The sequence below is a fragment of the Mycoplasma zalophidermidis genome (assembly GCF_024742155.1).
GTDB classification, from domain to species: domain Bacteria; phylum Bacillota_I; class Bacilli_A; order Mycoplasmatales; family Metamycoplasmataceae; genus Mycoplasmopsis; species Mycoplasmopsis zalophidermidis.
The window spans coordinates 1-57,484 of the sequence record NZ_JANSFS010000006.1 but is presented as its reverse complement, the minus strand read 5'-3'; the positions used below and the strand labels follow the sequence as shown (position 1 = coordinate 57,484).

Here is a 57,484-nt window from a genome sequence, read left to right as displayed (position 1 = left end):
TCTTGCTATTTTCTTATCATTTTTTGTATTAATTAAATCATATGAAATATTATCAAGAACGTAATCGTCTGGATTAATATTTTTACCTTTGTAGATAAAAATAATATCATCGCTTGTAATTGAACCGGCTTTTTTATTTTCGGAACCAGATTTTAATTTTGCTTGAATTTTATTGTCGATTAATGCAATGATAGTTGCAGCGACTGTAGTGGAAGCTGCAAGTGTTGTAATTGTTTTTAAAATTTTTTTCATTTTTACTCCTTGTTAGTTTAGATGAATACAATGTTTTCTTAAAATTTGTTAGTATAAACACCTAAGAATAATCGCATTATAAAAAAAAAAAAAAAAAAAACGTTTTCGCTCTTATTCGATAAACGTTAAAAAATATGAAAATGTTTTTATAAATTTGACATTATTTGCTTTATCTATTTTAAAAAAGTAAAAATCATATAAATCGTTATTTGCAAATACTGCCAACGTGCAATACAAGTTAATTTCTTTAAAACATTCAGTAAAATATTCTGTTGTTTTATGATTATTTTATATTTACTCTAATTAATAATATGCTTCTTTGGGTAATTACATTAATATTTTTAGTCCTAATTATCTATAAATCTTTAATATAATCTGATAGTTAGTTTATTTGATTATTTATATATTATGTTATAATTTAAAATATTAATTTAATTAAAATTAAATACAAAAGGATTTGATAATATGCATAAAAAAACAAAAAAACAAAAAGTATTAAGTGCAACTATTGCAGCCATTACTCCGTTAACCACTTTATTGACATTATATTCTATAGTTGATCAAACCAATTTTAATAATGTTCAACCAATAATAGAATTTCAATTAGATAAACCGTTTTCTCAATTATCATCAAAAGATATTAATGATCTAAAAAACTATAAAATTACCTCCAAAAATAATTCTCAAATTAATTTTCTGGGGGTTTCAAAGAATAACGACAGCAATAGTTTAGTGATTAAATATCAAATTACTGTTGGAACAAAAAAATCTAGAGTATTTACCAAAATACTACCAATTTTAAACAATTCGACTCAAAAAAATATTGACACCACAGCTTCAAAAGCTGCTTTTGAAGAGTTAAAAAAACAAATCAGCGATTACATTTCTACTTTGGATAAGAATAAAGATAAAGCAACAATAGATGATCTTAATAGTTTAGTTAGTGAATCACAAAAAAACGTAGATAAACCTAATGCTAATAACGCCGAAATTATTTTAGAGACGAATAAATTAAAAACAGAATTTGATAAAGAAAAATACAAGAAGAAAATAAAGCTAGAACTTGAAAAAATCTCAAATATTGAAACACAAAATGATCATGCAAGAAGTTTTAAAGAGCAAACGATTTCTAAATTAACACAATTAATTAACTATGATAGAGCAGGTGTAATTGATTTAGCAATTGGGTTTGCCCAAGCTAAAGATTCTCAAACACAGATCGATATCTTAAATTCAATGACTACAAAATATGACACCACAGCTTCAAAAGCTGCTTTTGAAGAGTTAAAAAAACAAATCAGCGATTACATTTCTACTTTAGACCAAACTAAAGATAAAACAACAATAGATGATCTTAATAGTTTAGTTAGTGAATCACAAAAAAACGTAGATAAACCTAATGCTAATAACGCCGAAATCACTCTTCAAACTTATGAGTTAAATCAAAAATTCATTAATGCTAAATCTAGAAAGAATTTAAAAGATGAAATCAATAAATTAGCGAATGTTCAGACCAAAAACGACCAGGCAAAATTATTAAAAGAACAAACGTTAAAGAAATTGAATGAAATTATTAATAATAAAGATGCAACAAATGTTGAATTGGCCATTAACTTAGCTAAAGCTAAAGATTCGCAAGACAAAATTGATAGTTTAAACACAACTATTGAAAAAAACGACACTACAGCTTCTAAGGCTGCTTTTGAAGAGTTAAAAAAACAAATCAACAATTACATTTCTACTTTAGACCAAACTAAAGATAAAGCAACAATAGATGATCTTAATAGTTTAGTTAGTGAATCACAAAAAAACGTAGATAAACCTAATGCTAATAACGCCGAAATCACTCTTCAAACTTATGAATTAAATCAAAAATTCATTAATGCTAAATCTAGAGTTAATCTAAAAGGTGATATTGATAAATTAGCGAATGTTCAGACCAAAAACAACCAGGCAAAAGATTTTAAAGAAAAAACAATTGAAAAATTAAATCAAATTGTTAATAACGATCAGTCAACTAATATTGATTTAATTCTTGGTTCGGCTCAAGCAAAAGATTCGCAATCTCAAATTAATAGTTTAAATTCATTACAACCTATGGGTGACACCACAGCTTCAAAAGCAGCTTTTGAAGCTGTCAAAAATCAAATTAAAAATTATTTATCTTCTCTCGACCAAACTAGAGATAAGGATTTAATAACAGCACTTAATAATCTAGTTGACCAGAGTCAAAAAAACGTTGACAAAACAGATGCTCAAAGTCGTGAAATAATACTTTTGGCAAACAAATTGAACACCGAATTAGAGTTGACAAAATCTAAAAAACAAATCCGTGATTTACAAGAGCAATTAGACAGTGCGATAAAACCCCCTACTGTTTATATACCCGGAGATAAAAGTATTGAATCTATACTAAAGGATTACCAAGCTAAAATTAAAGAATTTAAAGATTCTTTTGAACTAAAAACAAAAGAGCTTTCAGATAAATTTCAAACAGAAATAATTAATGATGCTGATAATAAAGATGATTTCCCAAAATCATACAAAGAAATTCACAACTTGAATAATCCAACCAAATCATTCAATGATGAATTTATAAAGTTATTAAGCACTGAGGGGAAATGAGTAGAAAATCAACTAACATTAAGTGATGATCAAAGAGAGCATAATTCAATAATAGTTGATAAAATAAATAAATTACACCAGTTAAACTATTTATGACTAGTGCGCACAAACTTTGAAGAAAAAATTGAAACTTCTAGAGAAACTATTAGACATTTTATTAAGACATTAAGCACTTCAAAATACTCTACAATTGTTTCTGAACTAACAAACATTTTGAAATTAAAACCTTCTAATAATGCTTCTAATGATTATATTTTTAGTGAACAAAGTTCTGTTTCAGATTTGAATAAAATTAATCAAAATTTAAGGACATTACTATCCTCAATTCCAGGGAAAATCGCAAAGAATGATTTTAAAGAAGAAATTAAAGCGGACAAAAAAACAATTATTCCTGCAATATTGAATTTCTATCGCGAGAGTGATAATATTGATGAAGCCAAAAATCCATGAATAGTAAAAGTTAAAAATAAACAAACTTCATTACTTGAAACAAAAGCTCAAGAACTTCAAGATAGTTTACAAGGAATCAACGATGCAGATTATATAAACATACATAACAAAATAAATGAATATACTTTACTTAAAAATGATTATTTAGATGCTTATAAAAAATTAACAAAAGTGATAACTACTAAATTTGTCAATAACGAATTAAACAAACGACTTGGAAAAGATAATGATATTGAAAGTTTAATGAAAGCATTATTTGAACAAGAAAAATATGATAAATCTAACGCCTTGTTTATCAATTCAGCTCAAAGTGGGGTAAAAAACTTTTTATCTACTCAAAAAAATATTATTAACGAGATAATCAAAGGTATGGATTTATTACCAATTTCCACAGGAGTTAATGTTTTAGCAATTGGTGAGCAAGCTCGTAGCGCGTATGAAAGCATTGTTCGTTCAGAACTAACAAAATTAGAAACTCCTTTTACTGGGATATCAAATAAGATTAATGAATTTTTAACTAAAATTAAAGATAATAAATTGAAATATCAAAAATCATTCTATAGTGATGCAGATTGAAACTTAGAGTTGTTTAACAAATTCCTGCTAGCAGTTGATAAAGATAGTGGCGAAAATGTTGTTAAGGTTAAATCTATATACGATGAGTATGCTAAATGCATAAAAAATATTGAATCAAGTAATTTATCAGTTGGCGAAAAAATTACCGAGTTAACAAAATTGCTATCTCATGAAAACAATTACTTTAGAGGAATAACCCAGGCAATGAAAAGTTATTATGACAACAGAATGAAAAGCGAACAGATTAAAGATTTATTGACAAAGAAATTAATTGATAGTCAAATAATTTATGCTTTTGGTGTTGAAGATGATGGTAGCTATTCATCTAAACACAGCCTTGGAGGTTATGCGCAATTTAGTTATGAATCAAGTTTAGCAAGTAAAACAAACACACATAAATGAAGCGACGATAGCAAATATTTAGATGATTTGGGTTTATTATCACTTCAGGGTTCTTCTGAAGGTTTAGGATTAAGCGCAACGAAATATATGAAAGATATTTCACGTTTAATCAATAATAACACTTCAGAAAAAGTTGGAACTAACATCAAGTCCTTTGCATATGCCTTATTCTTACTGGTGGATGACCCAAATAACTCCAATTATATTCAAAATGATAAGAATTTAATCTTAGAAAGTAACATTTGAGATTGATACGGAAGTAATAATGATTATTGGGTATATTCACTATTTGGAGATGATGCTACTTATTGGTACCATGTTGGTGTTTACGAAATCTTGACTTATTTATTATTAGGTTTAATCGATGCTTACGAAGCTAAATATACCGAAATTAATAAGGCAAAACCTGATGGAGAATACAATTCAAAAGTCGAATTAGATTCAAATAAATCAAATATATTTAAATATGCTAAATTTATTCTTGATGTATATGGTGTTAATTCATTCAAAAGCTGAGTTAAAGTTAATGGTGAAAATAGTTTTAAAAACTTCAAAGAACAAACTCAAGAATTTGATCATGAAACTTTTGATAGAAACAAACCATACAATACCGTATCACAGGTTTCAATCGGCACTACTTTAAGTGGTAAAACAATTAGTAGTGTTGATTATGTAAATAATGGACAAACTAGTGTTGTTTCAACAGGTCAACAAGTCGATGCAAAAGCTTGAATATCGCAAAATGTTAAACCTAATTTATTCAAGACTTATGAACTACTTTATGAAGAATTTATTAAATTATCAAGTGTGAATGGAAGCGAATATATAAAACCTCTTATAAATAAGAAATTTATGTCACTAATTGATTCTTCCGTTGAAAACAAAAAGAAAATCAAACGGGATGTAATTAAAGACTATTCTGTCTTAGACACAAATAACTTAAAAGACTTTGCTTTATTGAAAGGTAAATATACTAAGTAAACAAAACCTCACGCATTGTGAGGTTTTGTTTTGTAAATCTGAAGTAATAAATATATTATTCTATCACTGCAGATTAAGATAGTCATAATCAATTAATTATGTGTAATTTTGGTAAAATTTTAAAGTTTAAAATCAGCTATTTTAATATAATATTAACGAACAAAATAAAATTGTTTTAACAGAGGAATAAAATGAAAAAAATAGTTACTTTATTAACGACGAGTGCTGCGACAGTAACTGCTGCCGGTACCGTGGTAGCAATTTTGGAATCTGAGCCTATCGTCAGATTTCAATGAAGTCAAAATGCATTAAATAAAAAACCGAGTTTACTTTCGAAACAAGACTTAAAAGTGTTGTTAAATCAAAATCGCTTTGGAAGTAAAGAAATTAACAATTTTCAAATTATCGATTATAACGATACAAAAGGTACTGTGACTGTTAAATTTAACTGAGATGGTACTAATGTAAACAGAAACAAAATCATTGTTTTCGATAATTTTAAGACAGCAAAAGATGATATATATACATCCAATTTGAGTGAAAAAGAATATAAATCTAAAAGTATATTAGATGTATATGATTCATTGATAAAAAACGAACCAAAATTACTTGTAAATACAAATAATGGCGACTCATATAGCGTAAAATACAATAATATATCGTTCGACAATGATAATAATTTAGTATTTGATGCGGTACTCACTAATAAAAATCCTGATTTTATCAGTGATTCATACAATCGTAAATTTAAAATTTCATTAAATGATATGAACCCCAACCCTGAATTGATTGCTAAAATTCATTCAGATGTTATGAACAGAATTAAAAAATTTATTGAACAACTGAAAAAATCCAATAATGTTAATAATTATCAAGAAATTATCAACTCTTTAGAATTATCGCTGAAAAACAACTCAACTTTTTCTGGTTTAATGATGCTAAAGAAAAAAATAAATCAATTAAATAAAGCTCTTGAAAATGCAAAAGTTAATAAAGAAGATAAAGATCAATTGATTAGCGCTTCACTTGAAAAATTAATTGAATCAATTAAAAAAGGTGAAGAAATTAAAAAAATTATGATTGCTGACCCAATAATATATAAAGATCAGATGGCTAAATTAGATGAGGCACTAATCAATTCACGCAAAATCAGAGATGCATCGCCAGTAATGGCGTTAAATCACATTGATGCTCAAACAGAAAATCAAATTATTAGAAATAATATTGACAATAAAACGGCGAAAAATTATCTAGAATTTAAACAAGGTATTCTCGATAAAATTAAAGGCGTTAAAGACGAATTATATGATTTTAATAAATCTATTGTTGGCGACAAACAACATCATGAAATTAAAGATAAACTTGTTGAATTGGATAAACTTGCTCAAGAATCTATTAATAAAGGTATATTGCCTCAAAAACAACAAGAATTATTGGATACATATAAAAAAATGACCAGAAGTTTACTGGATTTAAGAGGTCAAAACGCACAAATTGATAAACAAACAGACGAAATTAATAGAGTAAAACTTCAACAACTAATCAATAAAATTAATGATTCACTTGTCAGCGAAAAATACAACGATTTTAGAGATAAAGTTATGAAAAAATCGCTAAATGAATTGAACGAGTTTATCAAAAATAGTCAAAATGATGTTAATCTTAAACAATCACTAAAATATGTTGATGATATCAATTCATTAAGTAGGGCTTTTGAAAAATTCAATACCAACTATGGTGTTTACGTGAAAGAATTTAATTTGTTAGATACTCAATATAATTCGTTGCACCAACAAGTTGCAGATTTCAGGGATCAATTAAAAGATCCGATTTATAGAGAAATTGTTGCTAATATCAATCAAAAATTACCACAAATAGCCCCCCCCAATATTATTAAAGATGATCGTGATGAAATGACGGATAAAAACGTTAAATTATCAGATTTATTAAAAGGAATTAAAAGAGATAAAGATGTCATTGATAACGCAATTAAAAATTACAATGACCAGGTTGCCTTACTTGATAAATTAGCAAAAGATTCTAAGTATCAAAAAGCACAACAAAGCGACGCATTGAATTTACAAAAACAAACTTCACAAGATATTATTACAAAAGCTCAAAATGATAAATCTATTACCGCTCAAAACTATATAGATCAAACAGAAGCTTTAAAAACCAAAATTCAAGAAGCAGCTGTCAATGTTTACAAATCAATCGATGTAGATGTTGATAAATTACTAACTGAACTTAATAAAAATAGTGAATTATACAAAGATGAAATTGCTGCCTTAAATGCTGCTAAAGAAGCCAATAATCAAAACGGAACAAATAAAGCAAATGATTATGAAACTATTGCTGCTGCGCAAGAAGCTTTACTAAAATCATACAATTCTGCTTTAAAAACTTCAATGGACAAGAGTAAAAATGTCTATGAATCTGCTTATGACGAAGCGAAACAAAAAGCAAAAGTTGACAATCCTGACGTCTACGAGAGCGCTAAAAATGCATACCAAAGAGAAATTACAAAAATCAGTGATGAAGTTGCGAAAGTATCGATTGATGGCATGGACGACAAGCGTAAAGCATACGAAGAGGGTAAAATTGCTCTAGATAATGCTAAAATAGAATTCAAAACAGCCAAAAAACAAATAGATGAAGATAAAAAAGCTGAATATGAAGCCAAAGCAAGTGAAGTAAATGACTTAGTAAATAAATTATCTAATTATCCAGATGTTCTTAAAGAATTACAAAACACATTAACAAATGCTAATATCGCAGTTGGAAAAGATGTTAACGGATATGCTGATGATAAAGCTTTAGCAACAAACTTTGTTGCACAAATTGCGGCTTTAGATGATGCAATTAAATTGTCTAATTCAACAGCTAAAGAACTTGCTAAAAACAATTATGAAACAACTAAAAATGGTGCAGAATCTGAATCGAACTCTACAAATGAACAAGGATGCTCAGATTTAAAATCATCCTTTGATACCAAAATCAAAGAGATAGATGCTCAATTAGCTGAAAATTTAAAAAATGTCGATAATTCTAGTGAGGAAAAGCAACGTGAATTATACGAAAGTGCCCAAAAATCAATTGCAGATGCAAGAGATAAATTCATTAATGATAAAAAAGCTGTTAAAATCGCAAAACATAACGAATATCTTGAATTAGCAAAAAAAGTTGATGAATATTTAACCAATACATTAACAGGTGAATACAAAGATATTAACAAAACACTAAGGGATATAAAAACTAAGACAGATGCAAGGTCTGGTCTAAATAAAAACCCATCAATTACTCAATCTTTAGCAGATATTACTACTCTAGAAAAGGCTCTCGAAACTGCAAAATCTGAACAAAGTGTTCGTTATAATAAAATTTCAATTAAACAAGGTAAAGACACTGAATTTGACAATTTAACCAAACAATTAAATACCGATATTTACAGTTCGATTAAATCGTTTATGGATAACGCTAAATCAAAAGCTCAAGATACCTTAAATAAGGCTGTAGACAATCCTGAATCGCCAACGGAATTAATTAACAATGCGTATGATAAATATTCATTGACAATAGGTGAAATTAAGACTAAATCTGAAAAATCTAAACAGTTTAAAGATGGTTTTGACTCATTAAATAATAAATTAGTCGATTCTAAATATGCCGATTTAAAAAACGCAATTAAAGAAATGAGCGAAATTAAACCTGCTCTTACTGAATTTGATAATATTAAAGACAATAATTTAGAAAACACGAGTAAAGCTATTCAAAAAATATCTGAAATTAATACAGATATTGAAACTATCAAAACTAAATTTGATAATACCAAGACTCAATTAAAAGAATGAGAAAATAAATTTAATAAGTTGAAAACATCTCATCCTGAGCTTGCGAACGAAATTAATGATGCATTAGCAAAATTAACTGCAAGAACTAAAGAGGTTGCTCCATTTGCTGTAAATAAAAACGATTCTGCATTAAGTGAATTAAACAATTCGTCAAAACAAGATTATGATAATTTAGTTCAAAAAATTGAAATCAAGAAAAAATTACAACAGGAATATTCGGCGGAAATAGCTGAATTAACTGCTTTGTCTGGTGACGTTTTAAAAGCTAAGAATGCTCAAGAAAGTTATAACCCAGCTATTGCTGAAATTCAAAGAAAAATTGAAGTTGAAACCAAAAAGACAATTGATGATTCATGAGATGAGGAAACCATCAAAACAAAAATAGCTGAAATTAAGTCCAATATGATTAATTTATTTAAAGAATATAAACAAAATCAACTGCAACAAATCCAAAAAGATAAAGAAGAATTGAATAAAATTAGTCAACAAGTAGATGACTTACATTCAAAATTACCTAATTATTACAACCCTGTTAAAGATATTTACGATAGAAACAAATCAGCGCTTGCTAACGCTGATAACTTATCAAAAGCAATTAATGAAATTAAACCTGAATTACTAGAATTTAACAAAGTTAACTCAGAAGAGGTTGATAACATCCATAAATCTATTCAAAAAAATGTTGGTGATAAGATTAAACCTACCGAGGAAATATTATCCAAGATTAATTATGTTTTAGATTCAGTTGATTTTTTCAACAATGAACTTGAAAAAGAAAATGATGGAAAATTATTCAAACTTAATGGCATCAATAAAGAAGATATTGTAAATTTAAAAAATGTTGATTGAGAAAATATAAAAAATATTGATCAACTAACGCAAAAAATGAACGAATTGAAAAATAAATACTCAGAAATTGTTACTAAAAACATTGACGAAACTAATGCGAGAATAAATAGTTTAATTAACACTAAACAATCAAATTATTCAATTAATTGATTAGCGAACATTGGCACACCTCAAGGTCATAATATGACCGGCCTAAGAGACTTTGTAGATAGAGCTTTGAAGGAAAATTATTTAAGTAAATCATTTACTAAACTTAATAAAGTAAACGAATATCTAGATGGTATAAAACCGTTGGATAGAGAGGATATAGCAACTGTAATTGATAACAATATTAGTGATATAACTTCTAAAGTTGCTTCAGCCTCTGATTACCTTGGTAAATTATTAATTACTAGATATCAGCCAATACAATCGAATATGAATAATATAATTAAACTTATTAAATTCGACTTAGCAAATGAATGATTTGATAAGAAAGATGGATATATCAACAATGACTTAAATAGTGTTGGTACCAAAATGAAGAATATATACGACGAAGTCGAAAATTATTCTAAGCATGCTAATTACCAAAGCGCTAATTCTACTATTGAGGACTTGTTATTTGATGAATTTGCACCATATGTTAGTGAAGGAAATGATAAATTAGATATTTTCAGTCTAATTAATACACTAAAAACAATTGTTCAAAGAGCACAGGCTGCGTTAAACACAGTCAAAAATTAATTAAAAAACACCAAGAATATTCTTGGTGTTTTTTATATAAATTATTGAATCATTTTGTCTAGAGTTATAGCAATGGCATTAGTTGTGTTTTCGCCAATAATTAAGTCCGCTGCGTCTTTTGCTTCTTGAGTTGCATTGCCCATAGCAATGCCGATGCCAGGATGACTAAGCATTTCAACATCATTACCTGAATCTCCAAAAGCAATTACGTTTTCACTTTTAACATTAGCTAATGAGCAAACATAACTTAGGCCGGTTCATTTATTAACGTTTTTGGCATTAATATCTAAATATACCTTGTTAGTATATTTTACTTCGTATTTATTTCCTAAAACCTTTGAAAAATGAGTGTACTCGTTTAATATGTTATCTGTAGAACCACGCAAAGCGAGTTGTACGATATTGTCTTTATGATTGTGTGCGTAGGTAGAAAAAACATCGGGTTCAAGAAAGTTAAATTTTGTGATGTCCATAATATTTTGTTCTTTTAATCATGTTGGTGTTTGGCCTGGAGTTAAAAAACTAACTGATTCGTGAACTGTATCAACCCGCATTATGTAGTCGCTATTTAATGCTGTTTGGTAAAGTGAATCAAAAGCATCAATTTCTACTTTGCCTAGGATTTTAATTTCCTTTGTTTCCGGCGTATAAACCACCGCACCATTAGAAGCAATTATGTGTTTGAATAATGTTATGTTTTCTCCTAAGGCATTTAATACATTGCCTAGTGAACGACCAGTTGAGATTACATTGTAGTGCCCTGATTTTTGTACCTGTGCTAATGCTTGTGGAGTTTGTGGGTGCATTAAGTTAGCATTGGTAAATAATGTGCCGTCAAGATCGTAAGCGAAAATTTTAGTCATTTTGACCTCCTAGTTAATATAAGTAATTTTACCAAAATATTCACTTCAGTAGCGGCGATGAAAGAAATAATCTCGCTATGCGAGATTATTTCTTTTTGTTTTTATTGGCTAATGCGGAAGAATCGTAAGCATGTTCATCAATTTGCGCGTTTGGAGCAAAAGTTACTTTAGTGATTGATTTATTACCGCTGAAAGCTTTGGCAGCAACATAAGTAACTGAGTTAGCTGATAAGGTAGTAATCTTTTTAATTTTATCTCCAAAAGCATATGAATGAATTTTTGTGATTGATTCTGGCAATGTTAATGTATCGGTTGTTAAAGCAGCTTCGTCTAACTTAACACTGAATAAAGTTGAGTTAACAATCAATAGTCCTTGTTGATTGAATAATCCTTGTGGTAATGATGTTTTACCAAAAGGTGTAATATCAAATTCACAATTAGCATTTAATGTTAGAGTTTTAAGTTTGTTGATTTTAGCAAAAGCATCAGTTTCAACTTTGATAGCTTCTGGTAATATTATTGATTCAATAGTTGAATTTGAGCTAAACGCATTTGTTGAAACTGTTGTAACATGGTTAGCTTTAATTGTTTTGAAATCGCCAGTGTTTTTCTTTTCGAAAACTTTACCTGAAATTGTTTTAACATTGTCTGGTAAAACAATTTCAGTAGCATGAGGATTTGCTGTTTTGTATTTAGCCAAATCAAAACCATATAAGGTTTCGTTATAAATTAAGAAACCGTTAGCATCAAACATTTTGCTTGGCATTGATTTTAGTTTTGAACCAAAAGCTAGTGGGTGTAGTTTAGCGTTTGGTGAAATTTCAATTTTTTCTAAGTTTGGTGCTGCTAAGGCGTTTTCGCCGATTTCTTGAACATTTTTAAGTGTTAAGGTTTTGATACTTGAGTTATAAAATGCTGATTTTTCAACTTTGGTGATGTTGTCATTGTTGAATGATTCAATACCGCTACCAACAAATACAGACTGTGGCAAGGTTGTAATTGAATTAGCAAATTGAGGTAATGTTTTTAAATTCTCAGTGTCAGCAAATGATTCCTTGCTAATAGCTGTTAATACGCCTAAATTAAGAGTATTTAATTTCTGAGCATTTTTGAAAGCACCTTCACCAATTTTGGTTACTTTTGGTGCGTTAACAGTTACTAGTCCCGTCAAGTTGGCAAAAGTATTGTCATCAATTGAGGTTGTTGAGTTCACAGTAACTGCTTTAAGGTTTTTCAATGCGATGTCATTGAAATGGAATAAATTTTTGGGTAAATCAGTTATATTATTAGATTTAAATTCTTCCAATTTGTGTTTGAAAATTAGTGCTGAATTTCTAATTTTAGTGATTTTATCATCAATAATTAATACTTTTTGTTCAGAGTTTCTTAGTTGAATATAAGTATCACCATCAATATCTTCGTATAGATTACATGAAAGCGTAGCCAGAGGTGTTAAGGTAGTTAATGAGATTGCGCTTAATGATAATAGTTTTTTAAATTTCATTTTAGCTCCTTAACGCACCGACTTGTCGTAAGGTAATCCTGAAGCAGCAGGTGCGTGTGATTTTCTGGCTGTAACCATGATTACTAATAATGATAGTAAGTATGGTGTAATTTGTAATAATGATGCGTAAGGTTTTAGACTAGGAATAAAGGCTCCTGAAGCATTTGAAAGTCCATATAAGAATGAGAAGACGAAGGCAATTATACATACTAAGAAAATGTTCCATTGACCCATAATCATAATCGCTAAGGCTAGATAACCATACCCTCTAACATCACCATTGAATGAGATTCCGTAAGCTTGTGAGAAGATTGCACCCGCAACACCGGCTATAGCGCCAGAGATTGCAACACCTTGTCATTTATATTTGTAAACATTAATACCAGCAACATCGGCTGCTTGTGGATTTTCACCAATACTTCTAAATCTTAAACCTCATTTGGTTTTGTATAAAGCAAAGGCTGCAACCGCAATAATAATTACTGTAATTACAAGTTTTCAAGAAATAATTTCTAAACTTAAAGTACTGTTTTTAACCAATTCAACTGAGTATTGTAGTTCAGCAATGTTTAAAATAGGTTTTTTATTTCCGTGTCCGTGAATTTCTAGCAAGATGATTGAAATACCAAAAGCTAGTAAGTTAATTGCAAAACCTGAAATTGTGTGTTCGCTTTTTAGTTTAATTGTTGCAAATCCGTGAAGTAGAGAGAATAATGATGCGAATAATGCAGCAAAAATTGTTCCTAAGATTTGTCATCAACCACTATTTGCAATATTTGGGTGTTTAACTAGTGCTGTGGCCAGTGTATCACTGAATGCTAAATAGCTAGCGGCCCCAATAACCATCATCCCGTTAATACCAATGTTAACAATACCTACTTTTTCACAGAATAGACCGCTGATTCCGCCAAGAGTAAAGATACAAAAGAATAGAATTAGTGATGAATAAACATTAAGTGTTAAGGCCATCTTGTACCTCCTTTTTCTTTAGTGTTTCCAGTGCCATGCGTAATCTTTGATCAATAATGTCGGCAAAAATTGGAGCATATTCGGCGTAAATAGATTTTAAATCAGCAGTTCTTTGTTGACTAATAGCAAATTTACCTGTTTTACCTAATTCTTTCATTTGATTAATTAATTCATATTTTTTCAAGTTAATTTGTTCAAAATGAACCAAAGTTTGCTCATCGGTATTTTTATAGTTCATTGCGTCAGCAAGATATTTATCTTGTAATTTCACGAATTCGCGATTTAATAATGAAACTTTATTTTTATTTGAAACTTCATTAATTTCTCAATTAATTTCATCAGCTTTAATTGTAGATAAACGTTGATTTAATGCTTCATTTTCATTTTTTGTAAATTCTGCAACTAAGGCTTTATTTTCGTTACGTAGTTGTTTAAGTTCGCTATTGTAATTTGGTGATACATATTGAGCTTTAAGAGATTTGATTTGTTCTTTTAAAGCAACTTTTACTGCTGACGCTTGTAATTTAATTTCATCTTTAGAGTAATTTAGTTCTGGATTATTTAAATCTTCTAGTTTATTATAGTAGACATTTTGAGCGTCAAGGATTGCTGAATTCAATTGACTGTAATTTGCCATTTTTTCTGCATGTTTTTGATTAATTAAATCATTAAGTTTTTGAGCTTGTTGAAGTTCAAATTTGGCAATTACAATTTTTGATTCTAATTTCGCAATATCTTCAAGATATTTTTGATTAATTAAATTCAATTTAGCAATTGTTTTGTCAGCGTTTTTGGTTGATACTGTGTATCTTGCGTTGTGATTTTGAGTTTTATTTCTTGCATTTAATTTAGCAATAGCTATATTATAACGTTTCAATTTAGAATAAGCTTTATATCTAGGGTCGCTCAACAATGCGAATTTTCCCCTAAAGTACACAATTGGTTTGAATTGGGTAAACATTATTGCAGTAGCTGCTAAGTATAGAATCATTGATGTAATAACTTGAACATCGTCTGGTTTTAGGTATAGAGGAGCTTTTTGCAATTTGTAGTTCGCTGTATATAGTGCTGTATAGAATAATGATGTAAAGATGATACCAATTGGAGAGTTTAAAGCTAATAAACTAATTGCGATACATTCAAAACCTAAGTTAAGAGGTTGGGTAACTGAGTCAAATCTTGCTGATAAACCCAAAACATAGTTAAAGAATCCTGCGACTCCGGCAATCATGGCTGAGAAAGCTAAAACTAACATTGTTAATTTTTTATCATTAACCCCCATGTATTTACCATTTGATTTAGACATACCCTGCATTCTAATTTTGTAACCTAAGCTTGTAAAACTGAAGACAAAGGCAACAGCAATTACTAACACTAATAAGATTACTAGACCAGCAATCGAAAATGCTTTTTTAACTTCTTGACTGATACCAACTATACCTGGGTTAGTACCTGTGTTAACATCATTAAAGTAATATGATATTTGGTTTAAACTGAATTCTGGTCAAATAACATTTGCAGATTTTTGTTGGAAACAAACCATTGCAATACCAACAATAATTCAGTTGATCATAATAGTTGAAATAACTTCATGCACATTTAAATATGCTTTCAAAACTCCTGCTATTAGACCTGCTATAAAAGCAAAAATCATAGAAAAGACTAGAGCTAATAATAGTAATCATACTGGAATAGAGGTATATGATGTGTAACCTAGTTTGATAAAAATACCAAATGAGGTTGCACCGGTAATCATCATTTGACCTGGAATACCAATGTTGAATAGTCCGGCCTTAAAGCTGATTGCACAAGCTAATGAGGAGAAGCCGAAAATCAATAAGTAGTTTAAAATAACTTCTTTGTTACTTGGTGATTTTAAACTATCAACAACATTAGTAAAGATTGCGAATGGGTTAATAATTCTGTGTTCAAGCAATGATGTTTTTAGAAAGATATAAACTAATGAAAGCACTATCCCAAAAAACAAAGCTCAAAGAGAAGAAGCAACCTTGCGACCAGTTGATTTTGTTTTGTCCATTTTGACAAATGAACTCATTTTTTCACTAATCTTGCTGAATGCTTCAATCATAACGTTTTTGCGTTTTATCATTTACTGCTCCCTCCTTTCTATTTTTAAAGTCTTTATAAATTTGTTCAAATGAAGATTTAGCTTCACTCAATTCATGTTTTCTTTGTTTGATGATAGCTTTGTGATTTTCCGAAGCTAATTTATAGTTATTTTTAAGTTCGACCAATGTTGATTTATCAACAACTTTAGAGTGTTGAGCAATGTATAAACTTGATTTAATTGAAGTTTTGTCTAATAACGCTTTTTCAATTAATTTAGCATATTTTTTATTTAGATATGTAATGTAACTATCTTTAGAATCTTCGATATCATTTGGATTAAATCATGAATCTTGTTCGTTTTGTGTACTTGATGACATGTATTTACCAATTTCTTCACGAGATGAAGATTTAGCATCGTTAATTGAAAGAATTTTACCTTCATTAATAACAGCAATTGTATCTGCTAGTGCCAATACTTCGTCTAATTCATATGAAATCAGCAAAATTGCTTTACCTTTTGCTTTTTCATTCAAGATTTGAGTATGAATATTAGTAATTGCACCAATATCCATACCACGTGTAGGTTGCACAATAATGATGAAATCATGTTCAAACATCATTTCACGTCCAACGATGAATTTTTGTTGGTTACCACCAGAAAGTGAACGTGCGATACTTTTAGCGCCTTGTGAACTTCTAACATCGTATTTTTCAATAATTTCATTAGTAAATTCTTTGATAGTTTTAGTTTTGAATACTCCGCCTTTTACGAATTCTTTGTCTCAAAGTCTTCTAATTACCGAGTTTTCTTGAATTGTGAAATCAAGAATTACACCGTGGTGGTGTCTATCGGCTGGGATGTAGGCAACATGCTGTTTGCTTCTATCTCACGCACCACTTTTTGTAATATCTTTAAATTCATATTCGTTTGTAGTGTTGTTAAATACTTTTAAGTGAACGGAACCTTTATGTGGTAGTTCAACACCACCACAGATGTATTCCAATTCTTCTTGTCCATTTCCAGCAACCCCTGCTATTGCGAAGATTTCACCGGCGTGAACATCGAAAGAAATGTTTTTTAAGTTTTTATTTAACTTGGTTGTTGTTATGTTTTTTAAAGAAAACACAACTTCTTTTTTCTCACATGGTATGTCATTTTTAACTTCAACAACATCGCTACCAACCATTGCTCTAATAATTTGATCCATGGTTGTATCTTTTAAGACAAAGTTTCCGGCAACTTTTCCCAAACGTAAAACAGTTGCAGTGTCGGCGACTTGTTCGATTTCTTTTAATTTGTGAGAAATAAAAATTATTGTTTTGCCTGCTTTTTTAAATATTTCAAATGAGTGCAATAACCCTTGAATTTCTTCATCGGTTAAAACGGCCGTTGGTTCGTCGAAAACCAAAATGTCATTTCCGCGATAAAGCATTTTCATGATTTCAACTTTTTGTTGAGTTGAAACAGTTGCATCTCCAGATTTTTGGAATAAATCAAAGTGCAATTTGTATGTATTTTGGAGTGCTTTTATTTTTTTAATAGCGATGTCTCTATTTAAGACACCAGCATTTTTTGTTCACTCCTCACCAAGGATTATGTTATCTAGGTTTGTATATACGTCAACTAATTTGAAGTGTTGGTGAACCATTCCGATACCCATTTCGTTCGCATCGTTTGGTCCAGAAAAAAGCACTTTGTTGCCGTTTATAAGGATTTCTCCGCTTGTTTGTTCGTAAAGACCAAACAAGATTGACATCAAAGTACTTTTACCAGCTCCGTTTTCACCAATTAATGCGTGAATTGTTCCTTTTTTAACTGCAAAAGAAACACTGTCATTAGCGGTAATTCCGGGGAATTTTTTAGTTACGTTAATGAATTCAACAGCATTCATTATTTATTTTTAATTATTAAAGCGGCATTAAGATCATTCATGCGTTGTTGAATGTTTTCAATTTCTACACCATCTTTAGTAGCTTTTGAAGAATGTAATCAATTTAATGTTTCTTGATCTAAAGATTTGAATAAGTTTTCGGCTTCATCTAGAGCTTGTTGGGCAAGAATTTGTTTGTCACCTTCAATGTGAGTTTTTGAAACTCCTACTCAACCTTTGTCATAACCATGGCTCATGATTGAATCTTTTTTATCAATTTCAAGTCCTTCAACATTTTTGCCTAACGCAAGTGCTGAAACCGCGTCATATGTAGATTGTCCAATATTTTTAACAATTGAAGTAAAGTATGTTTGTTGTTCGCTTGAAGCGGTTAATGCTTGGTCAACATCAACACCAACAATGTATTTTCCTTTACCATTAAATTTTTCATGTTTTGTTACTTGGAATGTAGTTTGACCAGCTACAGCCATAACCATTTTAGGGTCGGTTGATAGCATAGCATCAACAGAAGCGGTGTTTGTTTGATCTTGGTCGAAACCTGAACCTAAATCAACAGCTTTTGTAGTGGTATGTATTTTGGTTGAATCATTTTCTTGCTTGTCGTTTCAGTATAAGATACCCTTCATAAATCCTTCGTTAAAGTCAGTAACTCCAGGGAAGGCACCACCACCTAAAGTAGCAAACGATCTATCTTTATATTCTTTTTCTGTAGATAAGAATTTAGCAGCGGCATATCCCGCAACGAAAGCAGCTTCTTTAGTTTTGAAATCTTGGAATATTGCGTGTCCTTCTAAGTCTTTAACATTATCTAATGATGTATAGTCTGCACCAATTAAAACAATTCCCAATTCTTTAAATTTTTTGGCGTTTTCAGGTTTTTGTAAGAAAGCTGAAACATTTTGTTGATGTAGGAACCCGGGTAGTAATCATACTTGGTACTTACTATCTAAAGCTTCTCTATATGCTTGTTCATATTTTCCTTCTTTAACTTCAAGAACAGTATATTCGTTTGAACTTACACCATTTTGTTTATCAGCAAAAGTTAATAAACCTTCTCATGCTGATTGGTTGAATGATTTATCGTTGATGTCTCCACCATCGTTAATCATCACGATGCTTTTCATTTTTTGCCCTTCGGTGATACCAAATTCCTTGTTCAAAGTAATTTTTGTAACTGGGACTGTTGGTCTTTTAGGGTGAGTAAAATTTAGGTGTTTTACAGTAACACCATCAATTACTCCACCTTTATCGTTGCTACATGCAGCAGCAACCATAGGAAGTGTACCAAGCGCCGATACAGCTCCTAGTCCTAAAAGTAATTTATTTTTCATATTTTTTGCCTCCTAAATATGCGAAGCGAGTTTATTGTTAAACCGCTTGAATAAACTTTTTATGTTTATCTATCTATATTATATATTTATGTATAATAATATTCTTATTCCAGAAACTTTACCACATTTGAATATGGTAAAATTTCCAGTTTTACCAAAAAGTTAATTTTTGTGTATTATTATTCTTAAAATTTTAATTAATATATTTATTATAAAGTTTAAGAAAAGATAAAAATGTGGAAATTTTTATAATTTTTACGATTTTTTTTCAACGATTATATAAAAAAACTCAGCATTGCTGAGTTAAATAATTATTTACCGTTTCTTGAAATTTCAACTAGGTTTGAAAATACTTTAGGTTCGTTGATAGCTAATTCTGAAAGCATTTTTCTGTTAATTGTAATATTTGCTTTTTTAAGTCCGTTAATGAATTGTGAATATGTAACTCCTTCTGCTCTAGTAGCAGCATTGATACGCGCTATTCATAATTTTCTAAAGTTACGTTTAACTTGTTTACGGTCTCTAAATGCGTATGTTCATGATTTAACAACTGCTTGTTTAGCAACTTTATAACCTATTGATTTGTGTCCAAAATATCCTTTGGCTAGTTTTAGTCATTTTTTTCTTCTAGCTCTAGTAACTGTTCCGCCTTTAACTCTCATAGTTTCCTCTTTCTATATTATTGAATGTAAGGTTAATTAAAATAACCCTTTGAATCTTTTGATGTCAGATGCGTGCATTTGAACAGATTTACGTGCTTGACGTTTTTGTTTTGTAGTTTTATTTTGGGCTAGGTGTGAACGGTAAGCTTGTTCTCTTAAAACTTTTCCTGTACCTGTAATTTTGATACGTTTTTTAAGAGCACTTTTTGTCTTCATTTTAGGCATAATTACTCCTTAAATTAATCAAAATTATTTTTCATCGTCGAATTCTTCGTCGTCAGAATCATCATTTTGATCTTGTGTAGTGTTCTTATCTACTATATTATTCTCTTTCTTATATTTAGCAACCTTAACTTTATTTGGTTGTAGGTATAGATCAAGAAATCTATTATTCACTAACGTCGCCTCTTTGGTAATTTCAGCAATGTCCTCCAATAATTGGAAGAATCTATTCATTGTGTCATAACCTAATTCTGGACGAGCCATTTCACGTCCACGATATTTTAAACTAACCTTTAGACGGTCACCATCTAGCAAGAATTCTCTCGCTTTACGAGCTTTCACTTGTAAATCATGGTCCCCTATCATAACTGTTAATCTGATTTGACGATTTTGAATAATTGTTTGTTTTTCCTTAGCAGCTTTTTGCTTTTTCTTTCTTTCATACTTGAATTTTCCGTAATCCAATATTCTAGCAATAGGTTTTGGCTCAACACTTATTAGCACTAAGTCCATTCCGTATTCACGAGCAATTTCAATAGCTTCTCGTGTAGGCTTGACCCCTATTTTATCCCCTTCGGGTCCGATTAAAAAGACTTTTGAAAAAGGGATGTTTGAATTTATCATGTGTTCTGCTGCAGGTTTTTTGTTTCTAGTATTTGTTGGTTGAATAATAACTCCTTTATAATAGATAATTAAAATTAAAATAAAAGTGGTATCTCCACTTTCTAAACTACATCTTAAAAAAGATTTTAATTGTAGCTAGAAACCCAAGGCTATGGCCATCAGGTGAGATGTAATCTACTTTCTGCAATTAAATATTGCTTATTCATTTTACCATAAACTTATTAATTAATAATTAAATTAAATTTGTTCTTTATTTTCTCTTTGTTTTGTTTATTTGCATCATAAAAAGTGAAATAAAATGGCACAAAGGCCATTCAAATTATTAATTTAATCTTTTTAAAGAACAAATTCTACATTAATAATTGCTTTTTGTTCGTTTACTTGATAACTAAATTCTTCTTTATGTTCATCTAGATATTTAATGACAGCATTTCACATGTTTTGATCATCTAGGTTCATGATTACATCGGCGCCATTTTCGCCTTGTTCTCAAATATCATCCAGTTCTCTTTCTAAACGAGCAATAGCTTTTTTAGTATTTGTTTCATCGTGTAATAAGATTTCCATAATGTTCCTCCTAATGTCTTTAATTTTAACTTTATTTTCATTTTTTACATAATATTCAGGCGATTATTCTTTTGATTCTACTTGAAGTGTAACGTTTTGAAACGCATGCATCGACAAATTCATCATAGGTTTTCAAGTGAGAATTCTTCAGTAATAAATTCTCAATACCTTCGCTAATTAATTTAATTTTTCTCAATTTATTTATAGGGGTTTTAGTTAAAATATTAATGAATTTTTTATAGTCTTTTTCTATAAAACGCGGATGAGATATTTTCATCGGTGAGTAGTTAGAAATATCTTCGTTATTTTTTAATTTAGTTCGTAAAAGTGAGGCTGAAGCAAAGTTTTGATTTGTTAGTTGCGAATGAAAAGGAATATTTCGTTCGATTGTAAAAATTTCAATATTGTAATTATTATTTACTATTGATTTAACATATTCAAAACCTAGAATATCATTTGGCATATCAAAATTTTCGCCAGTTAATTCTATTAAAGCAGAAGCAAAAGCTTTTGGATAAGCAAGTTTTTCTTTCTTGATATAGTGTCTAATAACATGATTAAATTCATCGATGTTATTTTTCAAAAATTTAGCTACTCTTATCATGCGATCTGGATTGTTTGTTTCTGAACCGAAGACAATTTTATTGACTCCCGCTCTATACAGTTTTTCGATTGCGTTATGGGCAAAGATGTGTGCTGCTTGAACTGTTTCTTTAAAAGTTAATTTGAGAACTTTATTAATACCGTATTTTTTAGCAATTTTTTTCCTATTATTAAAACTCGTGATTGTATATTCACCTCGTTGTGAAAATTTATCACTCATAATAACAATTATTTTTTCGTTTGGAAAATTCTGTTTTATTCAATTAATTTGTCTAATATGTCCATTGTGAAAAGGATTATATTCTGCCACGATACCTATTGCCATTGTCGCCTCCTATTAGAAATACAAGTTAATTGATCAGCATCAAGAAATTTATATATTTTGTTATTATTATAAAAAAATTAATTATAATAATTACGAAATTATGCCCAAGTGGTGGAATGGTAGACACCGTAGACTCAAAATCTACTGGAGAAATCCGTGCAGGTTCAAGTCCTGTCTTGGGTACCATATCAATTGTGACCAAATTGCAACTAAGATGTTGCAATTTTTATTGTTTTTTGTCAATAAAAAACCGACATTATTGTCGGTTGGAATTAAAGTTGTTTCTTGCGTTTAACTATCATTCTTCAAATTGCCACAGTTAATAAAGCCAACGGTAGTAATATTGTTAAAAACACAATTACCAAATAAGCTCTCATTCATAACTTGTTACGATCACGACGAGAATTTTCTATTTGTTCGTGAATATCGACACTTCTTTCTCCTAAAAAATCACCCAAATCCGCTAGTCGTTTTTTATCGATCAATTTCATTGTGACATAGAAGCCAATTAATAGTGCCATTACAATTGTGCTTATTAGGCAAAATAGAGGTGTATTTCCAAACCCGTTATCAAGAATTTCTTTTCAATTAAGCTTTAGTTTGAAAGTTGGTTCGTAATTAATTTCTGTTATACCTTTTGAATAAATTCCGTACACAATAGCTGTAACTAAACCTAAGTAAGTAAGCACAAATATCAAACATCATGTTAAGTCTACACCTTTGAGCACTATTCTACGGTAGGCTAAATGGAAAGTATTTGAGCTTGTTTTGTCACCCAATTCTAATGCCTCACGATAACGCTTAACAGTGTTAGACCATTGAATATTTTCAATCATATTTTTAATACCGAGTGCTAAAAATATTCCAGCTGTAATTCCAAAGGCGATTAGATAACCCCAGTAGCTTTCGACAAAAGGTCCTACTTTTAAATAAGCTAACACAAAAAATATAATTGCGGCCGTCATGATTGTAAAACAAATTGTCATGTTGATTGTTTTGATGTTTTTTTCTGTTCTTATGACTCTAAATGGTCTAGGAGAGATTTGATTTTTAGGATCTCTTACAATTTTTCCTTCCAGATTTTGGTCATTACTAGATTTAACTATTTCAATTGTGGATGTATCGTTTATCGGTTTTCACTTCATATTTTGTTACCTTTCAGTTTCTATAATATTATATATTCTTTATTTTGAATACAAACTTGTTCCATAAAATGTGGAAATTTCTACTTTTTTGACAGTTTTGGAGCTGATTTCAGATAAAAAAGTAAAAAAAATTTTTTCGTCTTTATCTTTTAGTGTTTATAATTATTGCGTTATGTTAAAAACAAATTTATTTTCACGTATTAAAAATATTAATGGAATGGCATTTTGAGCTATTTCGATTTTGAATTAATACCTGTGAAATGAATTTAAGATAAAAATTTATGTAAAAGCAGGTAAAAACACCTGCTTTTTTGAAAAACTATAGAGGAGCTTCCTACATTAGTAAATAGTTGAGCAGGCGTGCAATGAAACTATTAAAAGGGTAAGGAAGCCGAATTGATTATCTGGGCACAGAAATCAATGGCAACAATGCATAACAGTTTGTTGTTCTTTGGAAAATTCCATTGGAGCTATAGTCTACATCTTAATAAATACATTTTATTATTTTGTAAGACTAGGGCTAGAGTCTTACAAAATTTTTATTTTCAGACGGCAAGTCAAAAAAACATAACGAATACTAAGCATGAAAAAACAATTAAATGTTTTCGCGAAAGGAAAAAAATATGAAATTAAAAACAAAATTACTTCTCGCACCCCTGACGTTATCATCGTCACTACCATTAGTGACAATAGCTGCGTCATGTTCACAGACAGATAATCAATATGTCAAGGCGAGAGCAACTAGAACAGCAATTAATAGTGTTTATTCTGAATCGGCTTACCACACTGATAGATCTAACTCATATGGTGGTTGATCAAATCGTAACGAAGAAAACTTAGCAGCATTATTAATTAGAAAAACAACAAAAAATGATGCAGTTATTAATAATTTGGGTAATGATAAGTATGAAATTGTCGCCCCTTCTGTATGAGGTTACAAATTAGAACTTGCAGGTAAATTTATTGTTACTGATAATAATGGTACCAAACAAGAATTTGACAAAGATGATTTCGATGTTAATATCGAACCAGAAAACGGCAAAACATACAACTATGCAATCTATCAAGGATATTCAAAAAACCCTAAGTCAATTAACTCAAAAGAATTTTTCAAAGCTTTAAAAACTGCCAAAAAAGTTCAAATTGAAGTTAAAAAAGGTGTTAAATGAGTTGATAAAAAAGGTGAAGAAACTAAATACGAAGTTGTTGCAAAAGACTTTTACGTTTCGTACTTAAGAACCTATTCATTAGGTGTAAGTGAAAGAGTGAAATTTGCTGCTGAAGACAATGTTGATAAAGAAAAAATTACTAAATTAGACGCTGCAACGAACAAAATTTTAGTACCTAACTCAAGTTTTTTTACAAATAAAGTCCGTTATCCAAACGAATATTTATACGAACTATTTGGTATTGAATCAAAAGATTTTCTTGACGAGAGTAAATTCCTTGAAGATGATAAAGTTACATTTAACAAAAAATCAACTGAAGGAACTGCTGAATTTGCTGATTTAATTGATAACCTAGCTTCTTCACAAGAATTTAATGCAGCTCCTAGTGAATATATTGACGAAGTTAACAAATCTGGTAACTTACCAAACATCACATCAAAATCAACTGAAGCTAAATTTGAGTCTGAATTAGTTAAATCGCTTCCAAAAGATAATAAATTAGCAATCGCTGGTGTTTATTGATATGGAATAGACCCTGAATACACATTATATGCAGGCCCATACATTTATGAAGGTTATTCAAAATCAACATCTGAAGAAAAATATGTAATGAATACTAAATACGCAGATCAAGATTGAGTAAATAGTGATTCATCTGTTAGAACTATTATTCAAAGATATCAAGGTAGCGGTGATTCTGAACAATTCAAACAAGCATTATGAAATGACTTTAAAAAAGGTCGTCTAACTAGTTTGCCTTATTCATTAATTCCAACAAACAATACAACAGATGTTGCTAAACACCCTGAAAAATATGGAGTTAAATATTATCAAACTTTAAATAAAAGTAAAATTGGTGCCGAACAATTCTGAAATATGTTACCACATATTTCAGTACCTAAAACAAGTCCTACACGTAAAGGTAGTGATGGTAAACCAGCTCCTTTTGATGTAAATAATGAAGATGATTTAAACGAATATCTAAAAAATGTCACATTTAACGACGCATTTTCTAAACTTTTATATGGTGTAGATAGAAAAGAATTAATTAAAGGTACTGTGAAAGGCGAAGAAAAACTAATGAATTTATTTGCCGGTCGTGGTTTAATCTTTAGAAGTTTAATTACTTCAGCATTTAATTTTGAAGGCATTGCTCAAAAAGTAAGTGCACATAAACAAAAAATGAATATTTCTGCTTTTGCACTAGATGCAAAAATAGGCGGTAATGATGTTGATGGGCACGAACAAGAAAATTATCTACGTGTTCGTTACAAAGATATTAATAAATTATCATTCATTGGTACTGATTACAAATTAAGCAAACCAGTTGAATATCAAGAATTCTTCGCTGCACAAAATGATGCTAAATCTGAACTAGAAGCCTTTAAATCGCCAAACTTTGTAGAAGTTAAGAAGGAAATGAAGAAATTGCTTGATGAGGCTGGAATCAAGCAAAATGAAAAAGTTTCATGAACACAAGCCTTTAGATGAGTTAATTTTAACCCGGTTTTATTTGAACAGGTTTACAAATTAATGCCTCAAATAATCAATGATCTTGACCCTCGTTTGGACTTTAAATCAGTTAAATTTAATTCTGGAAATGAATTAACTCAATTCTGAGGTCATCACATTCATGGCTGAAGTCCTTATACAATAGGTGGTTGAGGATATGACACTAACTCAATTGGTTCAGGATTTGATGGAATGGTTAATGTATCAAATGCTGATATTGCATTAATGATTTTGGGTTTACAACCAACTGAAGTCAAAGCAAAAGAAACTAAATCAAATTTACAAAAAGCATTACCAGAATTAGTTAAAATGTCAGAAGCTCTAGTTAAATTTATTAAAGAAGAACAATCAGCTAATAGAATCAAGGTGAGATTCAACGTTGAAGACCTTGCCAAATTATCAACTGAGGAGTTAACTACATTACGTGACGAATGGACACAATGTTCAATTGAAAACGGAAAATTAAAGATTGTTAATGACAAACAAGTCTTCACTGAAAGAGGGGCTATTACAGCCAAATTCTTTAACAAATACGTAAAAACTTTAACCAATGAACAAAACATTAAATTATTAAATGAATTTACTGTATATCTAGGTGTTCCAGTTGAAAGTAGATTCACCTCTATTGCAGGTTTTGTTCCTTCGCTATCAAATAAAAATTACATTATTCCATTTACTGCCGCTGAAGCACAATGAGCAATGGATACAAAAGTGGTTGTTGAGAAAACAAAAAATAACAAATAATAAAAACAATGTTTAAATATATATTTAAAAGAATGGCACTTGCCATTCTTACATTGTTTATTATTCTAATTTTCTCATACACACTAATTGTAATTTTCATTAAAAACCCTTATGAAATCAAATTAATTAATGAAACAGATAACTTGCTTAGACAACAATATGAAGCAAAATCTCAAGCTTTTAAAGCTATCCCTGTTTTTACTAAAATAGCAACATATTTCAGTAAATTTTTCTCGGGTGATTTTGGTGAAATTTATATACCTCAGCAAGGTTATAATAATATTCCAGAGTTGTTCTTTGGACCATTAGGTTGATCAATTTTAATTTCATTACCTTCGTTTATAATCTCGGCATCATTAGGAATTTTAATTGGTGTTTTAGCAGGATATAAACGTGGTACATGAATCGATAACTTAATAAACGCTTTTGTATTCGTGTTTATTGCCGTACCAAGTTTTATTTTAGCCCCTATGTTTTTAAACGTTTTCCAAAAACTTGGATTTGATATTAGATTCATTTCACCATTTGAAATCGGTGATGGCTGGTCTGCGACTATTAAATCAGTAATTCCAGCCATAACAGTAGTTAGTCTTGGTTCATTAGCTGGCTACACATTATACTCACGTAATCAAGTTGTCACGGTATTGACTTCTAATTATGTATTAATCGCCAAAACTAAAGGATTAAGTGGCGGAGCTATTTTTAGAAAATATGTTTTAAGAAATATCTCAATTCCTTTAGCAACAATCATCATCCCTTCATACTTAATTTTGTTATCCGGATCTATTGTTGTTGAAAAATTCTGATTTATACCAGGTTCTGCAACTATTATTGCAAACTCATTCCCGGCGGGAGAAATTAACATTGTAATGTTTAATATTTTCTTTTTCACCACATTAGGGTTATTCACACAAGTTATTGTCGATATTTCTTACCCACTTATCGACCCAAGAATTAAATATGAAGCAAGTAGCGGTATTAATTTATTCAATATTATTTCTGCTGCTAAGAAACGTAAATTAGAGTATCAAACGATGCTTAATAAGCAAAATAATGCTGCAATCAATAAGGAAGGAGGTGAGTAATATGAGTTTATCCGCAACTGAATTTAATAAAAAATACGGAATTAGTGCTGAACTCCAAGAAAAAATTAAAATTTCTAAAGATGATAAAATCAGTAATAACATTGCTGGTAAACCTAAAATTTTACTAGTTGAAATACTAAAAAGATTTTTTACAAACCCGGCCGTATTAATTGCTTTTATAGTCTTTGTCGCAATTATTTTAATTTCAATAATTGTTTCAGTAACTTCGGATTATCCAGGCGTTCAGAGAATTGATGCTGGTTGATCTTCTGAAGATAAAATTAGAAATATTGAATCATTACCTCCAATGTTCAGTCGTATAAAGGAAACGAGTGATCAAACTATTATAAACAACCTCGAAACTTGAAAAAACAATGATTTATACAGCCCTTATTTTAGAAACTATGTAAATTTCACTAAAACAAGTCCATCAACACTTACTTATGACCCTTACAACTATTATGAAGGCGCTCAATTATGGGCAAAAATTAGAGATATAGAAAAATCATTGCCTCAAGATCGAAGTCTAGCAAGTGTTCTTACTGACCAAAAACTATCTGAATTAATTAACTCAATACCAAAATTACACACTTATTTTGGTACTAATATTCATGGTGCTGACATTTGAACAACAGTTTGAAAAGGAACTTTAGAATCAATTTGAATTGCTTTATTTGTTGCAACAGTGGAAATTATTATCGGTGTATTTGTTGGTGCATATTTAGGTTTCAATGCCGGTAAATGATTGGACACATTTATGATGCGTGTGATAGAAATATTCACATCGCCGCCTTCAATTATTTGATTATTACTATTTGTTACAATTTGAGGAACAAATCCTTGAGTTCTAATTGCTGGTTTACTATTTGTTGGTTGAACTGGACCTATTGGAGTAACACGTTTATTCATCATCACTGTTAAAGACGAAGAATACATTATGGCTGCCAAAAGTATTGGTGCAAGCGAATCAAGAAGAATCTTCTTACACGCATTACCGGCAATTTTAGGTAAAATTGCAATGAGTTATGTGCGTAGAATTCCTTCTGTAATTCTTTCGATTGCTTCATTAGCCTTCCTGGGATTCTTTAAAGATGATAATTCTGCAAACCTTGGTAAATTTATGCTTGATAATTTAGAATCATCGAAAGAAAATCCTTGGTTATTATTCTTACCAGCTCTGATATTGTTGGGTATTTCAATCAGCTTGCAATTTATCGCAGTTGGTTTACATGATGCCTTAGATCCCAAAGTAATTAAGGTTAAGAGATAGGAGAAACATGAAAAAAAATAATTTAACTTCACTTGAAACTCTTCCTTTAGAAAACGACTTACTTATGGATGTGGAAAATTTAAGAGTTGACTTTAAAAACGGACGAAAAAACTTTATTAGAATCGTCCGTGGTCTTGATTTAAAAATTAAAAAAGGTGAAATTGTTGGTTTAGTTGGTGAGTCTGGTTCAGGAAAATCAGTGACTTCAAAAGCTTTAATTAATGTTAATGAAGGCGCATTCTTCGTATCTGATAAAATGCAAATCGACAATTTAGATTTAACCAAAATAACAAACGAAAAACAATGACAGGGAATAAGGGGACATTATATTGGTTACATTCCCCAAGACCCCCTTACATCTTTAAACCCAACCCGTAAAATTGGAAAACAATTATTAGACGCTTTGGACTTAAATAGTGAATGAAGCACTAAACCTTACACTGAAAAACGTAAATATTTAATCGGTTTACTAAGTGAATTTGGTATCGCTAACGCTGAAGAAATATTTGACCGTTACCCTCATACCTTGTCAGGAGGAATGAAACAAAGGGTTGTAATTACTATGGTTGTTGCCTTAAAACCAAAACTAATTATTGCTGATGAACCAACAACAGCATTAGACCCAACAGTTCAAGCATCGGTGCTAGCATTATTTGAACGTATACGTCAAACAATGAATATTTCAATTATTTTAATTAGTCATAACATTAGTGTTGTTGCTAAGTTCTGTGATTATATTTATGTAATGTATGCTGGTAGAATCGTTGAAAGAGGAACTAGAAAAGACATCTTTACTGACCCCCGTCACCCTTATACATGAGCTCTTATATCAGCAATTCCTGAAAACTCACTAGACCGATTATATTCGATTAAAGGAACACCTCCAGACATGGCTAATTTACCACTTGGAGATCCGTTTGCCCCTAGAAATGAATATGCTTTGGAAATTGATTTCCATAAAGAACCCCCTTTGCTACCGGTGAAAAAACGCCATGCAGCAGCAACATGATTGTTACACCCTGACGCACCAAAAGTTGAACTTCCTAAAGATTTATTAATTAGATTAGAAAGTTTCAGAAAGGTATTTACTGAAGATGAAGAAAAATAATTCTAAACCAATTTTGGAAATACAAGGTCTTAAAAAATATTTCACCAATGGTGGTATTGTTAATAAAGCTGTTGATGATGTAAGTTTTGACTTACATGAAGGTGAAATTGTAGGTTTAATTGGCGAATCTGGTTCTGGAAAGACAACTGTTGGTCGTTCATTGCTTCGTCTTTACGACGATTTCAATGGATTTGTAATGTTAGACGGTTCAGTTATCAGTGGTAAACGTATTTCAAGAAGTCAAACAAAATTTTTACGTAAAAACATTCAAATGATATTCCAAGACCCACATGCTTCATTGAACGGTCAAAAGAATATATACACAACTTTAAAAGAACCTTTAATTGTAAATGGTATTGTCAAAAACCAAGTTAAAGATATTTTTAAAGATTGAGTTGATGTCAAGGAAATGTATTTCTATACATTCCAACATAAATATAAAACACTAAGATTGCAAAATCTTGAATCAATAAACATTTTAGCTAAAGACTTTTTCCCTGATTGGGTTGAAAAATTTAAAACCTGAACATTTGATAAGAGTCTAAGTTTTGAGGATAATTTTAATAGCTACTATTCATATTTAGAAGAGAAACAAAATATGGAAAGTCAAATTGTTAACAATTTATACCGCAATACTGATGAACTAATGAGTTTTTATTTTGAAAAACAACAGGACTTTAGAAATTCTAATTTAGAACTTGATGAAACTGAATTAAAGTTAGCTAAAGAAAAATATTTAAAAACACTCAAATTGTCCAAAATGACTCTAAAACAATACAACGCGGAACAAAAAATACGTGTGTGACAGAGTGAAATTAAACAATTAGTTAAAAATAGAAAGCTTGAAAAAGCAACCAATAAAAACACTTTTGATAACTTTATTACTGAATATCATAAAGATGCAATCATATATAGAAATGCGAAATGAATTTCTACAAAACTAGATATGTATCTTCACAATATTAAAAATCAGTATTTATCTAAAAAGTTGAATAAGGTTACTAGACAATTAAGATCTTGTCTAAAAGAACTTAAATACACTGAAGTTCGTGATGTTATTAATGAATTAGAAGATTACTCAAAAAACTTCTTCAATAAATATTTATTAGATATCAAATACACGCCAGAAGTTAAGAAAGAAATACTATTATGTATTGAAAATAATTTTTATTTTAATTTCGAGAAACACGTGAAGTTGAATGCAAATAATTTAAATGAATTTAACAAAAAAATTACTAATTTAAAAGATAAAATTCAAGCCAATAAATCTATCGTGGTTGATAAACAAAAAACTGCAACTCCACAACAAATTGCGGACGCTAAAGCTGCTTATGATAAAGCAGTCGAAGTTAATAAAGCAATGCTTGCTGAATATGTGATTGAACACGAAGCTTCTATTGCTAAACTTGATAAAAAAATTCAGGAAGCGGATAAACAATATCATTTGTTAAAAGATATGCAAACTATTACAAATCTTGAAGTTATGAAGGTTCATAGTAGTTTTATTAATGAATTAAAATCATATATGAACGATGCTAAAGCAAAAGGTGAATCTAAAGAGAATTTATTAGAAATTAAAAAATCAATAAGTTTATATCAATCAAAGGTTGAAACAAAACTTGCAACTCTAAAATCTTTTGAAATTGAAGCTAAATATTTAAACCGCGATATTAAGGCAATTAAGGTATTGCTAGGTATCGATACTTCTACCGCTGTTGACTCTAAATTTGTTAAGATTTTAAAAACATTATCTGGAAACATTGTTGCCAAAATTATGATTGGAAACTTATTGATCAAGACAACAATCTATAAATCACTAGAAGATGTCGGATTACTTAAACAATTTGCTTATCGTTATCCTCACGAATTCTCTGGAGGACAACGTCAAAGAATTGTTATTGCCCGTGCGTTAATTACACAACCAAAAGTAATTGTTGCAGATGAACCAATTGCTTCGTTAGATATTTCAATTCAAGCACAGGTTGTTAATTTATTAAAAGATTTATGTGAAAAGAAAAATATCGGTATGATTTTTATTGCTCATGATTTATCAATGATTGAATATATTGCTGATAGAGTACAAATTATGCACTATGGTAAGATAGTTGAAAGTGGGGATACTGACAAAGTTTATCAAAAACCAGTTCACCCTTACACTATTAACTTATTTAAAGCAATACCTAAAATTTCAAATGCAAATGAGAAGTTTGAAAATATTAATTTCGAATTAACTTATTTACAAGGACAACAATATCCTAACGTGCCTGAACTGTTCAAAGTAGAACAAGACCACTATATTTACGGCACTAAGGCACAAGCAAAGGAATGAGCAAGTGCATTTAATCTTTCAGTAGAACAAGTGGACGCCAAAACAATTAAATAATGAAAAATTATTTTAAAGAATCATTTAAACGTACTAAAACCATCCATTTTTCAGTAGTTTTGGTATTAGGATTAGCTCTATTTATTGCTGTGGTTCTTGCCCAACATTTTGGAAATAAATATAACGGAAATTTAAAATACGTATTTGGCGATGCTTTCTTAGCTACTGGATTATTATATTTATGCTATGGAGTTATTACGCTATCTATCAAAGCTGGATTAGGTTCTGGTTTAGTTAAAATTAGTCAAAACCGCAACCAGTCAAAACTCCAGTTAAAAATTAATAAGTTGCAAAGGAATGCTTCACTAAGTACCGACCAACGTATTGAATTGCGTGTACTTAGTGATGAACTAGAGCAACTAAAAACTAAACAATCTCAAAACGAGAAAGTTAAACATTACAATTTTATATTTTGATTATTAGTAATATTAGGAATAGTATTATTATTAGTCTCAATTTCGTTAACCTATTTATAATAATCAGCCGTTACTGATCAAAATCTAACCTGAGGGTTAGATTTTTTACTTATTGAGCAGAAAACGTGTAGATTAGTCAATAAAAAAAACTAACCACAGAGGGTTAGTTTACGATTATAGTTTATTTTCAAACTGAGTTTTGGATGTTTTGACCCAAAATATTGCTTGTGTCTAATGTATATCCAGCAGCAGTTAATTCATTTTTATTTTTGTAAATTGTTGTTGAATCTTTTTTAAAATCAGCAACTGGGTTTACAAGAATTGAATTTCCTTCCGCATCAGTAAATTGAATTAAGTAAATTTTATTATTTTGTTTATCTTTAAAATCTAAAATTTGAATATCAGCAGGGAAGTTGAAATATAGCGAATAGGTCACAACTTCCGTTCAACCTAATCTACCGATACCTTGATTATATTTTTCAATAGTTTTCATAAATTCACTAATGTTTTCATCATCGTGAAAGTGTTTATTTGTTATGTTTTTATGTTTTTTATAAAATGCTTCCGGATCTTTTGCGAAATCAGTGATTCTATTTTCAATATTTTGTTCTAATTTGGCAAAACCGTCTTTAGTAAACATTGCATAGACTCCTTCTTCCGTTGGAGCATAATTTTTGTTAATTCAAAAATTGTGTTTGGGGTTTTCCAAAACATAATAAATAGGAGCTAATGAATTTAATAAATTATGTTCATTCGTTTCATCAATTTTCTTTATGAATTTAGAAAGAACTGAAATAGTATGTTTGTACGCTTTTATAAAGGTTTCTATAGATTGAACAGTGACAAATTCATCATTTTTTAATGAATTGATAATAGCATTAGGAATGATAATTGTTGAATCAACATTAACATCTGCTGCAGATTTATCAAATGTAAAAATATTTGAACCTTCGTGATCTAGAGGTTGGTATAAAGTTTTTTCAACTCTGGAACTATCTGTTCAAACCTTATTTAAAACAGTGTGTCCAAATGGTGATTTAGAGAATAAATAGTCCATTAATAAAATTTGAGCATTCGTGGTAATGTTAGAACTAGTTGAAACTTTTTTTCTATCTTTAAAAACAATTAATTTATTTGTTAATTTAGCGTTTTCAATTTTAAATGAAATATTGAATTTGTCTAAGGTTAAGTAATTTATATCATCGATATCTTTTTCAAAGAAATTTTGGAATGATAAAAGAACTTTGTTGAATTCTTCTTTTTCTTGCTCGGTGTTAGTTGGGTAAATATTAGATTTAATTAATTTTTGCTTGAATTCATCGAATGATTTATTAGCAAAAATAGAGTTGTTTTTGTTATGTCTTTGAGCATTTTTTAATAAGTCGTTATCAGTAAAAGGATTAACACATGAAACTGTAGCAATTGGTGCAAAGCTTATAATTGGTGAAAGCGATAAAAGTAGTTTTCTATTCATATTTTCCTCCTATAAGGTTGCGTTGTAGTTTCAAGATTTGAAGCCTAGATAGCAAATTGATATTGAAATGGCACAAATGACCGAACAAAAACTTAATATACCAATTGCATATGCCTTATGTGCACGATATTCACCAGCTAATTCAGTTTCTAGATTTATGTGACGAATAGCTTCAACACCATGGGTCACGCGATGAATAATCAACGAACAAACTATGATGATTGCTAGTGAAACGATTCCGGCTAATAATCAGATAATAGTACGTGTCTTAATATTAATTTTCTTCATTTTATAATCCTATCCTTTAATTGTGCTACCTTGACGACTAATTGCGTTCATGATTTTATTTCTAGCGACAAAAAAGAAAACAAACATTGGCAAGATAACTCAAATTGCTCCGGCCATCTTAATATTGTAGTATGTTCTTTCGTCAGCTGTAGAGTGGTCAACACCAACCCCAAATAATCATACAGACATAACTCTATAATCGGTACCAGCAATCAACGAAGGTCATAGGAATGAGTTTCAAGATGCTAGCGTAGTAAGAATAATAACTGTTAACGTTGTAGGTGCAACCATTGGGATTGCGATTTTGAATAGGTATTTAGCGCCAACTGCACCATCAACCATAGCAACTTCTTTGATTCTGTTTGGAATTGATTCAAAGGCATTTCTAAACATTAATCCGTTAAATATTGAAGCCACAAAAGGAATAGCGATAACAAATAAGTTATAGTTAAATAAGTTGAATTTGTCGCTGTCTTGTGGTTTTAGAGCGTTGTCCATTTGGACAACAACTCATCTTTGTCCTGAAAGTAAGGCAACTTCAGGTAAGACAAGAATTGTCATCAATAAGAATCACACAAATTCCTTGCCTCATCATTTTTTCAAACTAAATGCGTATCCTAATAACATTGTGATAAATATTTTTAAAACAATTGAAATTAAAACGTTAGCAAAAGTAAGAATGAATGAGAATAAGTAACCTTGTTGTCAACCTTGTTCTCAAGGTCAAAATGATTTTGTTTGACCGGTTGCGGCCGTCGCAAGGTTTTTACCTAATTCTCATGTTTGTGGCCAAATACCAGCTTGACCAGTTTTAACTAAGTCGGCTTGATTGTTACTCATTGATGAAATTAGAATCATGTAAGCAAATGGAATCAAGACAACCATAGCAAAGAATACCAATAAAATTAATTTGATAAAATACTTCGTAAATATTGTTAAAAGAGAACTATCATGTACTTGAAGAGTAACTGAATCTCTTTTGCGTCTTAGCTTTATGTTCGCTAATTTCCGCTGAATTCTTAATCTTGTTTCAAACATCAGATTCTCCTTTATTAATTGAGGCAAGAGTTAATACTCTAAAGCCTGAACGAATGATTGTTGAGTATGAAACACCAATAATGAATAAAATAATTGATGCCGCACCAGCAAGTTCATAGTTGTTTTGTTGTACGAAGTAGTAAATGAATAACATAATGGTTGAGGCACCGGCATTAAATGCTTGTTCTGGCTTCATTTCGAAAAGCGCAAGAGGAAAGACTTTAATTCCGTTGATAATACCCATGGTCATAATGAATGTTATTGTTTTATTGATAGATGGTAGTGTGATAGTGAAAAATTGTTTAGTTCCGCCAACACCATCAATTGAAGCAGATCTATATAGGTTTTTATCCACTGAAAGCATAGCGGTAGTGAATAATAAGATATTGAAAGCTAATGAGCCTCAAACACCATTGACTAGCATAACAAATAAGGCCTTGAATGCAACTTCACCTTCTTTGGTTGCTTGTAATCATGGTGTGTTTCCTTTAAATCCAAATCATCTGGCAATTTGGTTAAATTGTCCATCTGGTTGGAAGATTTGAACAAAGGCTAGCGATACGGCAACAATGTTAGTAACGTAAGGTAAGAAGAAAATTGTTTGTAAAAATCCTCTTAATTTTTTACGAATAACTGTTGCTATTAAAGATGATACTAATAGTGAAACAATCATAGAAATAGGTAACACTAAAAGGCCATAAATGAATGAGTTTCTTATCCCAACGGCAAATTTTAGTTGCTTAAACAAGTCTACAACATTACCAAATCCTACTCAAGTTGATGTTCTTACTCCATTAACGTTTTCGACATGTGTAAATGTAGATTTAACGTTAATAATGAAAGGAACAACAGAGAATGTGATTAGAACTGCTAATGCAGGTAAGATTAAAATCAATGCTGCTATAAAAGGTGTTCTGCGATCGACAACCGACTCAGAAATAGCGTTGTTTTTCTTTGCTTGTTTATTGATAGAGAAATTGAATAAAAATCTGTTATTTGTTTCTAAGCTCTTTCTCTTAAAGTAATTATTGAACATCGTACTCAATTCTTTCTTCGCTTACCGAGTCAAAGATGTGTAGTCTGTCAGATGGGATATTAAAGTGTAAATCATCGCCAACATGGAAATTATATTTATTGTTGACAAGGAAGTTTAGTTTTGTGTCTTTATTTAAAGTAACGACTAATTTTGATTCTTTACCGAATTGTTCAACAGTTGTTACTTTTCCGTGGAATTGTGCTTGTGAAGAGTCTTCAATAATTGTGTAATCTTCGGCACGGACTCCAACATTAACTTCGGCAGAATCTTTGCCTTGTAATTTAACTCCAGGAATATTAACTCCTAAAACTTTTAATACTCCATTAGTGTAATCACCAGGTAATAGACCCATTTCGGGCATACCTAGGAAACGAGCAACAAATTGGTTGACTGGTTTGTTATATAGCTCCATTGGTGTACCCATTTGTTGTACTTTTGCTGTCGACATACATACAACGATATCTGAAATTGACATAGCTTCTTCTTGATCGTGGGTAACAAAAACTGTTGTAATACCTAAACTTTGTTGAATTTCACGGATTCATTGTCTTGTATTGATACGTAGTTTAGCATCTAGGTTAGACAATGGTTCGTCCATTAACAAGATTTTAGGTTTTTTAACAATAGCACGAGCAATAGAAACACGTTGTTGTTGACCACCAGATAATCTTGTTGGTTTTTTCTGTAAAATAGGCAAGATATTTACACGTTTAGCAACTTCTAAAACATCTCTGTGAAGGGCTTTTTTAATTGAAATAATATCCTTGGAGATTTCTTCAATTTCAGCACGTTCTTCAGGAGTTAAATTGAAGTTACGTAATTTTTTATCTTCCTTGATGATACGTACAAAATCGTATTTATCATTCAATTCTTTGTGAATACGGTTGTATTCTTTTTGCATAATTACAGGAATCTTTTTCATGTTACGTTTAGCACGAGCAATGTGTTCTTTACTAATAGTACGTAACTCAACCTCAGCATCTTTAAGTTCCTTCTTAAGTTGCTTAATTTTGTCAACACTTTCGTCTTGAATGTTAATTAATTTCATGGCGTGTTTACAAATTGTTTGGTTAACAAGAAGTTTTTTCTCTAGTTTCGCCAATTTAATAGCATCTGCTTTAGAGTAATCTAACTTGTTTAATTCATCAATTCTTGCTAATAGTTCTTCGTATTCAGCATATTTTTTCTCTAATTGAGCATAATCGTGTGTAAATGCTCAAATATGTTGTGTGTCTTTAGGTGCTTTCACAACATGAGGTTTTTTAAATACCAATAGACCTGATTCTTCAATTTCTTGAATCATTGGGCAAGGTAAAACTTCTCTTACGATACCGTTTGATTTTTCTATTGATTTTTCAAATTTGATATTAGATATGATTTTTTTGTAATCTTCTTTTAAGTCACTAAAACGTTCTAATACGTTTTTTGCAAGTATAGAAGATTTCGCTTCATATTTGTTAAGAGCAAGTTTGTAAGCACTTTGTGCCATTGAAAAATTGTGTCTTCTCTTTGAAATAGACTTAGATAGCAATCTTTCTAATTCATCTAGAACAGCACGAGTATTTTCCACTGTTTCTAAATATGATTGTGTTTCTAATTCACTTGCACCTAATTTCTTTAGATAAATGTTGTTTATTTTTGTTTGTGCAATCAAACTTTTGGTAATGATACCATTTTGTCAGGCTGCATCGTTTTTAAGAGGGAACGCAATGTTTGCATACACACTCATGTGTGGATATAAAGCGTAGTTTTGGAAAACAAAACCAATTTTACGTTTTTGTGGAGTAAGCGCAGTAACGTTTTTACCATAAAATCTTACTTTTCCACTACTGATGGTTAGTAATCCAGAAATTGCGTTTAGAGCAGTTGTTTTACCTGAACCAGATGGTCCTAGAAGTGTAACTAATTTACCTTCAGGTATTTTGAAGCTAACATCATCAACAGCTAATGTTTCACCGAAATCGATGTAAACATTTTTCAATTCAATAGCTGGCAATGATTTATCTTCTTTATGCGCTATAACAGATTCCAAAATTCTTCTGTATTCTTGATAGTCTTCCTCTGTATATTTAGATGCAGACACATTAATTTTGTTAAATAATTTTTTAAGTAATCTCATAATGGTCCTTATTTATTTTGTGCTACGGCAGGCTTATACACTGATTCGTAGGTTTCGTATTTAAATACATTATTTACTCCGGAATCTTTTCAAAATGGTCTTCAGCTTTCACCAATTTTTTTAATTTTGTATATTTTAGAAAAATCTTCAGGTTTTTTCTTAAATAATGATTGGGTATAGAAAAACCCTCTTTTATTATCATATGCACTTCTTAGTGCTAAACCTAATGAGTAGAATGTATAACTTTGAAGTGTGCCTTTATCAATTAAAGTCACTAAGTCGCTAGGATTTGTTAAGTAAGGTAATGTTCAACCAGCTCTCGTGATTTCAACTGAATATGAATGGTTTGCTTCTTCAACTGAGTTAGGTTGGTTATTATCATAACTGAAAAACACATCTGCAGTGATACGGCCATATGTATCTTTTCCAGTAGCGAAAATATAAACAATTTGATCATCTTTTAATACTTCTTCACAGAATTTTGACGCCTTAACTGCCCAAAACATTTCTTCGGGGTCTGAATCGGTGCCTCCAACATTTTTTTCAGGTGTATCAATACCGGCCAGTCTAATTTTGTAATATTTTCCGTTTTTAATGCTGTGTTTTCCGTTGTCCTCTAATGCCAACACTTGGATAGTGTCCCCATCAGCATGTTGAGTAACTTTTGCTTTAAAAACGTTTTTTTGAACTAGAGTATTTTCTTTATCCAATTTTATTTCTCAATTTCCCTTATCTTTCATTAATTCATTGAATTGTTCGGTGACTTTTTCATCAGAAATTTTTTGCGAACATGATGCTGATAAAGCGGTTAAACAACCTGTTAATGGAAGAGTGGTGGATACTAATAATCTTTTAAAGTTCATTTTAGCTCCTTATAGGAAATTTATAGTAATACAAACATTTATGTCGAAAGACATAAATGGTGTATTTATATTTCTGTTTGATTTAATTAAAGTTTGTTGTTGTTGATTGCATTTGTTGTGCAAAAACATCGAATGATTTACGTGTACCATTATCACGTAATGATTCAGCAAATGATTTCATATTTGAGTTGAATGCTTCTCTGTACGCATTTGAATATTTGCTTGTTGGTTCTTCGTATAGAGTAATATTGTTATTTGTAAATAATTTAAATGCTACGTCTAAATATGCGTTTTCACTTCTTGGGTAATTTAATTCTTTACCTTTTTCAAAACCGTTATATGGCACGATGTAAGACGCTGTTGAAGCGATGTAAGCCGCGTTAGTATCTTTTTCGTGGTGCTTACCATAATTCTTTGGTTCTTTATCTTTTAGAACAAAGTTTAAGAATCTTACCGATGCTTTGTTTTGAGCTTCACCATTATCGATAACGAATAGGTTAGGACCCTGCAAGAATGCTGTTTGAACCGTTGAAGTTTCGTCATATTTTGCAGGAGTTTGTTTGGTAATTAATTCATTTTTTTGAAGTGAACCAGTTGCAGATGGTAAGTTAACATCAATGTCATTTGTCTTATAAGATTGTGTTACAGATTTAACAAATGAATAGAATACATATTTTGTCTTTTTCTCTTCTGCTGTACCATGTTTTTCAAAGTGTGTTAATTCACCAAGATTTTTGAACTCTGAAGTTAATTTATTCATTCCATCGATAATCAATTTATTATCATCAATATTTTCAATGTGAACAATATAACTGTTTGGTTTATTTTTTAACTCATTTAGTTTATCAATAATTGAATCATTTGCGGCATCTGATTGGTAGAAGTATTTTTCTTTAGAAGTATCAGCTTTAGAATCCAGAACTACATTACCATATTTGAATTGTAGACTTGTTTTCTTTTTATCATTTTTATCTGACTTAACGGTACCTATGTCCGAAACACCGATATTAACTTCTTGTCCGTCTTTTGTTTTAACATTTGGTAATTTAAATGTCGGTTTAATGTCGCCGGCATCAATAAAGTTATGTGAGTAACCTGCGGTTGAACCAAAGTTTGCACCAACTTTATGGTTTGTTTCGTCTGCTGATGAATATGCACCACCACCATAAACTTTTAGAGCACCAGCTTCAACAGCGTCCATGACTAGATCATAAACTTCTTTTGTAGCTTTGTATGATTCTGAGTTTTTATCTGCAATACCCGTGAATGAAACCTTAACTGATCCGTCATTACTTTTAATAACTGCCATTGGCATTTTACTGTCTTTAGCGCCTAATTTTGAGTATAAGACTGTATTTAAAATACCTGATGGGTCATCAATACCTAATAATGCAACTGTAGATTTATCACGAGTTTTTGATTTTTCAAAAATCTTAATTGCGTCAGTAATAAATTTGATATATGTTTTGAATTCTGTCAAGACATTTGCACCAATTTTTTTGCCTGGGTATTTAGCTTCTGTAAAGATTTTTTGAATTTCGGCAGAAGTAATAGCTTTACCAAAGTGACTATCATCACCAATAACGGCAACATCACCGTTTCAATCGTTAGTATCAACTTTAAAATCTTTGATTAGTGATTGGTCAATAGTATATCCTGCATTTTTTAATGTTTTAAATACATATTTGTAAATTGGTCCATTGATTCCAAATACTACTGTTGACTTCATAATAGGTAGCGAGTAATGTCCACCCTCAGCAACACCAGTAATTTTGTCGTTAACATCAACGAATTTTTTTACAAAAACATCCCGTTGTATTGCTAAATCACCGAATGATTTATCTGATACATCAACTTTTCTACCATAGTTAACAATTTCAGCGATTGTAGATGAGTAGTTAATTGTCATGTTCGGAAGTTGTTTGATGTTGTTGTTTTTCATGCTACTTACAACTTCAGTGTGACCAGCTCCATAACCTGAACCAATATTTTTTAGTTCAACTTCCATGTAGGTAGCCAACTCAGCTTCAAGCTTAGCCTTTTCATCACCTTTAGCACTAGCAATTTTAGCTTGTAGTTCTTTACGTTTAGGTTGAACTACTTCGGCGTTATATTTTCTAATAACTCCGTCAACAGCGTTTCATTGCTCTTTATCTCTCGAGAATGTAACTGCAAAAATTAGTTTTTCTCTTGATTTATCAAATTTGTCGTTACTACATGATGCAGCTAAAAGTGGTGCAGCCACTGATGCTGTTCCGGCAATAGCGCCAATTGATAATAATAATTTATTTTTTTTCATATTTCCCTTTCATACACAAATAATTAGTTAATTTGTGTATATTTTGAGTTTATTTATTTTGAATTAACGCTTATTAAAACATATGAAACCCCACTATGATTTATAAGCTATTTAATTATACAATATATTATAAAAAAATGCGCCTATGCGCGCGTAAAAAAAGTTAAGATATTATGTTATTTTATAATAATTTTAAAAACATGAAAAAAATTTTCCTTTGACGAATTTAACTTAATTTACGTAGCATAGGTAAAATTTTCGGTAATTGATAATTTTTTTAAAATATAATTATCAATTTGAATAGTTTTTTGCTGCGCTTTCGTATGTATTTCTGAAAATAATTTTTTTGTTGTCTAATGACATTTCATATGTTAAATCCGATTTAAAATTTTCTTTATAAGAGATAGGTTCTTTATTTTCTAATTTAGTAAATCAAACTAAAAAAGCATCTTCGGTTTTATCAAAATTGCTGGTTCATTGTTTCATTGTATCTATTAAACCTAATTTCTTTATATTTGTATAATCTTGGGGACCTATTCGATCCATAAAAAATACAAAATTCTTGAATTCATTATGTACTTTAGCAAGATAATCGTATTTAGAACGATAATTATTTTCAATAATATCAGTTAATTTATTCATTATTTTACTTGTTTCTTCATTAGTTCATTTTTTACTATTATTTAGGTAATTAAATTCCTCGGAATTTTTGATAAAGAAATACTTAAAAGCGATGTAAGGTAAATTAAATTGGATATTTTTATAAATATCTGATCCGTATTTATTTAAATTATTGTATTTTTCGCCGAATTCACATAAATGTTCAAAATTATCTTTAAATATAAAATGGGAATTAAATTTATTGTTGAGGTCTTCCATAATTTCTTTTTTATAATAATTAAATTGCTTTGATAATTTATCGTAATTATTGAATGATGAAACAATTTTATTTAACTCTTGCGATTGTGTATATTCATATAAAACCTTAAGTCTTTGATTGATGAAATTTAAAAATGATCTAGAGTTAAGTTTTTCAATGTCGTTAAAATATTGAGTAATACTTGTTAAAAGATTTAAAATCACAGACTTAATTACATCGTTATATTGCTGAGAATTATTTTTGATATTATCAACGATTTCATTAAATTTTGATTTTTCTTGATTGAATTCACTTATTGAGCCGTCTTGTTCTATTATGTTTATCAAAACATCTGAACGGTTGAGGAAATTGTCTTTATCTCGACCTTGTTCAATTTCGTTTTTTAATACAATTAAATCATTTAGAAATAAGTTGTCAATCAATATTGCACTAAGATCTTTATTTTCATTACTTAAAATATAACGTGAAAATTTATCATTGTTTTTATAAACGTTTTCTAAACTGGTTCTGTATTTATTGAATGATTCTTTAATTTTTGTAGAGTCGTCTTTGCATGAAATTGCTGACAAACACAATGCTGAAGTTATTGGTACTGAAAAGGATTTTAAAAGAGTTTTATATTTCATGATTACATTATACTTTAATTGGTAATATTCTATTTTGTTAAAGATTTGTTGTTTTTACACAATAATCAATAGTTTTAGTAAATAAAAGATATTATTTTGGTAATTCATATATTGCATAGCAATGGAATAATCATTATTTATTATGATTAATTATGTATATCAGTTACTTTTATATATAATTAATTAATAGTAACTAGGAGGTTATATGAATGGTTATTTAATGTATTGAATTTTCGGAGTTGTCATTTTACTTTTAATTGTATTTTTTGTCTATTCCGCAGTCAAGGACGCGAGAGCTAAAAAGAAACGGAAAAGAAAAGAAATTGAATTTAAAAATGATGCAACAAGAATTAAAACTGAGACTGTTTTAAAACTTGATCTTTTACTAAAGAAAAATCAAGATTTATTAGACAATTTTAAACCAAGCATTGGGGACTATAAAATGAGTCAAATTGTCAATACAGCTAGAAAATATTTACTTGATTTACAACAATCTTCTGAATTCAGGGAATTCATAGTCAATAATCCCGATTGTTCTGAATTATTTAAGAATTTTGTTGTTTTAAGAGATACTCGTTCGTCTGTATGAAATAAAGCGATCACTGTTTTGGAATATTTGAAAGATGAAATTTTATTGATTGATTTAGAAAATAAAAAAGAAGAAATTAATAAATTCGAGAATGAAATTGAGGAGTATTATAAAAATGAAGTTTAAAAATCTTAACTTACCCAATAAACTAACTTTAATAAGAATTATCTTGTTTGTTCCATTATTGGTTTTGGGTCTTATTTATTTAACAATTAGCAATGTTTATTTTTTTAAAAGCATTAACGGATTTTATAACAGCGAATGATTTACGAAATATTTTAGTAGAATTTTGTTAACGTTGATGCTCATGATATTTATAGGGGCGATGATTACAGATTATTTTGATGGATATATTGCACGTAAGAACCATTTGGTTACTTCTTTTGGTAAATTGTGAGATCCAATAGCGGACAAAATGATAACCACAGCTTCGTTATTGTTTTTAATGGTCATTTCAAATGGTTTTATACCATTTTGAGTAGTTGTTTTATTTATTATTAGAGATTTAATTGTTGACGGTTGTAGAGTCGCAATGAAAGAACATAACATTGATGTTTCGGCATCTATATGAGGCAAAATTAAAACATTGGTTCAATCTTTTGCAATTATTTTACTGTTCATTATAGCAATTTCATCGCCGAACTTTTTCTCTCAATTCCGTTTTGAAAATGCAGGGCTGTGATATTTATACGCCTATATTGCTTCGCTTCCTCTTATTATCGCTTTAGTTTTTAGTTTATTGTCTGGCTATCTATATATTCAAAATGTATTACCTCATCTAAATCATTCAAATAAAACAAAAGGAAATATGGATGTTGAAAAGTTTAAATCAAAATTTGATGATCAAATTACAGCCGAAATAATAAAAAACACCAAGAAAAAAGATAACAACTAGATAGAAATTATAATTAAAAATCACCTTATCATATGGGTGATTTTTAGTATTTTCAAAAGATGACAATAATTAGTGCAATTAATAGAATGAATAATAAAGAACTTAGTAAAACAACACCCACAATTGAAAACAAACGTTTACGAAGTGCGTTCTTAACTTTATAAGGATTATTTATTATGTTATTTCTCGCTTTGCGTAAAATATATTTTCTGTCATAGTTGTCTAAATGTTTTATTTGTTTTCTAGACAAGCCGGATCTAACGTTTAACTCTAAGGTATTTTCAATTATTTCCGTATTCTTTTGAACTTGCTTTTTCATAATTACATTTTACAACATAATTCAACAGTGAATTCAATAAAAAATCCGCACTTGGCAGATTTGGTGATATTACATATGGTGGAGATGACGGGAGTTGAACCCGTGTCCACATAGTAAGACATAGCAACACTTCTTACAGTTTAGTTTATTTCTATTGCTAATAATGATGCTAAATAAACAAAGACATTCAATACTAGTACACTTTTAATTTAAATTGATATTAGGTGTAAATAATCAACCGAGCCTTTTAAACCACACCAACCAACTAAGGCGAGATGAATGGTGCACTAGTTTGCAAAATTAAGCAAAAACTAGGTTTGAGTGTGCTTGATTTTGGTTTGCCATAATCAAGTCTTTTAGTTCAATTTGAACTTTGTTTTCGTTTTTTGCGACTATAAAGCCTAGAAGTATTATGGTCTACCAAACCACTGATGTTACTAATACCCACTACATGTCGAAGCCATTACACCCCCACATGATTATTAATATATCACTTTTTAATAATTTAGAAAATGACATTTATAAATGTTATTCCTTTTTAAAATTAATTACTAACATAACAAAAAAATTATTATTAAATTTTTCAAAATATTAATAGTTAGTTTCTTTAGTAAAAATATTATTACCTAAACTGATAAGTTGTACGGTTATTTTTGATTTAATGTTTTTTTATATTAAACGAGTGATAAAACTCTTCTCAGCGTTGTGCTTTAACTAATTTAAATTTAAATTTATTGTCGAATTTATCAAAGGTAAATTTGCTTTGAAAGATTCAAAACATAGTTGAAATTGACGTTGCAATAATACCAATAAATGTTCAGGATAATAGGTTATAAGGCCAATTGGAAGCAACACCAAACACATTTTTTTGAGGATTGATTGAATCATCCCCAAGATAGAAATAATTGGTTTTTCAACCTTTTGGTGCATATTTGAAAGTTATTCAATTAATAAAAAACATAAGAGTAGCTACGCAACTAAAGAAAATAACCGTTATAACTCAGTCTTTTACTTTTAAATCTATGTATTTAATGGCGTAAAGCGAACTTGTTGCCAATAATAGTCAAGAATGTGCAAGAATATAGTCATAATAATAAAATGAATCTAAACCAATTGGAGAAACATCATTGATTGTTTTTGCAAAATCAAAATCCGGCTTAATGATTGCTAAAATGGAACCAATTATTGCTAAATGACCAAAATATTTCACTAAATCAATTCTGTTTAAGATTAAGGTTAATGAAAGAAATATCATTGTTAATCTACACAAGTGAAGAGGTAATATTTCTCATCTTGTTGGGTAGTTAGATACATATAAAATGTAACTTCTAAATACCATAAAAATCAATGTGGTTATACCGATAAATCTAAATAATATTTTTGTCTTAAATACACGCAAATGAGTATCTTTAGTAGAAAATCATCTTCGCAAAAGGTTTTTAAATATTCATAATAAAAGTACACATACAAAAACAATTGCGAATGTAATAATATAGAAAATTAAACTTATTCCGGAGAAAGAAAAATGTTTATTTTCTCCTTGTCATCGGAAAAATTCAGGTAAACTAGAACCCACTGAATCCTCCGTTACCACCCATACCGCCAAATTTGGCTAGGTCTGATAGATTTCCACTTTTAACTTTTTTTGCCATTTCATTCATATTTTTAGACATTGCTTCGAAATCGTTAATTAATCTGTTAAATTCGAATGCGCTTCTACCGCTTCCTCTTAAAATACGGGCTTTGCGAGAGGCTTGTTTAAGAAGTTTAGGGTTTTTTCGTTCTTTTGTTGTCATTGAAGAAATTAAAATTTCATAAGTGGCCATTTTATTTTCTGCTTCAATGATTTTCTCTTCACTGATTTTATTAGCTAATCCTGGAATCATTTTAAGAATAGCTTTCATCTTACCTAGTTTTTTCATTTGAGCTAGATTACTCATTAAATCGTCAAGTGTAAATTCACCTTTTAAAAGTTTAGCAACCATGTTATTTGCTTGGTCAGGGTCATAAACCTCTTCAGCTTTTTCAATAAGACTTAAAACATCGCCCATGCCTAAAATACGATCTGCCATTCTATCTGGATAGAATAAATCTAGATTAGAGATTTTTTCACCGGTACCTATAAAGCGAATTGGCAAATTAAGCACTTTACATAAACTCAAGGCAGCTCCACCACGGGCATCTGAATCTAGTTTTGTAATGATACTTCCAGTCAGTTTTAACTTGTCGTTGAAAGCTGTGGCTACATTGATGATATCTTGACCACTTAGTGCATCAGCAACGAAAAATATTTCGTTAGGACTAGCAATTTTCTTTAAATCTACTAACTCGTTCATTAGTGCTTCATCAATTGAAAGACGACCCGCAGTATCAATAATTATAAAATCATTTTTATTATCTTCTGCATATTTTAAAGCTTCTTTCACTATATTTTGCGCTGTATCCGAGGTTCCTTTTTCAAAATAATCAACTTGGATACTTTTTGCTAGAGTTACTAGTTGTTGTACGGCAGCGGGACGATAAATATCAGCAGCAACTAGTAAGGGTTTAGAAACATAATTTTTCTTACGGAAATGGAAAGCTAATTTTGCAGCTGCTGTAGTTTTACCAGACCCCTGTAAACCTGTCATCATTATAATAAATGGACGTTTATCAATTTTTATTTCCTTGACTTCTCCACCTAAAATTTCTTGTAATTCTGCGTGAACAATTTTAATCATTTGTTGAGAAGCATTCAACGAACCAACCAATCTAGATTCTAACGCTTTTTCCTTAACATTATTAACAAAGTCCTTTACAACACGTAAATTGACGTCTGCCTCCAAGAGAGCCATTTTAATATCTCTTGTTACTTCTAAAATATCTTCTTCATTAATAATTGTTTTTTTATTCATTTTTTGAATTGATTTTTGAATTCTATTTTCTAAAAAGTTAAACATTTTTCTCCTTAATATCGTTGACAACTATTGTATATAAGATGCCAATATCCTCATAACCTAATGAATGATATATTTTACCAGCTTTAGGATTGTGATAAAACAATATTGGCTGATTACCTCTGTTTAGTATTCAATTACTTAATGCTGCAACAACAATTGAAGCTAGACCTAATTGTCTGAATTCTGGCAAGGTATATACTCCACCAATTACAGATTTATTTGAAGCATTTATAGCAATTGTCGCACAACTGATTACTTTTCCGGACGATGATTTAATGATGAATGGATGGGAAACCCCTGATTCATAACTTTCTAGGTATGAATTATATTCATTGACGAAATCACTGGTAAATTCAGTAAATTCAGGAATTCTTAATCTAGATTCAACAATCAATTTGACATCATCTTTTGTTGCTTCTTTTGCTTTTGATGTATCCAAATTAATAAAACTATTTAGTTTGGCTAGATACTGTTTATGAACTTTGAAACGATGATTGTTGAAATTATCCATAAAGCGCTCATACATTTTTTCTGAAATGTTGATATTTATCAATTTGTGTTTATCTACCATTTCGATTATTTCGTTTCAGTGTAGTTTGAAAAAAGGATCATAGAAAAGTAATGTATTATTAAAAATTAATAATACAGCGACTATCTCATTATTAGATGATAATTTTACATATGTTGAGTGAATTTTAGAATGAAGTCCAAAATTTTCTATATCTCCAATAAAGAAAAAATTGTTGTCAAGATCTTTATTTAAAAAATCTAAGATACTATTTTTTTGCCCTTCTGTTGCTTTAATAATCATATTTCATCTTCTCGACTTCCTATTGAATAGAAAAAGACAACCTTTTACAGGTTATTTTTTAATGATTAAATTAAAGATTTTTAACTTCTTCATCAAGAATAGTTTTTAAAGCTTTTAACTCTTCTAATGTCAAAGTAATACCTTTGCTTGAACGTGCGTGATCTTCGCTTCAATCACGAATATCGTATTTAGCTTCGCCGTCATTTCAAGATACCAAATTTAATTCTTTAGTATAACCGCTGTTTGTTTCAGCTATTTTACCTATATGACGTACAATTTTATTTGTAATTTCTGGTTTTTTGAATGCCATAATAACCCCTTTATATATAAAAAAATTAATATTAATATATATATTATATATAATATTCAAATTTTATTATTTATTTTTAATATATGCAGATAATTTTCAATGAATTTAGTCAATTTAAGAAATTTATCTAGTTTTTTCATTGATTTGCATATAAGCACACATTGCGATCATTGCACCATTGTCTGTAGCGTATTTCAAATTTGGAACTAAAGACTTAGGACTAAGAGTTAAAAATCTTTTTCTTAATTCAGTGTTTGCGCTGACACCACCAGCCAAAACAAGAGATTTAACATCAAATTTATTTAATGCCAACTTTGTTTTATTAATTAAATAATCAATCGCAGTATTTTGGAAACTTGCAGCAACTTGTTCAGGGTCTATCTCAATACCCTTCATTTTTTGAGTATTAAAATAGTTTAGTACCTGTGATTTTAGTCCACTAAAACTAAAATCAAATTCGTTTTCTGTGTGAGGTTGGGTAAATGAAATATATTGTCCTTTATAGTTTTGATAAATCTTATCAATTTTTGGACCACCAGGAAAACCTAACCCTAATTTTGAACTGACTTTATCAAAAGCTTCACCAACGGCATCATCAAGTGTTTCGCCAATTATTTTAATATCGAAGGCATTGTTGACTAACATTAATTGAGTATGACCACCGGAAACTAATAAACATAATGACGGGTAATTTATTTTACTATCAATTGCATTAGAGTAAAAATGCCCATGTAAATGATTGATTGGAATTAAAGGTTTATCCAATGTTAATGATAATGCGTTAGCAAATAAAAAACCAATTTGTAATGTGCCGATTAATCCAGGTTTTTCAGTATAAGCTATGTAATCAATAGTTTTAAGGTCGTACTTTTTTTGAAGTAACATTTGAATTAAATTGATTGCTTTTACGTGAAGACGCGAACTAATTTCAGGAATCGTACCACCAAATTCCTTAAAAACATCTATTTGACTTATTGTGTGCAAATCCAATATTTTTCCATCTTCTAACAATGCAACAGATGTGTCATCGTGACTTGTTTCTATACCGAGTATTCTCATTATTTTTTTTCTCCTATTTGTGGTTGTTTTATATAGTATGGTTCAATGTTGAGCAGATTTTCGTTATTACTAAATATGTTTAAGTAGTTTTCTAAGTTATTGATTAAGTCGTGGTAATTTATAGAATCAAAGTTGTCAGTTGTTGAAACTTCAATTTTTACTAAATCAATAGAAAAATCAGTATTATTAGGATAGAAGACATAAGATTTTCCGCCAGAAGCATTAATAGTGAATTTGTTATGATTTGGATTTTGTTTTTGAATAATTTGCATAGAACTTGTAGTATAAATTTTTGCATTTGTTAATAAGGCGATTGTTCTTAAATACACCAGTGAGATACGAACGCCCGTAAAATAACCTGGCCCCAAGTTAGTATAAAAATCAGTTATATCAGTAATTTTAATATCATTTTTAGCTAGTATTTTTTTTGTATAATCTGTTATTAAATTAACTTTTTTTGGTTCCTTATCCAGTATATATGAATCTATCAAATTGAATTTTTTGTCATATAGAGCTATTGCAAAAGTGTCTGTAGTGGTATCGAGAAACAATTTCATTATTTGACCTCCTTTATTTCAAAAATATGATTATTATTGCTATCTAGTTTAATCCTTATATCCAAGTAGTTGGAATAATTATGTCTAATATTATCTGATCACTCTATAGCAACAATATTATCCAAATAATAATCTTCGAATTCACTTAAATCATCGCTCAAATGATATGCATCTATATGAATTAATCCTTCATAATCTTTCATGTAGTTAAATGTTGGAGAAGTTATGTTTTCCCTAATGCCGATAAGCTTCGCCAATTCTTTAACTAACGCAGTTTTGCCAGCCCCCAAGTCCCCATTCAGCAATAATATTTTTGATTTTGTTAAATTATTTAATACATAAATGGCGACATTTTTTATTGAGTCACCTGTAGGAATAAAAAATTCTTTAGTCATTTTTACCTCGCTTTAATAATTATTTTATATTATTAATAGTTTTTAATTATTTGAAAGTATAAAAAAAGATGGGTTGCCCCATCTTGAAATAATTTTTTAAATTATTTAATAATTTTTGTAACGTTACCGTAACCTACGGTGTGTCCACCTTCACGAATTGAGAATTTTGTACCTTCTTCAACTGCGATTGGTGAGATTAATTTAACAGTTAGTTCAACGTTTTCACCTGGTGTAACCATTTCACGTCCAGCTTCAAATTCAACTCCACCAGTAACATCTGTTGTACGGAAGTAGAATTGAGGTTTGTAGTTCTTGAAGAATGGAGTGTGACGTCCACCTTCATCTTTAGTTAGAACATAAATTTGTGCTGTAAATTCTGTGTGAGGAACGATTGATCCTGGTTTTGCAAGAACTTGTCCACGTTCGATTGATGATCTTTCAACTCCACGTAGTAATAGACCTGCGTTATCTCCAGCCTGAACTTCTTTTAGGTTCTTTCTGAACATTTCCATACCTGTAACAACAGTTTTCTTTGTAGGTCTTAGACCAACAATTTCAACTTCTTCGTTAAGGTTTAATTTTCCACGTTCAACACGTCCTGTAGCAACTGTACCACGTCCTGAGATTGTGAATACGTCTTCAACAGCCATCAAGAATGGTTTGTCAAATTCTTTAACAGGAGTTTCGATTCATGAGTCAACTGCATCCATTAGTTCTAGAATTTTAGCTTCGTATTCAGCATTTCCTTCTAGAGCTTTAGCAGCGGAACCACGTACGAATGGTGTGTTATCTCCGTCAAAACCGTATTTTGAAAGTAGTTCACGAACTTCCATTTCAACTAAGTCAACCATTTCAGCTTCATCGTCTGATAGCATGTCAACTTTGTTTAGGAATACAACCATACGTGGAACACCAACTTGTTTAGATAGTAGAATGTGTTCACGTGTTTGAGGCATAGCCCCGTCAGTTGCAGCAACAACTAAGATTGCCCCGTCCATTTGTGCAGCACCGGTAATCATGTTTTTGATGTAGTCAGCGTGACCAGGACAGTCAACGTGTGCATAGTGACGTTTTTCTGTTTGGTATTCGATGTGTGATGTGTTAATTGTTATTCCACGTGCTTTTTCTTCAGGTGCGTTGTCGATTGAAGCGTAATCACGAGCTTCAGCTAGACCTTTTTTAGCTAATGTTGAAGCAATAGCAGCGGTTAAAGTAGTTTTACCGTGGTCAACGTGACCAATGGTACCGATATTTACGTGTTCTTTATCACGGTTAAAATCAATTTTTGCCATGTTATTTATTTCCTTTCATAAATATTAAATTGTTTAGCGCTAAACCACCTAAGTGCGGCCTTTCATCCGCATCCTATCCATGGCTATTTAATGTAATAATAAAATAGCAATATCATTTTACCAAAGATTAACAATTACAAAAATTAAATATTTGCTATTAATATTAATAATAATATGCAAGTTAAATTAACAAGTTAAATTAATTTGCATTTTTTTAAGTGAATTATTCGTTGATTTTAATTAAATTAATCAAAGCATGAAAACAAATTATAGTTATTTTTAATCTTCAAATATTAAATATATTGTTGTCATTGTGAAATTTTTCACAAAAAACATATGTTAAAATTTACATAAATAAATTAGATGAATAAGTTTGGTTATACCTAAATACGTATATAATTAATTAATCAAAATTAGGAGCTAAATATGAAAACAAAATATATTAATAACAATGATTTAGGTGCTAAAAACATTGGACAGAACGTAGTTTTGCACGGATGAGTGGCAAACAAAAGACGTTTTGGTGAGTTAACATTTATTGATTTACGTGATCGTAGTGGCATTGTTCAATGTGTTTTTAATCAAGATTTAAATATCACTAAAGAAAGTATTATTGAAGTTTCAGGCAAGGTTGTTCAACGTAAAAGCGTAAATAAAGAATTAAAAACCGGTGAAATTGAGGTAGTTGTTGAAAGTTTTAATATTTTTTCAGAATCAGTAGAAGAATTACCTTTTGCCGTTAGAGATGATATTGATGTTAAGGAAGATTTAAGATTAAAATATCGTTACTTAGATTTACGTAGACCTAAAATGCAAAATAATATTATTATGAAAAATAATTTGATGTTTGCAGTTCGTGAATTTATGCACAAACACAATTTCATTGATATTGAAACACCGATGCTTGCAAGATCAACACCTGAGGGTGCTCGTGATTTCTTAGTACCAACAAGAGAAGCAGATAAATTTTGAGCATTGCCACAAAGTCCTCAGTTATTCAAGCAAGTTTTAATGATTTCTGGTTTTGAAAGATATTATCAATTCGCTCGTTGTTTTAGAGATGAAGATGGCCGTAAAGACCGTCAACCTGAGTTTACTCAACTTGACATTGAAGCTTCGTTTATGAATGTGGAAGATTTCCAAAAATATATTGAAGAATTATTCATTCACATTTTTAAACAATTGGGATTAAATCTAAAAACGCCATTAGTAAGAGTTAAATACTTTGACGCGTTAAGAGATTACGGAACTGATAAGCCGGATTTGAGATATGGTTATAAAATTGAAGATATCAATGATTTTTGTAGCGATACTGATTTTAACATTATTAAAGATGCGCCTTCTAAACGTTTGCTTTTCGTTGACACGAAAATCAGTAAAAAAGACTTTAAATCTCTTTCAGAAGTTGCATTAAAAAATAAAGCTAATATTCTATTTTATTTTGTTGTTGAAGATGGAAAAATTGTTCATACTAATTTTGCAAATAAAGTTAGCGAATCTGCTTATAAATTAATTGAATCTCGTCAAAATACTGATGGAACATATTTCATTGTTGCTAATACATACGAAAACGCCTCAAAAGCACTTGGAGCCGTTAGAGTCGAATTAAACGAAATGTTCCAATACGCAAACCCTGATGAATATCATTTATCATGAATTACTGATTGGCCTATGTTTGAATACGATGAAGAAAATAATTCATGACAAGCAGCACATCACCCATTTACTCAATTTGACCATGAACTTGAAGAATTAGATAAACTTCCATTAGAAAAAGTAATGGCTAAAAGTTATGATTTAGTTTTAAATGGATTTGAATTAGGGTCGGGTTCGGCAAGAATTTTCGATAAAAAAACACAGGAAAAAATGTTCAGTTTAATTGGTATGAATGAAGAACAACAACAATCAAAATTTGGATGATTCATGAACTCATTTAAATTTGGGGTTCCACCTCATTGTGGTATTGGTTTAGGTATTGATAGATTAGTTATGATTTTAGCTCATGAAAAAAGCATCCGCGATGTCATTGCATTCCCTAAAAATGCTAAAGCACAAGATGTGTTTACACAAGCACCTAATACAGTTGATGAAAAACAACTTAACGAACTGTTCATTCAAGTAAAAAATAATAATAACTAGCAGTAATGCTAGTTTTTTTATGTAAAATTTAGTTTATGAAAACATATTTAAAATATTTATATCCGGAAATTGAACCCTTTCATAAAGGTTTTTACGCACCCTCTGATTCAAATCATAAAATTTATTATGAAGTCAGTGGTAACCCAAATGGTGTTCCGATTGTGTATGTTCATGGAGGACCGGGAGGTGGAACAAGTCCCGTTTGTCGTAGATATTTCGACCCAAAATTTTATAAAATCATTCTAATTGATCAAAGGGGTTGTGGATTATCAACTCCATCAATTTCTACATTAAATAACACAACTGACTTTTTGGTTGAGGATATGGAGAATATCCGTAAATTGCTCGGGATAGAGCAATGAATTCTATTTGGTGGCTCATGGGGTACTACTTTGAGTTTGTGTTATGCAATAAAATATCCGCAAAACGTTAGCAAAATGGTTCTTAGAGGAATTTATCTAAACAGAGAAAGTGATATTAAATGGCTATTCCAAGAAGGTGCAAGTTATTTTAAACCACGTGAATTTGACCAATATACTCATTTTCTAACTGAACAAGAAAAAAATAACATTGTACACGCATACTATTACAGAATGAATTGTGATAATGAAAAAATAAGAAACCAAGCATTTATTGAATGGTCGCGTTGAGAAACGTGTTTAATTAGTGTTAACGAAATTGCTTTTGATGGTGAGGATAATTTAAAGGAAACTAAAGAAATATCATTTTTAGAAAACTATTATTTTTTTAACAAAGGTTTCATGCCTGAAAATTATATTCTAAATAATGTTGAGCGCATCAAAGATATTGAAACATATATAGTTCATGGTGTTTATGATTTAGATTGCAGACCTTCAGGAGCATATGAACTCGCTAAAGAATTGAATAATGCGCATTTATTCATTTTATCTAAAACTGCACATACGCAACGCGAGTGAAAAATATCCAAGAAATTAGTCGAAATAACTAAAAGTTTTATTCGCTAATACATTGTTGTCTTTGTATAATAAAACATATTTAAAGGAGACAAAATGACCATTACCTTATTAAGAAGATTGCTTAAAAAGCAACCATGAGTAGTTATTACTGCATTTAGATTATTTGATTTAAATAACAGTGTAATTAACGAATTGGCATACCAAGAATTAAAACAACAAGCTATTGAAGCATTGCAAAATTCAAGTCAATTAGAGCTATTTCTAAAACCTTTTGATGATAAAAAAGTTACTACATCATTAAAAAACATCATTAAAAATGGTGTTAGCTCATTTGAAACTAGCGATCCAATGCAAAATGTTTTAAATATGATGAGCGTTATAACGGGCTTTACATACAATTTGCTGCAGATTGATAACAAATTTGGACCAATTGATATCGACTTTGTAAACAACGAGTTAATTTATGCAATAAATAGTAAAAAAGAATCATTAGTTTTCAATGCTGATAATAACCAAAAATTTAATTCAAAAAGAAATATTTTAATGTTAGAAGCATTAGAACAATCTAGATATCAAGAATACCTTGATTCTATCACACGCACAACACAAGTATTGATGGAAATATTTGGAGCTTTTTCAGATAGACATATTCTAACAATTGTTTCTGACGCTGTTGATACCGAATCTTCTGCTGAAATAGACTGAACTAATGAGGACTTTGACTTATATGGTGAAGTAGCTCTAATTAGAAAAAGCCATAAAAAACCAAAATGTCACATTTAAAAATTTAGGCAAGTCTAAGATTTCCCTTAATAAAATACCAAGCGCATTCCAAATGCACTTGGTATTTTAATTTTTACTTTGTATCCGAGTAATTTTTAACAAAAAATCAATAATAATGTAAAAAATTAACACTTTAATTAATGTTAATTTTTTGCTATTTTAGTTAATTCTTAAAAACTAATTATTATCTAATTTATCAATGACATCAAACATATCCTTAAAAAGATTTTCTATAGCATGTCCTTTTTTGTCAAATGTGCCATCATTAATTTTGTCATTGAATAACTCATTTGTGCTTGCACCTTCAAAAGTTATTTCCATTTTTCCACTTTTTTTGTTTTGAGAATCTTCTTTTTTAACCTTGCAAACCAATAAAGTCAAAGGCAATAAGACGAAACTATTGTCCATTTGGTCATCAATATAAGAACGATAAGCTTCTATAATTTTTTTAGTCTTCTCTTTATCATAGTCTTTAGTTGCGTCTTTAACTTCTATAATAATTTGATGTTTGCCATATTTAATTACAATATCCGGGAATGAGTTTTTAATATCATAATCTTTACTATAGTATTCATAATTTACGCCGTTTAAGGTTGGGTTTTTAGTTCAAATTTTTACTTTATTATAAAAATCTTCAGCATCATTCTTGTATTTTTCTT

44 protein-coding genes, 1 tRNA gene, 1 other RNA gene and 1 riboswitch are annotated in these 57,484 nt (G+C 30.0%); of the genes, 14 read left to right on the top strand and 32 right to left on the bottom strand.

The genetic code is table 4. From position 1 onward, the window contains the following. A partial coding sequence (locus NW238_RS03420; RefSeq protein WP_216567901.1) for a hypothetical protein occupies positions 1 to 252 on the bottom strand: 252 nt, incomplete at its 3' end. Positions 253 to 717: 465 nt separating this feature from the next. On the opposite strand from NW238_RS03420, the gene NW238_RS03415 reads away from it, so the two are divergent. Then, complete coding sequence (locus NW238_RS03415; RefSeq protein ID WP_258451815.1) at positions 718 to 5,286, top strand: hypothetical protein; 4,569 nt, start codon at positions 718 to 720, stop codon at positions 5,284 to 5,286. Positions 5,287 to 5,477: 191 nt separating this feature from the next. Continuing rightward, positions 5,478 to 10,712, top strand: a complete 5,235-nt coding sequence (locus NW238_RS03410; RefSeq protein WP_258451814.1) for a rhoptry family protein — start codon at positions 5,478 to 5,480, stop codon at positions 10,710 to 10,712. Between the two features lie 41 nt (positions 10,713 to 10,753). Here NW238_RS03410 and NW238_RS03405 read toward each other — a convergent pair whose 3' ends face one another. The 11 genes from NW238_RS03405 to NW238_RS03355 all read right to left on the bottom strand — a co-directional run bounded on the left by NW238_RS03405 (position 10,754) and on the right by NW238_RS03355 (position 22,344). After that, a complete protein-coding gene (locus NW238_RS03405; RefSeq protein ID WP_258451813.1) occupies positions 10,754 to 11,575 on the bottom strand; it encodes a Cof-type HAD-IIB family hydrolase in 822 nt (273 codons plus the stop codon). 85 nt (positions 11,576 to 11,660) lie between these two features. Further along, positions 11,661 to 13,079, bottom strand: a complete 1,419-nt coding sequence (locus NW238_RS03400) for a leucine-rich repeat domain-containing protein (protein ID WP_216505696.1) — start codon at positions 13,077 to 13,079, stop codon at positions 11,661 to 11,663. Between the two features lie 9 nt (positions 13,080 to 13,088). Next, complete coding sequence (locus NW238_RS03395) at positions 13,089 to 14,048, bottom strand: ABC transporter permease (RefSeq protein WP_258451812.1); 960 nt, start codon at positions 14,046 to 14,048, stop codon at positions 13,089 to 13,091. After that, positions 14,032 to 16,158: an ABC transporter permease subunit gene (locus NW238_RS03390; protein ID WP_258451810.1), complete on the bottom strand. Its 2,127-nt coding sequence runs from the start codon at positions 16,156 to 16,158 to the stop codon at positions 14,032 to 14,034. Before NW238_RS03390 ends, NW238_RS03395 begins: the two co-directional genes overlap by 17 nt. Then, the gene (locus tag NW238_RS03385) at positions 16,112 to 18,010 is read right to left on the bottom strand and encodes an ABC transporter ATP-binding protein (protein ID WP_258451809.1); all 1,899 of its coding nucleotides are present in this window, start codon (positions 18,008 to 18,010) and stop codon (positions 16,112 to 16,114) included. The genes NW238_RS03390 and NW238_RS03385 overlap by 47 nt, the downstream gene beginning before the upstream one ends. Then, positions 18,010 to 19,341, bottom strand: a complete 1,332-nt coding sequence (locus tag NW238_RS03380; RefSeq protein ID WP_258451808.1) for a BMP family ABC transporter substrate-binding protein — start codon at positions 19,339 to 19,341, stop codon at positions 18,010 to 18,012. The genes NW238_RS03385 and NW238_RS03380 overlap by 1 nt, the downstream gene beginning before the upstream one ends. 311 nt (positions 19,342 to 19,652) lie before the next feature. Beyond that, the gene (gene rplT / locus NW238_RS03375; RefSeq protein WP_171111822.1) at positions 19,653 to 20,003 is read right to left on the bottom strand and encodes a 50S ribosomal protein L20; all 351 of its coding nucleotides are present in this window, start codon (positions 20,001 to 20,003) and stop codon (positions 19,653 to 19,655) included. 36 nt (positions 20,004 to 20,039) lie between these two features. After that, complete coding sequence (gene rpmI / locus NW238_RS03370) at positions 20,040 to 20,228, bottom strand: 50S ribosomal protein L35 (protein WP_004419201.1); 189 nt, start codon at positions 20,226 to 20,228, stop codon at positions 20,040 to 20,042. Positions 20,229 to 20,252: 24 nt separating this feature from the next. Further along, complete coding sequence (gene infC, locus NW238_RS03365) at positions 20,253 to 20,849, bottom strand: translation initiation factor IF-3 (protein WP_216505702.1); 597 nt, start codon at positions 20,847 to 20,849, stop codon at positions 20,253 to 20,255. A gap of 336 nt (positions 20,850 to 21,185) precedes the next feature. Then, on the bottom strand, positions 21,186 to 21,416 hold the full coding sequence (locus tag NW238_RS03360) for a hypothetical protein (RefSeq protein WP_216505691.1): 231 nt from the start codon (positions 21,414 to 21,416) through the stop codon (positions 21,186 to 21,188). 31 nt (positions 21,417 to 21,447) lie between these two features. Then, positions 21,448 to 22,344, bottom strand: a complete 897-nt coding sequence (locus NW238_RS03355; protein WP_216505690.1) for a nucleotidyltransferase — start codon at positions 22,342 to 22,344, stop codon at positions 21,448 to 21,450. A 102-nt stretch (positions 22,345 to 22,446) separates the two neighbouring features. Here NW238_RS03355 and NW238_RS03350 point away from each other — a divergent pair. Continuing rightward, positions 22,447 to 22,530: transfer RNA gene (locus NW238_RS03350), tRNA-Leu, on the top strand. Positions 22,531 to 22,616: 86 nt separating this feature from the next. On the opposite strand, the gene NW238_RS03345 is transcribed toward NW238_RS03350, so the two are convergent. Next, the gene (locus NW238_RS03345; RefSeq protein ID WP_216505689.1) at positions 22,617 to 23,489 is read right to left on the bottom strand and encodes an MSC_0882 family membrane protein; all 873 of its coding nucleotides are present in this window, start codon (positions 23,487 to 23,489) and stop codon (positions 22,617 to 22,619) included. Positions 23,490 to 23,803: 314 nt separating this feature from the next. Further along, a riboswitch (Lysine riboswitch) is annotated at positions 23,804 to 23,970 on the top strand. Positions 23,971 to 24,112: 142 nt separating this feature from the next. On the opposite strand from NW238_RS03345, the gene NW238_RS03340 reads away from it, so the two are divergent. The 6 genes from NW238_RS03340 to NW238_RS03315 are packed head-to-tail and all read left to right on the top strand — an operon-like array spanning position 24,113 to position 33,236. After that, positions 24,113 to 26,914 carry an OppA family ABC transporter substrate-binding lipoprotein gene (locus NW238_RS03340; protein WP_216505688.1) on the top strand — a complete coding sequence of 934 codons (2,802 nt, stop codon included), beginning with the start codon at positions 24,113 to 24,115 and terminating at the stop codon, positions 26,912 to 26,914. Between the two features lie 8 nt (positions 26,915 to 26,922). Next, positions 26,923 to 27,999 carry an ABC transporter permease gene (locus NW238_RS03335; protein WP_216505687.1) on the top strand — a complete coding sequence of 359 codons (1,077 nt, stop codon included), beginning with the start codon at positions 26,923 to 26,925 and terminating at the stop codon, positions 27,997 to 27,999. A 1-nt stretch (position 28,000) separates the two neighbouring features. Continuing rightward, the gene (locus tag NW238_RS03330; RefSeq protein WP_258451807.1) at positions 28,001 to 29,269 is read left to right on the top strand and encodes an ABC transporter permease; all 1,269 of its coding nucleotides are present in this window, start codon (positions 28,001 to 28,003) and stop codon (positions 29,267 to 29,269) included. Positions 29,270 to 29,276: 7 nt separating this feature from the next. After that, complete coding sequence (locus NW238_RS03325) at positions 29,277 to 30,377, top strand: ABC transporter ATP-binding protein (protein WP_216505686.1); 1,101 nt, start codon at positions 29,277 to 29,279, stop codon at positions 30,375 to 30,377. After that, the gene (locus NW238_RS03320) at positions 30,364 to 32,760 is read left to right on the top strand and encodes an ATP-binding cassette domain-containing protein (RefSeq protein ID WP_216505685.1); all 2,397 of its coding nucleotides are present in this window, start codon (positions 30,364 to 30,366) and stop codon (positions 32,758 to 32,760) included. Before NW238_RS03325 ends, NW238_RS03320 begins: the two co-directional genes overlap by 14 nt. Further along, on the top strand, positions 32,760 to 33,236 hold the full coding sequence (locus NW238_RS03315; RefSeq protein WP_216505684.1) for a hypothetical protein: 477 nt from the start codon (positions 32,760 to 32,762) through the stop codon (positions 33,234 to 33,236). The genes NW238_RS03320 and NW238_RS03315 overlap by 1 nt, the downstream gene beginning before the upstream one ends. 121 nt (positions 33,237 to 33,357) lie before the next feature. Here the strand turns inward: NW238_RS03315 and NW238_RS03310 are convergent, their stop codons facing one another. The 8 genes from NW238_RS03310 to NW238_RS03275 all read right to left on the bottom strand — a co-directional run bounded on the left by NW238_RS03310 (position 33,358) and on the right by NW238_RS03275 (position 43,799). Continuing rightward, positions 33,358 to 34,650 carry a hypothetical protein gene (locus NW238_RS03310; protein ID WP_216505683.1) on the bottom strand — a complete coding sequence of 431 codons (1,293 nt, stop codon included), beginning with the start codon at positions 34,648 to 34,650 and terminating at the stop codon, positions 33,358 to 33,360. Between the two features lie 9 nt (positions 34,651 to 34,659). After that, the gene (locus NW238_RS03305) at positions 34,660 to 34,938 is read right to left on the bottom strand and encodes a hypothetical protein (RefSeq protein WP_216505682.1); all 279 of its coding nucleotides are present in this window, start codon (positions 34,936 to 34,938) and stop codon (positions 34,660 to 34,662) included. Positions 34,939 to 34,947: 9 nt separating this feature from the next. Then, positions 34,948 to 35,976 (bottom strand): carbohydrate ABC transporter permease, encoded by a 1,029-nt coding sequence (locus tag NW238_RS03300; protein WP_216505681.1) that lies wholly within the window; start codon positions 35,974 to 35,976, stop codon positions 34,948 to 34,950. Then, on the bottom strand, positions 35,885 to 37,012 hold the full coding sequence (locus NW238_RS03295; protein ID WP_216567911.1) for a carbohydrate ABC transporter permease: 1,128 nt from the start codon (positions 37,010 to 37,012) through the stop codon (positions 35,885 to 35,887). Before NW238_RS03295 ends, NW238_RS03300 begins: the two co-directional genes overlap by 92 nt. Continuing rightward, a complete protein-coding gene (locus NW238_RS03290; RefSeq protein WP_216505679.1) occupies positions 37,002 to 39,131 on the bottom strand; it encodes an ATP-binding cassette domain-containing protein in 2,130 nt (709 codons plus the stop codon). The genes NW238_RS03295 and NW238_RS03290 overlap by 11 nt, the downstream gene beginning before the upstream one ends. An 8-nt stretch (positions 39,132 to 39,139) precedes the next feature. Beyond that, the gene (locus NW238_RS03285) at positions 39,140 to 39,994 is read right to left on the bottom strand and encodes a thermonuclease family protein (RefSeq protein ID WP_216505678.1); all 855 of its coding nucleotides are present in this window, start codon (positions 39,992 to 39,994) and stop codon (positions 39,140 to 39,142) included. Positions 39,995 to 40,076: 82 nt separating this feature from the next. After that, the gene (locus tag NW238_RS03280) at positions 40,077 to 42,293 is read right to left on the bottom strand and encodes a P68 family surface lipoprotein (RefSeq protein ID WP_258451806.1); all 2,217 of its coding nucleotides are present in this window, start codon (positions 42,291 to 42,293) and stop codon (positions 40,077 to 40,079) included. 288 nt (positions 42,294 to 42,581) lie between these two features. After that, on the bottom strand, positions 42,582 to 43,799 hold the full coding sequence (locus NW238_RS03275; protein ID WP_216505676.1) for a hypothetical protein: 1,218 nt from the start codon (positions 43,797 to 43,799) through the stop codon (positions 42,582 to 42,584). A 205-nt stretch (positions 43,800 to 44,004) separates the two neighbouring features. Between NW238_RS03275 and NW238_RS03270 the strand changes: the two genes are divergently transcribed. Both NW238_RS03270 and pgsA read left to right on the top strand, forming a co-directional pair. Further along, positions 44,005 to 44,514, top strand: a complete 510-nt coding sequence (locus NW238_RS03270) for an MHJ_0274 family protein (RefSeq protein WP_216505675.1) — start codon at positions 44,005 to 44,007, stop codon at positions 44,512 to 44,514. Beyond that, entirely contained in the window at positions 44,504 to 45,283 is a 780-nt protein-coding gene (pgsA, locus tag NW238_RS03265; protein ID WP_216505674.1) for a CDP-diacylglycerol--glycerol-3-phosphate 3-phosphatidyltransferase, read from the top strand. The genes NW238_RS03270 and pgsA overlap by 11 nt, the downstream gene beginning before the upstream one ends. Before the next feature lie 43 nt (positions 45,284 to 45,326). Here the strand turns inward: pgsA and NW238_RS03260 are convergent, their stop codons facing one another. The 10 genes from NW238_RS03260 to tuf all read right to left on the bottom strand — a co-directional run bounded on the left by NW238_RS03260 (position 45,327) and on the right by tuf (position 52,965). Further along, positions 45,327 to 45,602, bottom strand: a complete 276-nt coding sequence (locus tag NW238_RS03260) for a hypothetical protein (RefSeq protein ID WP_216505673.1) — start codon at positions 45,600 to 45,602, stop codon at positions 45,327 to 45,329. A gap of 76 nt (positions 45,603 to 45,678) precedes the next feature. Continuing rightward, positions 45,679 to 46,075, bottom strand: a transfer-messenger RNA (tmRNA) gene (gene ssrA / locus NW238_RS03255). A 185-nt stretch (positions 46,076 to 46,260) separates the two neighbouring features. Continuing rightward, positions 46,261 to 47,178 (bottom strand): YwaF family protein, encoded by a 918-nt coding sequence (locus NW238_RS03250; RefSeq protein ID WP_216505672.1) that lies wholly within the window; start codon positions 47,176 to 47,178, stop codon positions 46,261 to 46,263. After that, the gene (gene ffh / locus NW238_RS03245) at positions 47,168 to 48,541 is read right to left on the bottom strand and encodes a signal recognition particle protein (protein ID WP_216505671.1); all 1,374 of its coding nucleotides are present in this window, start codon (positions 48,539 to 48,541) and stop codon (positions 47,168 to 47,170) included. The genes NW238_RS03250 and ffh overlap by 11 nt, the downstream gene beginning before the upstream one ends. After that, entirely contained in the window at positions 48,534 to 49,352 is an 819-nt protein-coding gene (locus NW238_RS03240) for a GNAT family N-acetyltransferase (RefSeq protein WP_258451804.1), read from the bottom strand. The genes ffh and NW238_RS03240 overlap by 8 nt, the downstream gene beginning before the upstream one ends. A 70-nt stretch (positions 49,353 to 49,422) precedes the next feature. After that, positions 49,423 to 49,662 (bottom strand): YdbC family protein, encoded by a 240-nt coding sequence (locus NW238_RS03235; protein ID WP_171111886.1) that lies wholly within the window; start codon positions 49,660 to 49,662, stop codon positions 49,423 to 49,425. Between the two features lie 123 nt (positions 49,663 to 49,785). Continuing rightward, positions 49,786 to 50,721: a tRNA (adenosine(37)-N6)-threonylcarbamoyltransferase complex transferase subunit TsaD gene (gene tsaD / locus NW238_RS03230; protein WP_216505742.1), complete on the bottom strand. Its 936-nt coding sequence runs from the start codon at positions 50,719 to 50,721 to the stop codon at positions 49,786 to 49,788. Beyond that, the gene (tsaB, locus tag NW238_RS03225) at positions 50,721 to 51,278 is read right to left on the bottom strand and encodes a tRNA (adenosine(37)-N6)-threonylcarbamoyltransferase complex dimerization subunit type 1 TsaB (protein ID WP_216505743.1); all 558 of its coding nucleotides are present in this window, start codon (positions 51,276 to 51,278) and stop codon (positions 50,721 to 50,723) included. Before tsaB ends, tsaD begins: the two co-directional genes overlap by 1 nt. Then, a complete protein-coding gene (gene tsaE, locus NW238_RS03220) occupies positions 51,278 to 51,673 on the bottom strand; it encodes a tRNA (adenosine(37)-N6)-threonylcarbamoyltransferase complex ATPase subunit type 1 TsaE (RefSeq protein ID WP_258451803.1) in 396 nt (131 codons plus the stop codon). Before tsaE ends, tsaB begins: the two co-directional genes overlap by 1 nt. A gap of 101 nt (positions 51,674 to 51,774) precedes the next feature. Further along, a complete protein-coding gene (tuf, locus tag NW238_RS03215) occupies positions 51,775 to 52,965 on the bottom strand; it encodes an elongation factor Tu (protein ID WP_216505745.1) in 1,191 nt (396 codons plus the stop codon). A gap of 426 nt (positions 52,966 to 53,391) precedes the next feature. Here tuf and aspS point away from each other — a divergent pair, with 426 nt between their 5' ends. Genes aspS through NW238_RS03200 form a run of 3 tightly spaced genes read left to right on the top strand, consistent with a single transcriptional unit; the run spans position 53,392 to position 56,825 of the window. Further along, positions 53,392 to 55,104 (top strand): aspartate--tRNA ligase, encoded by a 1,713-nt coding sequence (gene aspS / locus NW238_RS03210; protein ID WP_216505746.1) that lies wholly within the window; start codon positions 53,392 to 53,394, stop codon positions 55,102 to 55,104. A 35-nt stretch (positions 55,105 to 55,139) separates the two neighbouring features. Further along, positions 55,140 to 56,090, top strand: coding sequence for a prolyl aminopeptidase (gene pip / locus NW238_RS03205; protein WP_216505747.1), 951 nt, complete (start codon positions 55,140 to 55,142; stop codon positions 56,088 to 56,090). Between the two features lie 45 nt (positions 56,091 to 56,135). Next, the gene (locus NW238_RS03200) at positions 56,136 to 56,825 is read left to right on the top strand and encodes a hypothetical protein (RefSeq protein WP_216505748.1); all 690 of its coding nucleotides are present in this window, start codon (positions 56,136 to 56,138) and stop codon (positions 56,823 to 56,825) included. A gap of 177 nt (positions 56,826 to 57,002) precedes the next feature. Here the strand turns inward: NW238_RS03200 and NW238_RS03195 are convergent. Then, a partial coding sequence (locus NW238_RS03195) for a hypothetical protein (protein ID WP_373889499.1) occupies positions 57,003 to 57,484 on the bottom strand: 482 nt, incomplete at its 5' end.